We start from the raw sequence: 56,895 nt of genomic DNA on the forward strand, positions 1-56,895 counted from the left end.
TTCTCCTATCGGAGACACTTCGTGAACGAGAGGCTTCGCCTTAAGCGAAGCCATGCCGCAGGCTTTACGGCATGGCTTCTCTACTTTGAGGCTGCGCCAACGCTTAGAGCGAGTCTTGTCTGCGACACGCTGCGCGAATGAGCGTCGGCAACCTCCGCAAGGGGGTGGCTCCCCATGAGCGACTGGCGTGGGCTAGGGGAGATCTAGGTTTCAGCCTTCAGTGCATAAGTCCTAAAATCTTTGAATTTTCTTGACTAGCGATCGCGCTATGACCCTAACCACTGCTAAATGGACGATAGACGAGTATCACCGCATGATTGCAGCAGGTATATTAAATGATCGGCGTGTGGAACTACTGAAGGGGAAAATTGTCGAAATGTCACCGGAAGGGAACCTTACGCTTATTTCAGTAGTGAAGCAGGGGAATATCTAATTAAATTATTAGACGATCGCGTAATGATTCGTCTAGATAAGCCAATGACGTTCTCTAACAACTCTGAGCCTGAGCCTGACATTGCCATTGTGCAACGATTAGGGCGTGAATACCTAAAACATCACCTTTATCCTGAAAATATTTTTTGGCTGATTGAATATTCAGATTCCAGTTTAGACAAAAATTTAGAAACTAAAACTAAAATCTATGCAGAGGTCAACACTCCTGAATATTGGGTAGTTAACCTCAAAAAAAGACAGCTTGTGGTGTTTCAAGACCCTCAAGATGGGGAATATAGATCAAAGTCTACATTAACAGTTGGGATTGTTTATCCAGTTGCATTTCTGAATGTAGCTATATCAGTAGATGCTATTGTCGGTAGCTGAGTGTAAAGTGTGCGATCGCTTTACCAATTTCCTAAATCTCTACAGATTATAGCAGTTCTCATCTGGGTACAATTTATAGCAACAGCAGTGGGTAAACCGTTCAATGACGTTTTCAAAAATTGTTTGGATTGGTTGCTTCACTGAAAGCATCCGGTAACAGTAAAAAAAAGAAAGTTACAGGCAGCTCAGACTTATGCGGTAAAGCCTTTTGGTAGTAGGTTTATACTAGTATTGAGCTAAAATAAGCACGCCTAAAAAATGACATTGGTCAAAGACTTGGAAAATTGGATAGTGAGAAAGCAGCGGGCCGCGCGATCAAGCTGGTTAATAATCGAATTACAGCACACGCAGCACGGCTGTGTTCAGAATAATTGGTCAAAGTCTATAGTCCAATGGAAACTAAAAAATGCCTAGAGTGAAACGAAATACGTTACACCAATCACTGATGGTTTTCCGCTACAGTGGAAGGGCTGTAAACCTGGTATGGACTACTAATCGCTCCCTTACCATTATTCTGGCTATTTTAACTTTAGTGGCTGGTCTTTTACCAGCTGCGATCGCTTACATCAGTAAATTAATTGTTGATGCAGTAGTTTTTTCTCAAGGTAGTGCACAGAACAATGGTTTTGTCAATATTTCTCAACCTCTGTTATACGTAGGATTCGAAGCATTCGCCGTAGTTTTATTAGCAGGAAGTCAAAGAGGACTGAGTGTTTGTCAGTCATTGTTGCGAGCATTACTTGGTCAACGGGTGAATGTACTCATTCTGGAAAAGGCGCTGACACTTGATCTATGGCAGTTTGAAGACTCAGAATTCTATGATAAATTGAGCAATGCACGGCGAGAAGCATCAGTTCGTCCTCTTTCTCTAATCAACCGCACCTTTGGATTAGTGCAAAGTGCTGTTTCTCTTGTTACATATGGCGTTTTATTAGTAAGATTCTCGTTTTGGGCAGTAGTGGCACTGATTTTGGCAGCTATGCCTGCATTCATTGCAGAAACGAAGTTTGCTGGAGAAGCATTTCGCCTGTTTAGTTGGCGTACACCAGAAACCCGGCAACAGCACTACTTAGAAAATCTACTGGCGAGAGAAGACTTTGTTACAGAAGTAAAACTTTACCAGTTGGGTCAGATGCTACTAGGACGTTATCGCAACCTTTTTCATCAACTCTACGGTGAAGATCGAGATTTGACTTTACGACGGGGACTGTGGGGATATCTCCTAAGTTTAGTGAGTACTGCTGCTTTTTACATGGCATATGCTTGGATCGTACTGGAAACAGCGGTGGGTAGGGTTTCCTTGGGAGATATGACAATGTATTTGATCGTATTTCGTCAAGGACAGTCTACTTTCTCTGGTATCCTCACGAATATTGGAGGGATGTACGAAGACAATCTATATTTATCAAATCTCTACAAGTTTTTAGAAGAAAAAGTACCAAAATCTTGGGGTAAAGCTATAAAAGGTTTAAATCCTCAAGATGGTATCCGCTTTGAGAATGTATCGTTTACTTATCCAGGAAGTTCAAAGCCTGCTTTGAGAAACATCTCGCTACAATTGAAACCCGGAGAGAAACTTGCAATTGTAGGTGAAAACGGTTCCGGTAAAACTACCTTAATCAAATTACTTACTCGACTTTACACCCCTGATTCTGGACGTATCTTACTAGAAGGTTTGGATTTGCAGGAATGGGATGTAGATGTGCTAAGACGTCGCATTGGTGTAATTTTCCAAAACTTTGTTCGCTACCAGTTTACTGTGGGGGAAAATATTGGCGTGGGTGATGTAGAGTACCTAGAAGATAAAACGCGCTGGCAAATTGCGGCCCAAAAAGGTATGGCACAACCTTTTATTCAACAATTGCCCCAAAGCTTCCAAACCCAGCTTGGCCGTTGGTTTAAAGGAGGACAGGAACTCTCTGGAGGACAGTGGCAGAAAATTGCTCTAGCACGTGCTTTTATGCGAACTCAAGCAGATATTTTGGTGTTAGATGAACCGACATCGGCAATGGATGCCCAAGCTGAGTTTGATATTTTTAATCATTTTCGCAGCCTCACTCAAAGTCAGATGGTATTTTTGATTTCGCATCGTTTTTCGACGGTACGTATGGCCGATAAAATTTTGGTTATAGAAGATGGGAGAGTTGTGGAACAGGGAACTCACGAGGAATTGTTGCAGGTTAAAGGACGCTATGCCAGATTGTTTTCCTTACAAGCAGCAGGTTATCAGTAAGAGAAGATAAGGATTACGATACTTGATGATCAGCTAAAGAGCATTTAAGTTGTATAAAACTAGGGCTGAAGCCTTTACTACAAGCGAATAATTCTGGAAAAATGAATAACAATTAGCTTGGTCGTACTTACTCTACCTGTAGTATCAAGATGGGATTCATTGATTCTATATATAGTAGGATGAAATATTTTTGCACAATCTCTTATCGTGTGATTAAAGCTTAGAGTTGTCTCTCCCATCAGCTCAAGAATCAAAAAACCATTAGGAGGATAACTTGAGTCCTACTATTGATTTCAATACTTTATTCAATCTCAATACATTTATCGAATTATTACTGGGTATCAGTTTAAGTGCGGCGGCTGGCTTTAGAGTTTTTGTACCACTGCTGACATTAAGTGTAGCTTCAGTTATTGGACATTTAGATTTGCCGACTGACTTTGATTGGGTAGAAACACCTCAAGCTTTAATTGTATTTGCGATCGCTTGTTTGCTTGAAATCAGCGGTTATTACGTTCCTTGGTTGGATCATCTGCTGGATATTGTTTCCACACCTGCGGCAATTATCGCTGGGACGATTGTAACAGCATCTCTTGCTCCTGAGATGAATCCACTGGTGCAATGGACATTAGCTTTAATCGCAGGTGGTGGAACCGCAGGACTAACTAAGGGATTAATGAATATTTTACGGCTTGGGTCTACTGGGGTTTCAGGCGGATTAACTAATCCAGTTTTGTCAACTACTGAATTGATTATCGCTATTGTACTGTCTGTATTAGCGATCGCTCTACCAGTGGTAGCAGGAATCATTGTAATTGGTGTTCTAATAATAGCTATTCAAAGAATCTGGAAGTTCTTTAGTAGCAAGTCATCTTCTCAACCTAATGAAACTATCTCTCCATAAAGAGACTTACTAACGCAAACAGCATGATCATAAACTTGCACATTGCGTTACCTAACTATTTTTACGAGCCTGCAAAAGCTTATAGCCAACCTCCAATAAGCATAATGTATTTTTAATCACATAATTTTGTAATATTTACTTCCTACTTTTGGTAGAGGTGCAGGTGAAACACCAACCGTTAAGTTCTTGAAGGGTGTTAAGCTGAGCTTGCGAGGATTTCCAGACATTTTAACGATTAGCCCTCGTGTATATAACTTAGTCTGGGAATCCTCTCGGGTTTCCTATGATCATCTGCTGTTGGTCTAGGTAATATTTTTATTTATCCATGTAATGTATAAGCCTGTTAAGCTCATCCCACTCCTAAAAGGGGAGGGATTTCACGTTGACAGTTAACTGTCAACTGTCAACTGTCAACGGCCTAAAAAGGCGTCTTTCATCACCTACCGAGAAGGAATGGGTTTTCCCGACGCCTTTTTATGAAAAGTCATTTGTCATTTTTTAAGAGTCAAGGGTCAACAGTGATGAAGCCCGGATAGCTGTGGTTTAGCCCGTACTGAGTCAGTATTTATTCTCCCCCTGCTCCCCTGCTCCCCTACCCCTTTACTTCCCTGCTTCCTCATCTTCCCTTCATCTCCTGCCGTTCTTTGAGTTTCAGCATTATTTCCGCGTGCATCTCGCGGGTAATAGGATAAAAATACGTTAAAAATAAGCCACAAATTAAACAAATAGTAGGCAAAGGCCCAATGGCTATGCGAATGGCTAATAGTGCAGAATCAGGTTGGATGGGTAGTGTACTTTGTCCTGGTACAGATTCTTTGAAACCATATACTTGCAAAGCATTACCCACTAAAAATAGTCCGAAAGCTAAACCAAATTTTTGCAGCAAAACCATGAAGCCATAAAAAATCCCTTCTCGGCGTTGTCCGGTTTGGAGTTCATCTAATTCAATTACATCTGGAATCATCGACCAGGGAACTAGATAAGCTGTGGAAACTCCAAAACCTGCCATCACAGCCATTAGATACATCAAACCTATTTGACCAGGCTGTAAGAAAAATAGTCCGGCTGCTGCGATTATCCATAAACTCATTCCCATAAAATAAACAAGTTTTTTCCCGACTTTTTTACTCAATGCACCCCAGACAAATAGCATCACAAGAGCGGTTCCTTGGACTGCAATCATAACCGTAGGTACGTCTGATTCTTGAAGGTTCATGCAGTTGACTACAAAGTAGGGAATAATACTAGCTGTTATTTGCACGCCTAACCAAGAAAAAAGATATATACCAATAACAAATAGAAAAGGTCGATTTTTGAAGGCGATTCTTAGCTGTTCGCCAAAGGGAATAGATACAGGTTCTTCAAGTTGAATGCGTTTTGCTTCAAAAGCCAGGATGCGATCGCGTGTTCCAAAAACGCACCAATACAACGACAATACAGAAATTACAGTGCAAATTGCTGCTAAAACTATATATTGTTGCTGGCGATCGGCAATCTGAGAAAAAACAATTTTTGATAAAATCAGCGATAGAATGCTGCCACCAATGGAAAACGTAAAGCGAAAGCTGTTGAGGCTAGTACGTTCGTCATAATCCTGAGTTAGTTCTGGAGTCATTGCCGTATAAGGCAAATTCACAACGGTGTAAAAAACCTGAGATATTAACCCAATTGCTACGTAATACCAGAACAAAGGCCAAATATTATTACTCTGTTCTGCACTAAATCGCGGTACAATCCACTGCAAGAAAAAGAAAATCCCAAAGGGAATTGCTCCATACAATAGCCAAGGAAGACGGCGGCCCCAGCGACGAGATTTTGTTCTATCAGTCAGTAAACCGACCATTGGATCGTTTACCGCATCCCAGATTTTACCAATCATCAAAATACTGCCAGCCAAACCTGCCGGAATACCGGCGACATTGGTAAAGAAAACCAACAGAAAAAAGATGGAGATATTTGCAGTAATTGCTGGGCCTAAATCCCCTGCACCATAAGCCAGTTTTGTTTTAAAAGGTAGTTTTTCACTTTCAAGAGTTTGTTGGGCATCGCTATCAGCGGTTGAATCGTTCATAATATCTTGCGCTCATACTAAAATAAAAAGTTTGCGTTTGCCTTACTAGCGATTAATCACTTCCTTTAACCTTATGCCAGACATTTACGTTTCTTGGTCAGATTATCACCAAAAAATTGAACAACTGGCTATTCAGATTTATCAATCCGGTTGGGAATTTAACCAGATTATCTGTCTCGCCAGAGGGGGACTGCGAGTTGGAGATATTTTGTCTCGTATATACCAGCAACCGCTGGCAATTTTAGCAGCATCATCTTACAGTGGCCCTGGCAAGCAAGAAAGAAGTAATTTAATCTTCTCGCACCACTTGACGATGACCACCGAAAAGTTAGGTTCGCACATTCTCCTTGTAGATGACTTGGTAGATTCTGGGATCACACTCCAGCAGACTGTACCTTGGCTCAAGGAAAATAGCGATTTCTCAATTGAAGAAATTCGCACCGCCGTACTTTGGTATAAAGCTTGTTCGGTTATAGCACCCAATTACTACGTCGATTACTTACCTGACAACCCCTGGATTCATCAACCCTTTGAACACTATGAGTATATGAATCCCGCAGAACTTGCAGCCAAGGTGATGAAGTGAGGGGGCAGGGAGCAGGGGGGCAGGGGAGCAAAGGGTGCAGGGGGAGCAGGGGAAGAAATTGTTGACTCTTAACAACTCTCACAAGTAAATATTCAACGCTAAATGTGTCATAGCTTATTTGCATCGCGGGCTATCTCAACGCAACCTCTTGCATTGTGATTGCATCGACTTACATATGCTTTCTTTAACTTTGCCTGATCTAAAAACCTCACCCCAATCCTAAACACAGATGTGTTCGATAGAATCAGGTAATTTTGTATTTGATGCAAATAAGAACCGCTATAAATACTGTCTCCTATCTCCTGTCTCCTATCTCAAAATAGCCACAGCCAAACTGGAAGAGTAACCAGCAATGCCATAACCCCAGCGGCTAAAGCAGTTACAGCGAGATCGCGATCAAGATTGAATGTTTCGGCAATTACCAGTGTGGCAAAAGCTGGAGGCATTGCCATTTGTAACACAATCACCCGTGCGGCGGAACCAGTTACACCAAAAAGTGGTAAAGTGCTCCCTAAAATCAAGGGAACTAGCAGCATTTTGATTACTAAGCTTATCCCTGCCTGTGGTAGGCTATGCCAAGAATTGAGCCGCGAGAGTCGCATCCCAATTAACATTAGAGACAAAGCAACGGTAAACCAGGCAAGTTTTTCTAGGCAGAATTCCACAACTGTGGGGATTTGTACCTGTCGAAATAGCAAGCCAAAGCCGAAACTCCACAGAGCAGGATTAATTAAGATTGCTTTAGCAATTTGCCAATAACTCCTGACACTGCTGCCAAAATGAGATGCAAGCACTACACCCAAGGCATAAGCTCCGAAGAGTGACCCCAGTAAATCGTAGAATAGTGCCCAGGCAAAGTACTCTTGTCCTACCATTGCTAAGGTGACGGGAAAACCAAGATATCCTGTGTTACCAACCATTGCCGCCAAAATTAAACTACCCTGAGTTGATTGTTGGGGAATGGTATCGGTGAAATAGGCTTGCCCTTTAATTCCCAACCAAGCTAAAAATGCCCCTAGTAAAATAGCTAAATAAGCGATCGCAGGTGCAATCCAAATTTGCCCTGACAAGTCAGCTTGGCGTAAAAACGCTACTATGCTTATAGGTACTCCCACCCAGAAAAGTGTCTGCCCTAAACGGTTGGGCACTGTGTTAGGTAGTTTACGTCCTAAAATAAAGCCTACTAGGACTAATCCCACCAGCTTGACGTATAGTTCTAGGAGATTTGTCAAGATTACGCCTAGGAATACAGATGTAAAATGTTACCCAATATGTTTATTTCTGTCCAGTCTACAATCTGTTATAAATCAAAAGCAGGAGTTGACCTTTGAATAAAGTTGGGTTTTCTGGACAACCGCAAAGCTCATCAGGTGAGCCTGGTGATGATATTCCAGCGGCTTTACGCGATACTCCTGATTTGGGAACCAAGGTACGTGTACGCACCCAGGTTTTGCTGATTGGGGGAGTAGTGGGATTTGTCATACTGGCTTTGATTAGTGGTTTTTTGTTTTTCGTCACTGCACCCAAAAAAACCGCTGATTCTCAAACTTCACTAGCACCTACACCACCAGAATCTAGTAATTCCGTCAATCCCCAAGGTAATAGTGGCGATGCTCTTTTGGGACATTTGACATACCCGGAAGCACCTGAGTCAGAACTAGCACCAATTAACGCAAATGGACGGATCAAAATGCGAAAAGCTGCTGCCGAAAAGTTTCAGGCAATGGCACAAGCAGCGCGGAGTGCGGGTGTAATTTTAGTGCCAATTTCTGGCTTTCGCTCGGTAAAAGAGCAGGAGCAGTTATTTTTTAATGTTAGTGCTCAGCGAAATCAAACCCCAGCCCAAAGAGCTGCCCTCAGCGCTCCTCCTGGTCATAGCGAACATCACACAGGTTATGCTGTGGACATTGGAGATGGAGCAGTACCAGCAACCAATCTTCAAACCAACTTTGACAATACCAAAGCTTATCAGTGGCTACAAGCGAATGCAGCACGCTTCAGCTTTGAGATGTCATTTCCTAAAGACAATGTTCAAGGTGTGAGTTATGAGCCTTGGCACTGGCGTTATGTGGGCGATCGCAACAGCTTAGAAACGTTCTACAAAGCCAGAAATTTGAAACCCGCTCAGATACCGCAATAAAAGCGATCGCACAGTCTAATAGAATCATCTAACTTTGTTTATTACGATACACCTGAAGTGTTTCAGCTTCGTATCATCGCACCCTCTTGGAGATTTTTTGTTAGAAAATAATGAATATATTGCCGAGAATTAAGACAAATCTCAATAAATCTCAAGTTGGGAGGTTATGCGATGTCAACTAACATTACTCAAAACCAGAGTTTGCCAACGCCTCCTGTCCCAGACTGGGAACCTCCTTTACCCCCAACAGATTTAATATTTGATGACGGAGAACCATTGGAAAGTAACCGCCACCGTATTGCCATGAACGTTTTAATCCGGTCGTTACAACAAGCTTGGTCAGACCGCAGTGATTACTTCGTCGGTGGTAATATGTTTGTTTACTATAGTCGTACTCAGGTACGAAATCGGGATTTCAGGGGGCCGGATTTTTTTGTCGCTCTCAACGTTGAAGGAAATCGTTCTCGTCAAGGTTGGGTTGTATGGGATGAGGACGGACGCTATCCTGATGTAATTGTCGAATTAATGTCCCCCTCAACAAGAAATGTAGATATAGGGGAGAAAAAGAATCTGTATGAAAAAGTTTTTAAAACTAGAGACTATTTCGTTTTTGACCCTTTTGATGCCAACTCTTTACAAGGATGGCGATTAGATGTAAATTTTCGCTATCAGCCTTTAGTTGCTAATGAGCAAGGTTACTTGTGGTGCGAAACATTAGGATTTTGGTTGGGAACTTGGGAAGGAACAATAGACCGAGAAACTGCTACTTGGTTACGATTTTATGATCGCGAAGGAAATTTAGTTTTCTTACCAGAGGAAGCAGCACACCAACGCGCAGAAGCCGAAAGTCAACGCGCAGAAGCAGCATACCAACGTGCGGAAGCCGAAAGCCAGCGAGCGGAAGCCGAAAGCCAGCGAGCGGAAGCCGAAAGCCAACGCGCAGAAGCCGAACATCAACGCGCAGAACGTTTAGCTGCAAGGTTAAGGGAGTTAGGAGAAAATCCATAGAACATTTGATATCTTGATAGCTTCTCCATATTGGGATCATCCGAGTAAAGTAGGCAGAAGTCATGTCTATCAAAACTGCTTTCAGTTTTTTCCCTTATTCTTAGTTTCGGCGGCTGTTTTTTGGGATTGAAGTCTCTGGTTTTTGATATTTACCTGGATACTTTCGCTGGAAATAGTCCTCCATAATTTGTAAGATCATCGGAGCCGCAACGCTACCACCACCACCACCGGAATGTTCAGCAAATGCCACGATCAGAATCTCTGGCTTTTCAGCAGGTGCATAAGCACCAAACCAAGCGTGATTTTGCTTAACACGACCCTTCCATGCTTCAGCAGTGCCACTCTTACCAGCCACAGGGGGAATTGTTGGCTGGTTTAAAACCTTACCTGTACCTTCAGCCACGACTTTCCGCAGTCCCTCGCGGAGAATATTTATAGTTGTCGGCTTCATATTTAAAGATTCTCGCCAGCTTCTTGCTTCTTCATTATCTTTAAGCAGATGCGGCTGGACTCGATAACCACCATTTGCGGGCACAGCAAACATGATGGCAACTTGCAAAGGTGTGGTTTGTAAAGCGCCTTGACCAATTGACATATTGATGCTGTCGCCTACAGTCCAAGGCATCTTCCAAACTTTCTGTTTCCATATTTCATCTGGAACCAAGCCTTTTGATTCTTCGTTGACGAACTCAAGCCCGGTTTTTTTGCCAAATCCATACTTGCGAGTCCATTCAATCAAAGTTGGGCCGCCGACTCCTCGACCAATTTGGTAGAAGAAGGTATCGCTACTCCACTGTAATGCCCCAACAAAACCCAACGGCCCGAATCCGGCGTGATTCCACTCTCCAAAACGAGTTCCACCAATGTTTAAGGAACCGTAGGTTTGTAGGACTGTCTTAGGAGAAAACTTACCCGATTCTATCCCAGCAGTTGCAGTGACGATTTTAAAGGTGCTAGCGGGTGGGAAGGCGCTGAGAGCACGATTAACCAAGGGATGTTCTGCACCTTGTACAGTCTCCCAATCTTTTTGGGTAAGTTTTTGCTTGGAGAAAATATTTGGGTCAAAGGTAGGGTGAGATACCATTGCTAAAACAGCACCATTCTTTGGGTCAAGTGCCACGATCGCACCATTGCGATCGCCTAAAGCTTTTTCTGCTGCCTTTTGCACATCTAGATTTATAGTCAAGTGCAAATCATTACCAGCTTTTGCCTGTTTCTCGCCCAAAACTCGCAGCGGTCGACCAGCGCCATCTACTTCCACCTGCTGACCGCCCCATTCACCCCTTAGCGTTTTCTCATAAGCTTTTTCGATGGCCATCTGACCAATCACATCGCCCAATCGGTAGCCTTCCTTTCTCTTTTCTGTTAACTGCTCAGCAGTCAATTCGCGTGTATAGCCTAGTACATGTGCCAATTCCTTGCCGTGGGGATAATAGCGAACCGCTTCCGTATGAATTTCGACATCTTGGAGTTCGTTTGCATACTCTTTCAATGCCGTAATTTGTGCTTCATTTAAGTCACGAGCAATCCTAATGAGTGAAGAAGAGTTAGCACCTGCTTCTTCTAGCTTTTTTTCCATCTCTTCTTGGGAGATGTCGAGAATTTGGGATAGACGCGATCCCACAACCGACCACGCAGGCTTAGTATGTGCCATCGGCCATAAGTACACAGATCGAGGATAGCGAGTACTAGCTAAAAGTTTGCCATTACGATCAAAAATATTGCCGCGTTCCGGGTGTTTGGGAATCAACCGAATCCGGTTCGCCTCTGCTCGCTTTCGATAATGTACTCCTTCAATAATTTGCAAATATGCCAGACGAATACTGATTCCAGTCACCATTAATAGGGTAAATATGATTAAAAATATCGGCTGGAAACTGCGTCCGACTGTACGTGTATTTTTTTTTATGCTTAGTGGGGATGGTTGCAATAAAGCCATAAGATAAAGATAATTTTAGAATTAACATTATTTATATACAATTTTGCTAAATTCTTGGCTAGTACTTAGCAGCAAAATAATTGGAACAGTCTCATAGTCATTAGTTATTTTTAATTAATACGATAAACTAGAATTTTATATTTAGTATGCTTAATATACGACAAAATTTATTACCAGCATAATTAAAATTATGGCTTTCTGGCTCAAAACCTTTGATGCAGAATCAGAAAATATTTTATTCTTCAGTATTTCAACTAAAAACTAGTGGTCTGTTGCAAAAGTTTTGAGAGGTTCGTAGTAAGCACTTTAGTGCTTAAAAAATCAAGAACTAAAATCCTTACTACAAACAGGTATGACCAGCAGAATCAATCGAACAGACCACTAGCCTAGATCCAAATGAACAATACTGAGTAAGGTCAATTGGATATGAGGCTAACTGAACCTTGATTTAGTCTCCAGTAACATTCCCTGAATTCTCAGTTTTAGCTGCTGATTCTTCCGATTGAGGCTTTTCATACTTGCCTGGATACTTATGCTGAAAATAAGCTTCCAGCACTTGTAAAACCATCGGCCCACAAACAGTACCGCCATGATCACCGGAGTTTTCACCAAACGCCACAACTACAATTTCTGGCTTATTGCTGGGGGCATAAGCACCAAACCAAGTATGATTTGGGCGACCAGCACCAGCTTCAGCAGTACCACTCTTTCCAGATGCAGGGGCAATTGATGGCACATTCAAGCTTTTACCTGTACCCTCAGTCACTACCTTCCGCAATCCATCGCGCAGAACTGTAATAGTTACGGGCTTCATATTCATAGATTCTCGCCAGCTTTTTGCTTGTTTATGATCTTTAAGCAAATGTGGTTTAACTCGATATCCACCATTAGCTGGAACAGAAAACATAATTGCCGCTTGCAAGGGTGTGACTTGGAGAGCGCCTTGACCAATTGACATATTAATAGTGTCGCCTACAGTCCAGGGCGTCTTTAAAACTTTCAGTTTCCATATTTCATCTGGAACCAAACCTTTTAATTCTTCATTGACAAACTCAATGCCAGTTTTTTGACCAAACCCATATTTGCGACTCCATTCGATTAAAGTTGGGCCACCGACTTGTCTACCAACTTGATAGAAGAAAGTATCACTACTCATAGCCATCGCCCCTGGAAATCCCAACGGGCCAAATCCGGCGTGGTTCCACTCACCAAAAGTTACTCCACCAATAGTCAGGGAACCAAAGGTCTGTAGCACTGTATTAGGAGAAAATTGACCCGATTCTAGCCCAGCTGTTGTGGTGACAATTTTGAAGGTACTGGCGGGTGGAAAGGCACTCAGGGCACGATTAACCAAGGGATGGTCTTTACCTTGTACGCTTTCCCAATCTTTTTGGGAGAGTTTTTGCTTGGAGAAAATATTTGGGTCAAATGTTGGATAAGACACCATTGCTAAAATAGCACCGTTATTTGGATCAAGTGCAACGATCGCACCTTGGTATTTTCCCAAAGCTTTTTCTGCTGCTCTTTGCACATCCAAGTCTATGTTCAAGTGCAAGTCATTGCCAGATTTTGCTTCTTTTTCTCCCAAAACTCGGATTGGTCGTCCAGCACCATCCACTTCCACCTGCTGACCGCCCCATTCGCCTCGCAGCGTTTTTTCATAAGCTTTTTCCACTCCCATCTGACCAATCACATCTCCCAGTCGATAACCTTCCTGCTTCTTTTCTATTAACTGTTCGGCAGTCAGTTCACGCGTATAACCCAATACATGTGCTAAGTCTTGAGCATGAGGATAATACCGGACTGTATCTGTATTAATTTCTACATCTTTGAGTTCGTTTTTATATTCCTTCACTGCTGTGATTTGCGCCTCATTCAGATCACGAGCAATCCGAATGAGTGAAGAAGAATTAGCACCTGCTTCTTCTAATTTCTTCTCCATCTCTGCTTGCGGGATATTAATAATTTTTTCTAAACGCGGCCCTACAACTGACCAGGATGGCTTGGTATGAGCCATCGGCCACAAATATACAGAACTAGGATAACGAGTACTAGCTAAAAGTTTGCCATTACGATCAAAAATATTGCCCCGTTCTGGTTGTTTAAGAATTAACCGAACCCGGTTTGCCTCTGCTCGTTGCCGAAGTTTTGGGCCTTCAACAATTTGCAAATATGCTAGACGGGCTTCGATACCACCAATCATTAACAAGGTAAATATGATTAAAAATATTGGTTGAAAACCACGTCCTACTGTACGTGTATCTTTTTTATTGCCTAGTGATGGAAATAAAGACATAATACCAATTCGTGGGGCTACGCCCCGCTACGTTAAACGTAATTGAGAACAGGAAGATGTAATTTGAGTTTTCAATGGGTTTTCAAGTTGATATCTGTAGTCTTCCTTCTAGAGAATTGGTACAAGATAAAAAGTTATTTTGCCATCAGTATTAAATGTATATAATTTTATAATTGTCTCAGTATTTATTTTGAAACAATGGGGTGAGTATATTAAGCAATTGTTTTTGCCGGATACAATAAACCAAAGTGTGGTAACTTAGTTTGCTTAATAGGCTACATCAATTATCAAAATAACGTAATATCACTGCATTCTACTGAAGATTATGGCTCAACCTGTCATGCAGAATCAAACGGGGATAACGACCTTTCAACCACTAGATGTTGAATTACGTAATGTATTCAAGTTTTTTAACCAAGAACCAGCGGTACACGGAATAGACTTGGATGTCAGACAGGGGGAATTTTTTAGTGTTTTAGGCCCTTCCGGTTGTGGCAAAACCACTACACTACGTTTAATTGCTGGGTTTGAAAAAGCTGACGCTGGTAAAGTTTTGATACAGGGTCAGTCAATGACTAATGTGCCGCCTTACCGCCGACCCGTCAACACTGTATTTCAAAGTTACGCTCTGTTTAACCACCTGAATGTGTGGGATAACATCGCTTTTGGACTACGGCTAAAAAAACTGCATAAATCAGAAATTGCTAGTAGAGTTCAAGAAGCTTTAAAGCTAGTGAAAATGGAAAGTTTGCGATCGCGCTTTCCCAATCAACTTTCTGGTGGTCAACAGCAACGAGTTGCTTTGGCAAGGGCCCTAGTTAATCGTCCCGCCGTCGTACTACTGGATGAACCTTTAGGAGCGTTAGATTTAAAACTCCGTAAAGAAATGCAGGTTGAGTTATCTAATTTACACAAAGACCTGGGATTAACCTTTGTCATGGTGACACACGACCAAGAGGAAGCGCTTTCGTTGAGCGATCGCATTGCCGTGATGAATCAAGGCAAAATTGAGCAAGTAGGTACTCCTAAACAAATTTACGAGCGTCCCTGCACATCATTTGTCGCTGATTTTATTGGCGATACTAATTTATTCAGTGGTGAAATCGTTGCAGTAGACTCTTCTAACATCCAAATTTTGACGAAAACGGGACTCTCAATTGTCATTAATCGTGTTGAAGATACACCAACTGAATTATCTCAAGCGGTAGTAGTGAGCGTGCGCCCAGAAAAAATAGAGCTTTCGCTTTATCCACCCAATTTGCCTGCTAACTGCTTTGAAGGAAGACTGGTCAACGTTATGTATTTAGGCACTCATGTTAATTATGTTGTGGAATTAATAAATGGCATAAACATCAATGTTTTACAACCCAATACTTTTGGTAGTTTGCCAGATCGCGATACACCCATTTACGCTTGGTGGGCGGAAACCGATTGTTTAGCTATTAGTCAATGAATAACAGACGAAAATTCTTAAAAAATTTAGCAGCACTTTCTAGCCTTTCTTTAACTAGTTGTGGCTGGAGGCTGGCTGATGTGCGAGCTAATTCTACTATTTCTGAGCAACGTGATCAACTTTATATCTATACCTGGACGCAATATACTGACAAACAATTACTTACAACTTTTAGCGCCCAAACTGGTATGAAAGTGCTTGCAGATGTGTATGATTCCAATGATGTTATGTTGGCTAAATTCCAGGCTGGAGGTGGTAGCAGTTATAGCATTATTTACCCATCTGACTATATGGTGCAGAAGATGGTTGATAAAGGTTTATTAACAGAAATAAATCACGATCGCTTAGTTGGTTTAGAGAATTTATTCCCGCGGTTTAGTAATCCTAGTTATGACCCTAATAATCGCTACAGTATCCCTTTTAATTGGGGAACAACAGGTTTACTTTACAACTCAGAGAAAATTAAAGATGTACCAGAAGATTGGGAGTATCTTTGGCAAAACCAGGAACAACTTAATAAGCGGATGACCTTGCTAAATGATGTCCGCGAAGTAATGGGTGCAGTGTTACGAATGCTGGGTTACTCTTACAACTCACAAAATGAGGCAGAAATTAAACAAGCTTATGAGAAATTGAAGGTATTAAAACCTGCGATCGCGGCTTTTGACACAGATGCTTGGCAAAATCAAATTCTGGCAGGAGATTTATTATTGGCAATGTGTTATTCAGCGGACGCAGTAAGGATTTCTCAAGAAAATCCTAAACTAAAATATGTAATTCCCCGCAGTGGTTCTTCACTATGGACTGACACTATTGTAATTCCTAAAACAGCCCCTAATCCATCTGGAGCTTATGCCTGGATTAACTTAATTCTGCAACCCGAAGTAGCAGCCCAAATTAGCCAACGTCTGAGCATTGCTACGCCGAATAGCGCCGGATTCGAGCAATTACCAAAGCAAGTGAAAGACAATATTAATTTATTTCCTCCAGACTCGCTTTTAGAAAATTGCGAACGTATTAGTCCTTTAGAAGAATTTAATGAAATTTATGAGCGTTATTGGACTGAATTAACTAGTAGTTGAAAAGGCAAAGTCAAGAGTATTAATTTATAACTTATAAATAATAAATTAGGATTGTGTCTAATCAAATTCGTCATTCTCAAATAAATTCACCAGATGATATTGCTGAAGTAGCAAAGTTGCACCGTCCACAAGGAAACTGGCTACAGCTGTTGGCATTACTTGCACCATCTGGGATTTGGTTATTGCTTTTGTTGGTGCTGCCAACATTGATAATTTTTGAGTTGAGTTTAGTACCTGACATTCGGCCTGGGGATGTAGTCAACCCCAGCGGGTTCAAAAACTACATTCGGATACTTGACCCTCTTTACTTACAAGTAATTTGGCGATCGCTCTTTTTAGCGTTTGGCACTACCGTAATTTGTTTAATCTTGGGCTTTCCCGTTGCCTATTGGATTGCTCAGATAGCACCGAGGCGTTGGCGAAACTTGCTAATAATCGGCTTTGTCTTACCTTTGTGGACTTCTTCATTACTACGCTCTTATGCTTGGATAACAATTCTTCGTCCTACTGGTTTGTTGAACACTTTACTAATTAATTTAGGCTTACCTACTTTAGAATTACTTAACCGAATTCCAGCTGTATTAATTGGTATGAGCTACAGCTTATTACCTTACATGGTTTTAATTTTATATGCCTCTCTTGAAAAACTAGACAAGCGATTGCTCGAAGCGGCAGCTGATTTAGGTGCAAATCCATTGCAAGCTTTTTGGCAAGTGACCATACCTCAAATTTTGCCTGGAATTGCTGCTGGTTCCATGCTTGTATTCATCACAGGCTTAGGAGATTTTATCGACCCAGAATTACTTGGTGGTGCTTCTAGTATGACGGCGGCGCGGTTAGTTTATAACCAGTTTTTGGGAGCTACTCAAAATTGGGGATTTGGTTCAGCTTTGAGTATGACATTAATTCTATTTGTCAGTATTGCGATCGCTGTTTTAATTAAGTTTGGTGAGGCTACACCCAAGCAATAAATGAACGTGAGTTCGACGGGTTGAAAAAGGTACAAAAAAGCTGAGACTAGAATTCAACAAAAAATACGCATAGTGTCTCAGCGGTAGAATCTATTATATATATCTCGGCTGTTATTGTTCAGGGTGTATCAATTAAAGCGTTTCTACAATAGACCTCTTGCATAAATCAGATTATCAACTGCTAAACAGAGAAATTTCTAGTTACTCTCTGCGCCTCTGCGCCCACCGAAGTTCAGATCGCTATGCGGGTCTTACTGCCCAACCGTTCTTTCAGAACGGTTGCCTTGTGTCTAAAGGACACAAGGGAGAGGCGCAAGGCTTTGCGCCTCTCGGCAGTGATACAGACCATCGGCGGAAGCCGCCGCTCCGACTTCTCTGTGCGTGAACCTAAAAACTCTATTTTCAAATATTCGTGCAAAAGGTCTATTGTTTTGAAAAATTTTGTAAGTTGAATTTAGCTATAGCCTTCAGGCTGTCGCAATTTGGGGTGTTTCAATAGTTATATCAACCAGTTTCGGTGGGGTTTTTTCATCAAAAACAGCTAAGTCGAACCAAAAAGTAGTGCCAACACCGACTTCACTCACCAAATGGACTTTACTACGATGTCTGTCGATGATGTTTCTCACAATCGATAAACCCAAACCTGTCCCTTCTAAGGTGTGAACTCGGTTTTCTACGCGAAAGAAGCGCTCAAAAATTGAGTGTTGGTCTTCTGTGGCGATGCCAATCCCAGTATCGGAGATTTCAATCCGCACCTGAGAAAGCTGACTGTGTTCGCGTGGTGTTCCAGAAGAAGAGTTTGGTTTGGCATCTAGTTGGTAGGCGCGGATTGCAACTTTACCACCTGCTGTGGTGAATTTGAGGGCATTACCGATCAAATTACCAAACACTTGTACCAACAAATCATAATTACCCATTACTAGGGGCAAATTCGGGGCTACTTCCTGAATTAGTTCGACACCTTTATCTTTAGCATTGAGTTGGTAAGTACGCAGTGTTTGCTCGATCGCTTGCGCTAAATCCACTCCATCGAAGCTGTAACTACGACCAGATTCGAGTTTTGACAAATCCAAAACATCGTTAACTAGGCGAGTTAAGCGATCAGTTTCATGATTCACAGTTTGTAGAAACTCTTGTCGTTCTTCTAAACCTAAGTCTTCACCGTAGTCGTGCAGAGTTTCTATATAAGTTTTGATGTTAAATAAAGGCGTTCGCAGTTCGTGAGAAACGTTACTAATAAACTGACTTTTTGCCTCGTTAAGTTCTACCTCGCGGGTAATATCTTGCACAGTAATAGCAATGCCTTTGATGCTTTCTCGTTGCAGGTTGAGCACTGTGGTCAAGAGAATACGGATTGTGCGCTTGGTGGGTTGATTAAGACAAATGCGGAATTCAGCACTTTCACACTCACCTGCTGCCATTTCGTACAAAGTACGGGTAATTTCCATTTGTACTGCTGAAGGTAAATGATGCAAAACATTGCTACCTACGACATCAGCGGCTTCCCAACCAAAAATTCGCTCTGCTGTAGGATTGACTAAAATCACTTGCATGTTGTTATCAATCAGCACAGCACCATCGGCGATTGTTGAAACTAGGGTTTCTAGCTTGGCTTTTTCTGCTGTAATTTCCTCAATATTTTGCTCGTCATAACTCTCTAAGCGCTCCGCCATGTCATTAAAGCTTAAAATTAGCTCTCCTAGTTCGCCCCCTAGAGGTAAATCAATACGTTGTTTGAAGTTACCGCTAGCAATTTGTTTTACCCCTACTAGCAGTTCTTTAATTGGCTTAGTGATAGTCAAAGCGTTAATCACTCCTGCCAAAATCACCATTACCCAAATCGTGATAAAAACGGCAATGGTAACATCGCGGGTGAAATTAGTGGAGATGACAGCGGTCTGATTGGGATTGATGCCGATTGCCAATACACCTAAGTATTTTTGATTGACAATTAGAGGAACAAACACATCGGTGACTGCTCCATCTGGAGTCATGTGTTGCCGCACCATCGGCTTTTCCCCATCACCAGGGTAATCTTCTGGCAGCTGTATTCGTCGCTCAATGGTGAGGGAGTTTTCTACCTGCGCGTCCCAAAAAGGAATCCCGAAGAAAATTTCCCCACTTTCGTCAGCGTAGAGCATGTAACGCACACTAGAGGTGCTGCTGTAGAAGCGTTGCGAAAACTGGGCAACCTCAGTGAGATTGTGGTCAGCAATCAGGGGGGCAACATTGGCAGCAAGCAGTAGTCCTAGGTCACGACCGAAACGGGTGTCATTCAGACGCGCATCCTGCTGAATTGTGTTTACCGCCCAGAAGGTAAGACCACTCATCACCAACGAAACTACCATTGTGGCGACAGCCAACAGCTTGGTTTGGAGGGTGAATTCTGACCACCAATTGGCGATCGCTTCTCGGATTGTTTTTAACAGAACTAGCATTTTAAATAAAGTTGTTAGCAGTTTTTGCTGTAAACCCCAACAACTAAAAAATTAACAGTTATTTTGATAAACATGTTAATTGGGAGATGAGGGAGTAGGGGATGCGGGGGCAGCAGGGATATCCCTGTTAAGGTAGTTTTAACGAATTTACCTCATTTCAGCCATCAGAGTTGATATATGGCTGAGGATTAACAGATTAAACCCCATTTTTTCGACTGGTGGCTTATGCGTAGACGCTTGGTAACAAAAATCCAACCTGTTGAAATTTGGAGCTAATTGTTCAACTCAGATTAGGGCGGCTATTAAACTTGAACTCAGCCCCAAAATATTCGTACCATCCGCTGCACTGCATTGTGAGAAGGCGCTACCGCTACGATACTACTGCAAAATCTGTGTACTGCCGCAGCTTAGGTTCATGGAATGCCAACACTATATCTTCCTTGCTAACACCTGCACGAACTAGGTCAGTTGCGATACCATCTTCAGTCCAATCTTCCTCGATCCAGAATTTACAATCTCGAATCCGAACGTAGACGGTCATACCAGTAATTCGTTCGCCATTTTGCCAACCAAGGTTCATCCAAATATAGTGACCTTTTGGCTCATCCATAATCAAGAATGTTTCGATGTCTGGATTAGGACGACGGTTACATAGTTCTACATACTTCATCAGGATATGCTTAATTATCTTGGGATACTCAGTTAATTTATCCATTGTGTGATCTGCTCTGTATCTGTATCGACGACAATGAGTGGAAGTTTATGTTTGTGGAGGATGAGTTGAATCACATTCTGGTTGAAAAAGCTTTTATAAGTGATCGCACCAACAGCAAGGTAAAGTTTACGGTCTGGTGCTGTTTCCTCTAGAAGATAACGGTAGATGTCATACTGACCGAGAGCCTCTTTCAAGTCTTGTATCTTTGATGCGCCGACAAAGCTTTTCACTTCAACAACAAGTTTTTGCCCATCTCGTTCAGCTGCAATGGGGCGTTCAGCACCGAGATCAGCGTACAACGTTGTTCTTCGATACTGAATTATGTAGGGGGATCGTCTGTAATTGCCCAGCCGTCCTTCATAAGTGCGTTCTTTACCGCGTTATGAATAATGTCTAACTTGGGCAGATCTTAAGTATAAGTCAGCCTCGCTGCCTAATGGAAATCAGTGCTAGCCCTAAAGCTGACATCAGACTGCATTTAGATTGGATGCTTTGAACTTTAAATTAACTCACTCAAAAACGTTACTTTAAACGGGGGTTTGCTCCCCCTGCTCCGCACTCATTACTCGATGACCGATATCTCTACGGTAATATATTCCCTCAAACTGAATATGTTTAATTCCGGCGTAGGCTTGAGCGATCGCTTGCTCAAAATTTTCTCCTATACCAGTCACATTTAATACTCTTCCCCCATCAGTTACTACTTCTTGCTGCTGGTTCAATTTCGTACCTGCATGAAACACGGTTGCGCCTGCTGTCTCTGCCTCTGAAATACCCGTAATCACCTGACCTTTCTCATATTCGCTTGGATAGCCGCCTGATGCGGCTACGACAGTGGCAGATGTCCCCTCTTTCCAAGCTATGGGTGGCAACTCACCTAACCGCTGCTGTACGCAGGCTAGAAGCAATTCTTCTAGGGGTGTTTCTAACAGTGGCAAAATTACCTGGGTTTCTGGATCGCCAAAGCGACAGTTAAATTCTAGAACTTTAAAATTGCCATCGGGTGTAATCATTAACCCAGCGTACAGCACGCCTCGGTAGTCAATGCCTTTAGCTCGGAGAGTGGCGATCGCTCTTTCTAATACCTCTGTTTGAACGCGTGCCATCAACTTTGGCGTGGCAATAGGTGCTGGAGCGTAAGCTCCCATTCCACCAGTATTTTCCCCTGTATCGCCCTCACCAATCCGTTTATGATCCTGAGCTGGCAACAAAGACCGGATCGTTAACCCATCAGTCAATGCTAAAACTGATACCTCTTGCCCAATCAAATATTCTTCAATGAGCACAAATTTACCAGCACTGCCAAACTGTCCTTGGAAAATAGCATCAATGGCACTCTGAGCCTGTTCAATCGTTTCGGCAACTATTACACCTTTCCCCGCTGCCAAGCCATCAGCTTTGACGACAATCGGTGTCCCCTGAGTTTTCACATAGGATTTTGCTGCTGCTGCCTCCGTAAAAACCGCAGCCTGTGCTGTCGGAATTCCTGCCTCCTGCATTAAGGCTTTTGCCCAAGCTTTACTCGCCTCAATCTGCGCTCCTGCTCTAACAGGCCCAAATACCATCAGCCTTTTGTCTTGGAGGTAGTCGGTGATTCCCTTAGCCAAAGGCACTTCTGGCCCAACTACCACCAGAGAAATACCGTTTTGCGAAGCATACTGGCTTATGCCTTCAAAATCATCTACCGCCAGAGGCAAGTTCTGACAACATTCCATGCTTGCTGTGCCTCCATTCCCTGGCACACAGACAACCTGCTCAACTTGCTTGGATTGCAACAGTTTCCATGCTAGAGCGTGTTCGCGCCCCCCGTTACCGATAACTAAAACTTTCACTGATTTCCTCGTACGTCCCTTGCAAAACGAGAATGCCTTAAGGCTGCTCGCGGATCAATTTTTCACCAATTCTTATACTTATGCAAGCCCCATCTGACTTAAGTATAGAAGCACAAACCAATATAACTGGGTTAAATTGCTCGTATCTATTAACTTGCCTTAGTTATTGAATTTATGCTGTATTTACTCTTAATATTTAACTGAGCAAACTAGTATATTGATATTTTTCATTAATAGCAAAACCTCAATAAATATACTGAATATCTTTTAAATAAAATTATAAGATTTAAGTAGTTTTATGAGTTGTTTGACTGGTTAACTGAACATTTAAAAAATAATCTTCAAGTAATGACGATATTGATGACAAGTATTAACCTGTTAATATTGTGACTAAGAAAATATCAAAAAAGTAATAGACATGGTTAAAGTTATCGTCACTGGAGCCGCAGGGTTTATCGGTTCTCAACTTATAGAAACATTGTTGCAACAAGAGCAAGAAGTCCTTGGGATTGATGAATTTAATGATTACTACGATCCGATGTTAAAGCGTAAGAATGTTGCACACTTGCACTGGCAACCTGGCTTTACATTAATCGAAGGAGATATGCAATTTTTAGATTGGCAGACACTTCTAAAAGATGTTGATGTAGTTTACCATCAAGCTGCACAGGCAGGTGTAAGAGCGAGCTGGGGTCAATCTTTCCGAGGTTACACCGAACGCAATATTAACGCTACACAAGTTTTGCTAGAAGCAGCAAAGGATGCTAAAAATTTAAAAAGGTTAGTGTTTGCCTCTTCGTCGAGTGTATATGGTGACGCGGAAACATTACCTACTCACGAGGAAATTTGCCCCCAACCAGTTTCTCCTTACGGCATTACTAAGCTAGCGGCTGAGCTTCTGTGCGGACAATATCACAAAAATTTTGGCGTGCCTTGTGTATCATTGCGTTATTTCACAGTTTATGGCCCCAGACAGCGCCCAGATATGGCATTTCATAAATTTTTTAAATCCATTTTACAGAATGAGGCAATTCCTATTTACGGCGATGGGCAGCAAACACGAGAGTTTACGTTTGTGAGTGATGTCATCGCCGCCAATTTAGCCGCGGCTACTGTACCTCAAGCAGTAGGAGAAATCTTTAACATTGGTGGTGGGAGTAGGGTAGTTTTAGCGGAAGTTTTGGACACTATTGAAGAAATTGTTGGGAAACCAATCAAAAGAAACCATATAGAAAAGGCGATGGGAGACGCCCGTCACACAGCGGCCGATGTATCTAAAGCTCAGAAAATTCTGGGATATCAGCCGCAAGTCTCACTCAGAGACGGACTAACCCAGGAATGGCAATGGATAAAGTCGTTGTATTGAGGTTGTAAAAAACTCTACCCCCTTGGGGGTGGAGTTTTTGGGCATGGGGTATAGCGAATGTTTACTCTGCTTGCTTCCTTATCTGTCCTTAGCTTCTTGGACTAAGTTAGCAATCGTTGCAATTAATTGGGCTGGGTCTATTGGCTTTGAAATATGCGCTTGAAAACCTGCTGAAATTGCTTGCTGCTCGTTTCCTTCTCCAGCATAGGCTGTAAGAGCGATCGCTGGAATTTGCCCTCCTTGTTCTGGAGGCAGTAACCTGACTTGTCTAAGCAGCATATAACCATCCATTTCTGGCATCCCGATATCGCTTACTAGTAAATCTGGTCTTGACTGTGCCAAGGCTGCTAATACCTCTGCTGCTGATGACACAGCCCTGACTGTTGCTCCACAGCCTTCAAGGATGAAGGTAACTAACTCTAAAGAATCAGGATCGTCATCTACAGCTAGAATTTGAAGATTATCAAAACCTGAAGGATAGGCAGCTGTTGTATTACTTTCTTCACTACTTACTAGTGAATCGGTAACTATCATAGGTAAATTTACAATAAAGGTTGCTCCCTGACCTTCTCCTAAACTTTCTGCCGATACAGTTCCACCATGCATTTCTACTAAATAACGGACAATTGCTAGTCCCAATCCCAAGCCACCAAATTTTCTAGTTGTTGCGCTATCGGCTTGACGGAAGGTGTCAAATACATAGGGGAGAAAATCTAGACTGATGCCTTTGCCTGTATCTGTAATCTGAATCTGAGCTTGGGAACCAATTGGCTTTAAATAAACCTCAACTTGCCCACCTTCTGGAGTAAACTTAATCGCGTTGGAAAGCAGATTCCAGACAACTTGCTGCAAGCGCCCCGAATCCCCAAATACTTGACCAACAGTAGAATCAAGCTCGGAGTGAATTTGAATTGATTTTACCTCAGCCGATAGCCGCACTGTTTCCATCGCGGCTCTCACAATTGTTGCTAAATCAACTGGGCAAACATTGAGGCTTAGCTTACCTCGCAAGATGCGGGAGATATCCAGTAAGTCTTCAATGAGTTTAGTTTGTAACAGAGCATTCCGTTCAATGGTTTCAAGAGCAAAAGCAGTCTTTTTTTGATCAAGCTTGTTACTACGCAAAAGTTTTGCCCAACCCAAGATAGGATTTAATGGAGTTCTGATTTCATGAGACAGAACAGCGAGAAACTCATCTTTAATTCGATTGGCGTCTATTGCTTGCTGGTAAAGGCGAGCGTTATCAATTGCGGTAGCTGCTCGTTGAGCCAGTGCTTTAGCCATTGCCAAATTGGTTCTAATGTAGCGACGGTTCGGTTGGTTTGTCAGAAAAGTAATTGTACCTAGCTTGCGATCGCGAGCTACTAGCGGCACAATCATATAGGATTGAGTGTTGATCTGGCGCATCAGTCGCAGATGTTCTAAATCCTGTGTCATTGCCGATAAAAACGCATCTGACGCATCACTAACTAACTGCGGCTTACCTGTTGTAAGCACATTACGCACGCCAAAATCAGCATCAATTGAATTGGAATAAAGCCGTCTTAATACAAGCGCTAGGGCTTCTATTTCAGGAGTTACGGCAGCAATAATTGGTTCCTCAAAGACTCTAAGATTACTTTCGACAACATCAATAAAACAGCAATCAGCTAAAGTGGGAACCACTAAGTTAGCCAAATTTGTCAGAGTCGCATGGTAATCAAGGGAAGATGCCAATAGTCGGCTGGCTTCAGACAGTAAACTATAATTTTGCTTCTCAGCTTCAGCTTCCATTCTGGCAGCGTGTTCACGGATTAGCAGTTGTTCTCGTTCTAACTCTGCGTGTTTACGATCGCTAATATCCTCTATCAAACCGTCAATAATGGCGTTACCACTCATTTGTGTGAAGGTTTGACTGACACGCACCCAAATCAAATTACCATCTGCTCGTCGCAGTTGCATTTCGCGATCGCGCACTTCATCAATTTGTCGCAATTGGCTAATTAACTGAGCATGGTCTTCTAATTGAAAATAAGGCTCTATGAACTGACTCGTTTGCTCTTGGGGCAGTGTTCCTAGTCCAATCAGACGCAGAAATGCTGGGTTACACTCTAATAAAGCACCGTCCAAACTTGCCCGATAAATCCCAACATTTAAGCGATTGAGCAGAGTTTGGAAACGCGCTTCTAAATTCGCGGCTTTTTGACGAGTTTCAACTTGTTGTAAGGCAGAGCGAACTGCGGCGCTCAAGCGTATCTGATGCTGAGGTGACTTAACAACATAGTCATCCAATCCAGACTTCATTGCCTCTACTGCAATCTCCTGAGTACCGCTGTTGGTGAACATAATCACTGGACAGTCAGGATAACGCGCCTTAGTTGCTCGTAGCACTTCTAAACCATTACTCCAACGCAATTGATAATCGGTGACAACCAAGTCAAACTGCCCCCTTTCTAATGCCTGAGCTAGTTCTTCTGCTACAGCAACTTGTTCTACTTGGAGGTCAATAAACTCTCGTTCCAGTTGTCGAATTGCTAATAAGCGATCGTTTGGGTTGTCATCAATCAGGAGAATGCGTAACATTTGGCTACAAGTCAGAATCGCATTAATATCATAAGTGCAAAAACAGGCTAAAAAGCTAGAAACACGAGACTCTTGCATCTGATGCTAGAAAATTTTGTGTCCTGTTGCCCAGTTTTGATGCTTTCCCAGAATGTAGTAAAAATACTCCCACAGCGCCACTTTCAACAAAACATTTTAGGAATTCGAGGTTTTTGTAACTTTTGATACTTTTTATCTCAATGCCTTTTGATATTTGTAATCTTGAGTATAAAAAACTAAGCACCAACAACTACTAGCAATTGGGTAAAAATTAATAGCTTCTAGGGTTCCGGTTTAACACTTTTGCAGTTAAATGACTGGTCCAAGAGAAGCACCCAGTTTGGAAAAAACTGGTCACACGGCGGGAAAAAAGCCCGGGAGGTACATAGCAGAATATTATCTGTTATGGCTTACCCGGGCTATGGTTTTGCATTGCAAATCTTAAAATTTCAACTTCCCGAAACATGACTGAACAATCTTTTTCTGATTCCAATTCTCCTTTCCAACCACCTTCCACGCAAGCGGGTCGGGCGTTGGAAAAAGAAGCACATTTACCGCTAACAGGCTGGCAGCAGGAAGTTTCCAAAGGACTAGAATATGGGTTAGAAGCAGCAGAAAGTATCCACGATCGCTCGATTCCCACCTTTTCTCGCGGCGAACTACCCCATTTTGCTGGGATAAATACTTTCTTAAAAGCACCGTATTTAGAAGATGTGCGGAAAGTTGGTGAATATGACGTTGCGATCGTTGGTGTACCACACGATTCGGGAACTACTTATCGACCCGGAACGCGTTTTGGCCCCCAAGGAATCCGCCGAATCTCTGCATTATACACCCCTTATAATTTTGAATTGGGTGTAGACTTGCGCGAGCAAATTACTCTATGCGATGTCGGCGATATTTTCACCATTCCAGCGAACAATGAAAAGTCTTTTGATCAGATTTCTAAAGGTATTGCACATATCTTTAGTTCTGGTGCATTCCCCATAATTATGGGAGGTGATCACTCAATTGGCTTTCCTACAGTCCGTGGTGTTTGTCGTCATTTAGGCGATAAAAAAGTGGGTATTATTCACTTTGATCGCCATGTAGATACCCAGGAAACAGACCTGGATGAAAGAATGCATACTTGTCCCTGGTTTCATGCCACAAATATTAAAAATGCACCAGCAAAAAACCTAGTTCAATTAGGAATTGGTGGATGGCAAGTACCGCGTCAAGGTGTAAAAGTTTGCCGAGAAAGAGCCACGAATATTTTAACAGTGACAGACATCACTGAAATGGGGCTAGATGCAGCCGTCAACTTTGCTTTAGAAAGAGCATTAGACGGTACAGATTGCGTTTATGTCAGTTTCGATATTGACTGCATTGATGCTGGATTTGTCCCCGGAACTGGTTGGCCGGAACCTGGTGGATTGTTACCGCGTGAGGCGCTGTATTTGTTAGGCAAAATTATCCAAAACGCACCTGTTTGTGGACTAGAAGTTGTAGAAGTTTCACCGCCTTATGACATTAGTGATATGACATCATTAATGGCGGCACGAGTAATTTGTGATACGATGGCGCATTTAGTTGTATCAGGTCAATTACCGCGCAAAGAAAAACCTGCATATATTCATCCCGCAGCAGAACCAGAGTTAGTTGAGGAATGGAGGTAAATTTTGCACGAAACTGACATGACAAAGGCACTAATTTTAACAGTAAAAGATTGGTGGGAATCCCAACCTGAGCGACCAGAAATTTCTCAAGTTCATTTAATTGTTGGGAAGTTCACTTGTGTTGAACCTGTAAGTTTGCAATTTGCTTTTGAAGTCCAAACGCGTAACACCTTTTTGGAAAAAGCAAAACTGATAATTCAGGAAACACCACTAATTGCATTTTGTCATCGTTGCCAACATGAATATTCACCACAAATTGGTTTACAGTACGCCTGTCCTGAGTGTAATTCTCCAATGGAGGATATTCGCTCAGGTAGAGAGTTAAAAATTGACAGGATTGAATACGCTTATGCATCAAACGTTTGACGCGGTATTAGGAATTAACTTGCTCCATGCAAATCAACAAGGCGCTGACCACAACCGAGCGCATTTTGATAAATGGGGAATTACCTGTTTCAATATGATGAGTAGTCCCGGTGCTGGAAAAACAGCACTACTAGAGCGCACCCTTGCGGCTTTAACTAATGAGTTAAAAATCGCTGTCATTGAAGGCGACATGACAACTGATTTAGATGCAGAACGCTTGCGGAAATATAATGTTCCTGTAATTGCGATTAATACAGGTCGTTCCTGTCATTTAGATTCCAAAATGGTAGCAGGCGGGATTCACCAACTAGAACACGAATACAATCCTTCAGACTTTGATTTAGTGCTAGTGGAGAATGTTGGTAATTTAGTTTGTCCTGCTGAATTTGAAGTAGGAGAACACGCCAAAGTCGCTTTGTTAAGTATTACTGAAGGCGAAGATAAACCATTGAAATACCCGATTATGTTTCAAGAAGCAGATTGTCTGTTGATTACGAAAACAGATTTAGCTCCCTATCTAGATGTTGATATTAGCCGTATTGAGGCAAACGTCCGCCAGATAAATCCTGATGTTGAAATTATTCGTGTTTCTACTAAAGCAGATGAGGGATTAGAAGTTTGGTTTAATTGGGTGCGTACGCAAGTTTTGAAGCCACAACAAAATTCTCTATCTACAGCAGCAATCCTCAATGTTGTACATATTCATTAGTAATTAGTAGTGTTTCCATACTTCACAAATAGGTCATTATCTCCATAAACCAATAGTATTTGGACACGCTATTTACTAAACTTCCAACCTCTTATAAAAGCGGTTAGCTAAGGTATTTCCATTTCATAGCATTTTTAAATAATTCGTGAAATGCTTTTTTCTCTTTCTTGGCGTCCTTCTCTACGAGATACTGCGCGTTGGCGGAGCCGACGCACCAGAAGGCGTCCTTGGTGGTTCGTTATAAAGAAAAATAATTTCCACAACTCAAACACGATTGCTATATCTTCTACCCATACAGGTCGATTTCAATTAACTTTATAACAACATAGACGTAAATATCTCCCATCTTCAATTTCTTACAACGAAGCGTTAAGTCAGAGTTAAATACAATGAATGTTCGCAAATTATCATCTCTGTTCACAGTCTTTTTACTCAGTCTTGTTATCGCAATCAGTTGTACTCCCAACCAACAAAATTCCACGCAGAGTAATTCTACTAACTCAGTTAACACTGCACCAATTCAGGTTGGTTTTAGTGCTTGGCCTGGTTGGTTTCCGTGGCAAGTTTCTCAAGAGCAAAAGTTATTTGAAGCAAACAAAGTTAATGTAGATTTGAAGTGGTTTGATGGCTATTTAGATTCTATTAATGCCCTGCGAGCCGGTCAACTTAACGCCAACACCCAAACCTTGAATGATACGATTAGCTCAGTTGCAGCAGGTTCAGATCAAGTAATTGTTTTAGTCAACGATAATTCAACTGGTAACGACAAAATTATTGTTCGAGAAGGAATCAACAGCATTGCTGACCTCAAAGGTAAAAAAGTTGCTGCTGAAGAAGGAACAGTTGACCATTTTCTGTTATTGCTGGGTTTGAAAAAAGCAGGTTTAACTCAAGCTGATATTCAATTTCAACCACTAGAAACAGGCGCAGCAGCAGCAGCTTTTGTGGCTGGTCAAGTTGATGCAGTTGGAGTTTTTGCACCTTTTACAACAAAAGCTTTATTACGTTCTGGTAGCAAAGAATTATTTAGTTCTAAAGACTTTCCTGGTGCGATTCCCGACCATTTAGTTGTCAATCGCAGACTTATTAACGAACGTCCGCAAGATGTACAAGCTTTAGTGAATACTTGGTTTGCTACTTTAGATTTCATCAAAGCCAACCCAGACAAAGCTTACGAAATTATGGCGAAACGCGCCGGCGTCTCAGTTTCAGAATATAAAGCATACGACGCAGGCACTAAAATCTTTTCACTAGAAGACAATTTGCAAGCTTTTAGTCCCGGTAAGGATATGAAATCCTTGAGTTACGCTGCTGGGGAAATTAGTAAATTTCTTGTTGAAGCTGGCTTGACAAAACAAGCACCTAATCTTAATCAAATCCTTGACGATCGCTTTGTCAAAGCTTACGCCGCGAAGCAGAAATCATGAACCAATACGCTGAAGACTTACAGGAAATAAACTCTAAGCATCCTCAGAAAATATTACCACAAACCGTTTTTTGGCGCATCGCTGAGGATATCCCGAAAAACTTGGCTTGGACTTTAATGTTTTTGTCCATTACTGTCCCGATATTTATCTGGTGGATTGTTTCTAATACTGGATTAATCCCGCCTTTATTTCTTCCTACTCCCAGTCAAGTTTGGAGTGCATTTCAAAGACTTTTAGCAAGTGGCGATTTACAAAAAGATATTGCTTTTAGCTTGTTTCGGGTCGTGGCTGGTTTCTCTCTGGCGGCAATGGTTTCTATCCCTTTAGGTACTTTAATGGGGACTTTTGCTAGCTTCCGAGCATTGCTAGAACCAATCATTGGTATTGTCCGCTATATGCCAGCCCCAGCTTTTATTCCTTTACTAATTCTATATCTTGGGCTGGGAGAAACTCCAAAAATAATGCTGATTTTTATCGGCACTCTGTTTTTTAACACCTTAATGGTGATGGATGCAGTCAAATTTGTCCCTAAACACTTATTGGAAACTACTTATACTTTAGGAGGTCAAAGAAAACAAGTTTTACTACAAGTTATTTTCCCATTTATTCTGCCTAATATTATTGATGCTTGTCGGGTTAACATGGCAGCATCTTGGAACTTAGTGATTGTTTCGGAATTAGTAGCAGCGACAGAAGGTTTAGGTAGGAGGATTAGCGTTGCTCAAAGATATCTCAAAACTGATGAAATCTTTGCTGGATTGATTGTTATTGGCTTGATTGGTTTAGCAATTGACCTTTTGTTTCGATTGTTACTGCGCGTTTCTTGTAAGTGGGCTAAAGATTAGACAATTTGTAATTTAAAAACGCTTTATGCATTTAGAAGTTAATCAACTCCACAAACAATTTAAAACTAGACGCGGTTTGTTGACTGCACTTAAAGACATCAATTTGCACATAGAAGAGGGAGAGTTTGTCTGTGCAGTAGGAGAAAGTGGTTCTGGTAAGTCAACATTGCTGCGGTTAATTGCGGGGCTAGAGACTCCAACAGCAGGGGAGATCCTAGTTGATGAGATGCGCGTAACAGGGCCGGGGTGCGATCGCGGTATGGTATTTCAAAGCTACACTCTCTATCCTTGGATGAGTGTGATGGAAAACGTAGAATTTGGCTTAAAGCTGCAAGGCGTGTCTAAACTAAAGCGACGACAACAAGCCGCTTATTATTTAGAAGTCGTGGGGTTGTCGGGATTCGCTAAAGCGCTACCACAAGAACTTTCTGGTGGGATGAAGCAACGAGTAGCGATCGCTCGTGCTTTAGCATCAAGACCCAAAATTTTGCTCATGGATGAACCCTTTGGTGCGTTAGACGTGCAGACAAAAGAAGTCATGCAGCAATTTCTACTAGAAATTTGGCGTAGCACAAATACTACAATTTTTATGATTACTCACGATGTTGAGGAAGCAATTTTTCTATCTCAACGCATCTACGTGTTAAGCGCCCGACCAGGCACAATTAAGCAAGAAGTGCAAATTCAATTGCCAAGCAAATCTGATCCTCAAGTCAAGCGTTATCCCATATTTCAGAAATACAAGGATGAAGTAATGAGTCTATTACATAATGATGGGGTGCAGTTAAGTAACAGCACAGAGGCACTACCTTTAATAAACTAAACTATTTAGCACTTTTAACACCGCTAATTTTCAAAACATCACTCATAGTTGCACAGTAATTTGGTAGATTAAAACTGCTAGGATTAATTGCTTTTTCATAAGTGAAATGCCGATCATTCATGCAGAATCTATCCCAAGCAGCCATCTGAATACGAAATACAGCAATAATCAAATTAGCCAACCCTAAAGATAGGGGAATGCGAAAGTAAATCTTTTTGCCCAGATAAGCACAAACTTCTTTCAGTGCTTGATTAGCAGTTAACGGTGCTTGACCTAAAACAAAGGAGCGTGGTTGATTTATTTGGGGAGGATGATCAATCAAATATTGTACTACAGTAGCAATATCTCGCCCGTGGATAAAGTGGAAACTGCCGTCTACCTTCAAAAAGCGAATCAAATTAACATATTTTGTAACTTCTGGAATGCCAGATGTGACAGGAGAATAGGGTTTATTGGCATCGCCGCCCACAACTAAAGTAGGAAAAACAGTGGTAATTTTGGGTGCGATCGCTAACTTCGATTTTTGATGCAAGCATTGATATTTGGAACGGATATAATCTGTACCAATTTCCCCTGCTTCTTTTAATGGTTTATTGTGGCGATCCAAAACACTAGCTGTAGAAAAATAAATTACCTGTTCACATCTCTCTGGATTGAGCAGGTTCAGCAACTCTAAAGTCTTAGTTACATTAATATCAAATGTCTCATCACCACCCCAAGCTGTGGCTGTGAGTACTGCTATATCAATTGTTTGCAGCAAATCAGCAAAATGGCTAATTTTTTGCATATCGCCCTGCAAAACGGTGATACCTGAACGTGCTTGAATATCAACTTGCAGTTTCTTGGAATTTCTAACTAGTAGAAATAACTCATGATTTGTATTTTGAATTAAAGCTTCTGAGATATAGTGACCAACACAGCCGCTTGCTCCGGTGACTAAAATCCTTTTCTGGCTCATGGTGAATGTTTTAAAAGTTAGGAGTTAAGAATGAAGTTAAATGTTCCGCAACAGAGATCATTCGTACTGTGCAAGGCATAACGGCAAAAGTGAGCAGCAAAAGATTAAACCCAAGTGAAGTGCTCTGGACATCCATTCCTAATACGGTTCGGTTAAGATCCCCCCAACCCCCCTTAAAAAGGGGGGCTTTTTCTGATCTTTACCCCTTTTTAAGGGGGTCGCCGCAGGCGGGGGGATCTCATCCGAACCGTATTGCATCCACTCCAATGCGTTGTTAGACTTTATCTCGCATTCAACATTTCTTTAAAAGCTAGATTCTCAATTTTCTAGCAGCATCTCAATTACTTCACGTAAATTTTTGTGTAACTCATCCCAGGTTTCACCTTGAGAATGCGCTCCAGGAAAACCAGGAACGTAACCGAAATATAGATTTGTATCAGAGTCGCGTTCGACGATCGCGCTAAAAGTTCTCATAAAAAATTAACTGTAAATATCAAGAAAAGCAGAGGAGCAGGGGGAGAACATGATCAATAACCCCTGCCTCCTGCCTCCTAACCCCTAACTCCTGCTGCATCAAGTTGTTTTGCCGTTTCAAAGAAGAAAGCGACATTTTCCTCTGGAGTTTCTGGGAGTACACCGTGACCAAGATTGAGAATGTGACCCCAATTACCAGCTTTGCGAACGGTATCCAGGATGCGATCGCGGATAAACTGTTTGGAACCAAATAACACTCCTGGGTCAAGATTTCCTTGCACTTTGACGTGTTTGCCTAATCTGGCTCGTGCTTCTGCCATATCTACCGCCCAATCTACGGTGACGACATCAGCGCCGGATATTGCCATTCTTTCCAACACACCCGCGCTACCGCTAACCAGCAAAATCAAAGGTGTATCAGGATGGGTTTGCTTGACTTGCTGGAAAACTCTTTGCTGATAGGGGAGAGCAAAGATGTCATAATCTTGAGGACTCAGTTGTCCTGCCCAAGAGTCGAACATTTGCACAACTTGAGCACCGCAGTCAATTTGATAACGCATATAAACAGCGATCGAATCTGCTAATTTAGCTAACAATTGATGCAGTGTTGTCGGGTCGGAGAATGCCATATTTTTGATGACGGAGTAGGTTTTGGAACCTTTTCCTTCCACCGCATAAGCCGCTAACGTCCACGGCGCACCCACAAAGCCCAACACAGTTGATTTGTTGCCCACCTCTTGGCGCAACGCCTGCAAAATTGTTTTGATAAACGGGACAGATTCTTCTGGTTCTAAGGGACGCAGGTTATCAATTTGTTCTTGAGTACGGATGGGCGAGAAAATAACTGGCCCTTTACCTTCTGCAATGTCCATTTCAATGCCCAAACCGGGCAATGGAGTCACAATGTCGGAAAATAAAATTACTCCGTCTGGCTGGAAAGCTCTCCAAGGTTGCAAAGAAACTTCAATCGCTACTTCGGGGATTTCCGAGCGATCGCGAAATGAAGGATACTTCTCCCGTAAGTCTCGATATGCTTTCATATATCGTCCCGCTTGTCGCATCATCCATACGGGGGGACGATCTACTACTTCACCACGAGCAGCCCGTAAGAGATGAGGAGTCGTTGAGGAAACACCCATTTATCACTTCATCCTAAGTCACTTTTTTATGCCACTGTTTAGCTTATCATTCTGGGATTACGCTTTTTCAGCAGGTTCACTGCAAAAGTACTATTCGTTTCTTTACTAAACTTTATATGCAATCTGACTCTAACAGTCCTTATCAAGTTGCATCTACTAACAGCGATTCCAAGCCAGGAAAATTTTTGATTCCGCGCTCCCACAGACAAAGGTTCTTTATCCAGTTTACCTTGATGAGTATCCTTGGATGGGTTGTGGGTGGCATTGCCAGTATAGCGTTAGAAAAAATTATTCTAGAAAGCTTGTCTACAGTAGTTCAACAGCCAACATTGAGCGTTTTGATCAGATTTATCAGCAATGTTGTATTTGCAGTGATTTTTGCCGCAGACCAAGCGTTAATCATTTACGGTTACTTATCGGGTCGGCTGTGGATAATTGCTACCAGCGCAGGCTGGCTGATTACTAACAGCGTTTCTACAAACTGGATTAATTACATTTCATCGATTGCCTCATCATTAAATGAAACTTTATCTCCTGAATCAACCCTCATTTTTGGGTTTTTGTCAACCATTGCATATATTATTTCGGGCATTTGGTTAGGTCTTTGCCAATGGTTGGTATTAAGACGATACACAACAGGCGTTTGGTGGTGGAGTTTTCTTCCCTCAATCTCCTTCTTATTTATCAGTATCTTGATTTGGTTACTTTCGCTCATACAAGATTTGATCCCAGAAGCAAGTCGTACTAACGTACTGCATTGGAGTGGACAAGGATTTGCAGCAGTAATTTTGGGAGTTATACCAGCAATTGGCTTGTGTACCTTGAAAAGAAACTCTCATCGCCAGACCAGAATTTCTCAGGAGTAAAAAATCATGTGAGTCGTCTGACCATGATACGAATCATCGCTATATAGATAAAAATTTCGGAAGTTAGAGGTAGTCTTTCATATAAAACGAATCTAGAAATCAATACGCTAGTATCTGGATAATCTGAAGTTGTTGAACGGAGGCGGATTTATGTTTCAAAAGATTGCTGCTCAGATTGCTTTTTCTGCCTCATTTCCATATTTTACAGTCTTAAGCGTTACTAGCATAGCGGTCATACTTGGCTTGCGCTGGTGGAAACAAAAGAACACTTACAAATCTCTACACTCGCTTCCCTCTCCTCCTAGACACTGGCTGTTAGGAAATATCCCTCAAGTATTAGCAGCAGTAAAACAGAAGAAATACTTCCAATTATTGTTTGATTGGAGCCAGCAGCTAGGGCCAATGTATATCTTCTGGACTGGCTATCCAGTTCTCGTTTTAAGTAAGCCAAAAGTTATTGAAGACACTATCGTAAATGGGATGAGAGACGGTAGCCTAGTTAGATCCCAGCGAGTGAGCAAAGCTTGGAACGATATTAGTGGGCCGATTCTTTTAGGGCAAAACGGGGCTGAGTGGCAGTGGCGACGCAAGGCTTGGAACCCCGAATTTAGTTCTAGCGGTCTTTCCAAATATGTTGAAATTATTAGCCAAGCTTGTGAACAAGTAATCGAAAGGCTTAAAGAAACTGCTCCACCAAAAGAAGTTCAGGTAGATCCTCTGTTTGTAGAGCTGACGATGAGGGTAATTTCCTGTTTAGTATTGGGGATTCCTGTAGATAAAAACAGCGCTAGTCATGAAGGGCCACCCCTCGAAGTTCTCAAGGTGTACGAGGCAATGGCTATTGTCGGCTATCGGTTCCTACGGGTAGCGACTGGCGAGAAGAGATGGATGAAATATCTGCCAACTAAAAATTCACGAGATTATTGGGCAGCAAGGCGATATTTAGAAGAATTTCTTACTCCCAGAGTGGACTTAGCTTTACAGATGAGAGAACAAAACAAGACTGACCTAGCACAGGTAAGTCCTTTGTTTCAAGAATCAATGTTAGTGAAAATAGCTGCCAAAGAACCCAAATACAATCGGGAAACACTCATAGCAGAAGTTATTGAATTATTAATAGCTGGTACTGACACCACAGCTCATACTTTATCCTTTGCAGTAGCAGAGTTGTACTTAAATCAACGGGTTTTTCAGCAAGCACAGGCTGTGGTTGACCAAGCTTGGCAAAGTCAAGGCGGCGTTAATATAGAAACCTTAAAGGAATTGACTTACATTCGCGCTATTATCAAGGAGACTTTACGCCTTTATTCAGTCGCCTCCGGCTCGACTTCATTGGAGGCACAACGTGACATTGTTGTTGAAGGTAAGCTTATTCCTCGTGGTACAAAAGTATTTTGGTCAATGCTTGCTGCTGGACGAGATCCAGAAGTCTATTCTCAGAGTGAGGAATTTCTGCCGGAACGTTGGTTAGACAAGGGTACGGAAAGTAGTTCACTTCCAATGATAGACTTTGGCTCAGGTTCTCATCGTTGCTTGGGAGAGCATCTGTCAATGCTGGAAGCAACGGCGATGCTAGCACTATTGCTGCGCTACTTCGACTGGGAGTTAGTCAACGGCCGTTCATCTGTGCAGCAGTTACAGCAGAACCTTTTGATTTATCCATCCGATAGAATGCCGGTGCGCTTTAGGTTGAGAAAATAGGAGTTAAGCTTTCTATAAAGTTAGGACTTACGCAATAACTCTCTGAAACTCTTATTTCTTCTCTGCGTTCGCGTAGCGTGTCGTAGACAGACGCTCCGCGAATGTGTCCTTTGTCTTGAGAAGTTCTGATGCCTGTCTTGAAAAGTTTCCTGCGGAAGGAAACCCTCCCGCAGAACTTTTCGCTACGGCGGGCTGCGCCAACCGATAGCGCAGCGTAAAGCCTTCTCTTCGAGAGGCTTCGCCTTAAGCGAAGCCATGCCGCAGGCTTTACGGCATGGCTTCTCTTCGAGAGGCTTCGCCAACGCTTAGAGCGACGTAGGAGCGTCGGAAACCTCCGCTCAGACTTCTCACTGCGTCCTTGGCGGTAGCCTGCGGCTAGCCGCTCCGCGTCTACGTTTTTTCATGATTTTGCGTAAGTCCTGAAAGTGTAATTTCCTGTTAAGCCAATTTAGTCAAGGTATTGAGTTATAACATCCAATATTCCTTGATTTGCATCTAAAGTTACTTCCACACCCACTGGCAAAACTGCATTTGGCCCGTCGTGACCAAAAGGCAGGTTAGAGACAACAGGAATCCCTAAATCGCCTAAGCGATCGCGCAAAACTTCCTCTATGCTAAAGCTAGGCACATTTGGCGGTGCTTCACAGCGAGTAAAACCGCCTAAAGCAATCCCCCGAACTTTTGATAAAGCACCACTTAGCCGCCACTGCGTCAACATGCGGTCGATGCGATAAGGTGCTTCTGTGACATCCTCAATTGCCAAAATCACACCATCAAAATTTGGTTGAATTGGTGTACTTAAAAGATGAGTCGCCACAGTGAGATTACCTGGTAGCAAAATCCCAGTAGCAATACCGCCGCCCCAACCACAACCTTTAAGCGCGGCGAGAGGACGCCCTTCTACCCAATTAAATAATCGCTCAATTGACCAATCTGGCTGATCGGCGAGAGTTGTCAGCACGGGGCCGTGAACGCTGGAAATCCCTATGTTGTAAAGGCTCCACAAGAGAGCGGTAACATCAGAAAAGCCAATTAACCACTTTGGAAGTATAGAATCGCCTGAGTGCCAATGCCAATTTTCTAAGATCCGGGTACTGCCAAAACCACCTCTGGCGCAGAGAATACCGCGACAATCTGGATCTGTCCAGGCTGCGGCTAGCTGGTTACGGCGGTTTTCATCTGTTCCAGCTAAGTAACCCCATTTGTCATCTATCTTTGGGATGATTTTGACTTTGTAGCCGCGCGATCGCCAAATTTCTAAACCCTGCTCAAATGCCTCCAATTCTCGTAAAACACCACTAGGGGCAATAACTTGTAGCAAGTCACCAGGTTTGAGAGGCTGTGGTAATATTTCAGATTGCATGAATAAAATTTAAAATGTCAAATTGTGGCGAGTATTAATCCCACATTAATTCAAGGTTTGTTTGGGCTTGTTTCAAAGCTGTTTCTGGAGATGCGCCTAACATAGTGGCTTCGATGGCTCGACCCAAACTTTCAGACAGGCGACTATACTTACGTATAATCGGTCGAGAACCTGATACAGACATTTGGTCAAGAAAGACTTTCATAACAGGTTTTTGCTTGAGAAATTCTTGGTAAGCTTGACTTTGAACAGATTTCAAATTTACGGGTAAAAAACCTGAGCCAATACTCCATTCAGTTTGGAATTTTTCACTGACAACATATTCTAAGAACTTCAAAGCTGCCTGTTCTCTTTTATCTGTAGTTTTCATCACAAACATATTGCCACTAGCGAGCACACTTGCTGCCTGGAGATTGCCAGGAATAGGAAATACATCATAATCAACTTTACTTTTCATAATGAATGTCCAAGGCCCCGTTATTTGCATAGCAACACGACCGGCAATGAAGTCATCTTCTTCGTATCCCCGTTCTGGTGCAGAGAATTTAGTAGAGCCGTCTTTAATTAAGTCTTGCCAAAATTGTAAGGCTGCGATCGCTTTTGGATTGACCAAATTGGGATGGTTATTTTCTACTACTGTTCCACCACTACTTAATAAGAAAGGAAACCAACTGAAGACTGTCCATTCTCCTTTACCAAAGGGCATTGATAAACCGTACTGATCTGGAGTGCCATCACCATTACGGTCTATTGTTAGTTTTTTCGCAACTTGCCGCAATTCTTCCCAGCTTTTTGGCAACTCGGTAATTCCTGCTGCTTTAAATAGATCTGGTCTATAAAAAAGACTCATATTACCTGCAAATAAAGGGACTGACCAAATATGTCCATCCAATTGCATTTCACCAAAGCAATTCTGAATAATTTCTGACTTGAGTGGCGATTTATCTAACCAATCTTCTATAGAACGAATCGCTCCAAGTTCCACAAGCTGACCTGTAATCTGGGGATTGAAAAATAAGATATCTGGTGGAACATTACCCACAACTGCGGCTAATACTTTGGGCATCTGTTGATCAAGTTGACCCGCGTAGATAGATTCCAACTGAATATCAGGATGAGTCTGATTAAATTGGTCTACCAGTTTTTGGAATACATCCCGATTTGCAGGGGGATTAATTCCTTGCCACAAGGTTAGATGAATTATTCCACTGTCATTTTGTGTTTGACTCTGACAGCCAGATAACAATAGTAGAAAGACACTCAAGACAATAGCCAGCAACGAAGTCCGGCAAAGAGAGCCGATATGGCGAAGGTAATTTCTGGTTTTCGGAGCAAAAAGGGTAATAATCATTTACATAATAATTAATTTTGTTAAAGCTTTAAAAGCAAAAACATGTACTCTCTAAAAACCATTTTTTTTAGAAATGATAACATCATTTGCATAGTATCATAAGGTAGTTTATATTAATTTTGGTGATCCACTGATGCTGACCTCCCTTAATCAGCCTTTCTTAGATAACTATTGGCAAGATTCATTTAATTTAAAGCAGCATCTACAAGAGTTTTTGCAATTAGATTCAGAAACACTAGAGACAAGATTAAAGGCTGGTCAACAACAAATGGCTGAATTAGGCCATAAAGATTTTGACTGGGAAGAAGCAAGTACTTTTTATCGTGACAAGGTAGGAGAAGCTTACTTATTTGAACTGGGAGCGTGGCATCTAACAAGTCATGATTATATTGGAGATACACTACGATTAATTTCCGATCATGCCCAAGGTCGAGTGTTAGATTTTGGCGGTGGTATTGGGACTCATACAATTGGCGCTGCTCTTTGCCCTCAAGTTGAACAAGTGATCTATTGCGATATTAATCCTGTTAATCACGAATTTGTTTATTCACGAGTCAAACAAATGGGGTTGAATGAAAAAATATTTTTTTGCCATGAAATACCTCCAAAAGAGACTTTCGACACAATCATTTCCTTTGACGTTTTAGAACATTTGCCAGACCCCAGCCAGCAAATGCTAGATTTCCATCAAGCTCTGACACCTGAAGGTAAGATTATTTTAAACTGGTATTTCTTTAAAGGTTTTAATCAAGAGTATCCCTTTCACAATGACGACCCTAAAGTAGTAGACACTTTCTTCCGCACAATTCAGACTAACTTCTTAGAGGTTTTTCACCCTCACTACCTTACAGCTCGTTGCTATCGTAAATGGGTATGAGTTTAACTATTTCCGAAATCGCATCTAAGATCTAAAATCTTGTGGAACCAGTTTTCAAAGCGATCGCCTAATGCTTGAAGAGAAAATTCTGTCTCTGCTTGCTGGCGACAAGTGTATCGGTTAATTTCATCAAGGCGGGCGATCGCATCTATCAAACCAGGAACACTATCAGGTTCTACCAAAAAGCCAGTTTTGCCATCTTGGACAATTTCCGCAGGCCCACCCCGGCGATAAGAAATCACTGGTACACCACAAGCTAAGCTCTCAATTGTCACATTTCCAAATGCTTCCACCCAATGAGGCGTCATCAATAAGGCGCGACATTCACCCATTACCTGCTGCATTTGATTTGTTGATAAAAACCCCAGATATTCCAAAGGTGCATTTGGGTAATCCTGACAAATTTTTTGCCAGTACAACTCATCCTGAATTTTACCCATAACCTTTAGAGGAATATTCGTGCTTTGCGACGCTGCTACCGCATCCTCCAAACCTTTTTCTGGTGCAATTCTACCTACCCAAGCTAACTGCTGCTTTGGTTCGCTGCAAAAATCATACAGTGATAAATCAATACCGTTACTTAAATAAGGACACTCCTGCTCAAGCGCGAAAGTAGCAGCTTGCGTTTGTGTATGAAAGCCAATCGTACCGGGAAACTGCTTGACTAATTGTTTGATAATTTGGTCTAAAGCATTACTCAATGAACCCATACTGACTAAATGGGCGATCGCACAGCCAAAAAAAGGTGTAAGGTAAAACGGCAACCAATCGTAAGCAAAGTTCACAATCAAGTCATAATCACCTTGAACCTGACGAGTATAATCCCACATATTTGCCAGCAAAGAATTTTCCGGCATAGTAATCGGGGCTGTGCGTTCCTGACTTTGGGCAATGATTTGTAAATTACCAGGAATTTGCACCAACGGTAGATCATTCCAACTAGAACCAGCGGGGGCGACGATTTGCAGTTGATGTCCTCGCCGAATCATTTCTTGGGCAATATTATATAAACTCAATTCCACACCGCCACCCATACCGCTACCCAGAGGTCCAACAGGAGTAGAGACAAAAAGTAATTTCATTTTGGCAGAAACAGTCATCCGCAGAGAGTATGAACAGTAGAGTTATACTCTTATTCTCTGTGCCTCTGCGTCTCTGCGTGATACTAATTCATACTTTCACTCAGCAACACCAATTTTAATTCCTTTTATTTGTCAACTAGCCCCTCAGACTCAACCACTGAAATGTAAACTTGCTTTGAAGTAACTTGTTGAACAGCCACAGATAATGTCTCAAGTGGTTCTTCACAGGAACAACTTGCAACCCCATCCCTTGGTTTAACAGCCAAAGTTATTAGAGGCTCCTTAGTAAACAAGGGACATGAGGGCAATTGCCATTTTACAGTTGATATATTCAAGTCTTTGATTAATCCAGTGCCGATATCCAGCAGCCAGCCGTGAACCATAGGTGCTTTTTGATCGTGGAGTGCTTTACGCATAATAGAAGTTTGGTACAGATTTTTAACCTGTGCCAAAACATTGATTTCCGCCAAGCGATTCAGACGTTCTTTTCTAGTTGGTAAAATATCAATTTCGTCTTGTTTTTGTAAATAAAGTTCTCGAATTGGATTCACCCAGTTATCAATAATTCCAGTTGTTCTCCCTTCTAATGCCGCCTTAATTCCGCCACAATCATAGTGCCCGCAAATAATAATGTGTTCAACTTCTAGATGACAAATTGCGTATTCTAAAACAGCTAAAAAGTTAATATCCGTCAAAGAAACTTGATTAGCAATATTACGATGTACAAAAAATTCTCCGGGTTCGGTGCGGGTAAAATTTGTTAAGGGCAGACGACTATCAGAACACCCAATGTAGAGAAAGGGTGGTTTTTGTCCACTACTCAACTTTTCAAAGTAGATTGGGTCTATAGCTAGTTTTTCTGCAACCCAAGCCTGATTATTTTCCAGGACTTCGTTGATGTTGTGATATTTCATCAATATTTCCGGGAGTCGTCTATAATCAATATTTTATATTATTCATATTTATAGATAGTTGATAAATTTAACGTAATCTTAAGCTATAAAAATTTGCCTTTTGAAAATAAAGTCAATAAACTTACAGTTAGTGCAGATTAAACACTATTAAAAGCGATACCACTGAAAATTGTATGGTCAAAAGATTGAGATTTAGTATACTGCTGTTAGCAATTATGGGATTGGCATTGCCATTCAGTGCCAAGGCAAGTTTTAACGGTAAACTTGCGGTAGAAATTGATGGATTAAAGAACAAACAAGGACAAGTCTGCGTTAGCATCTTTGCCAGTAGTCAAGGGTTTCCTAATAACCGCGATCGCGTCTTACAAAAACAGTGTATTAAAATTACTGACACTCCCTTACTAGTTAACTTTGAGAACTTAAAAGCAGGTAACTATGCTGTTGCTGTCATCCACGATCAAAATAATGACAGTACTCTCAATCGTAATGGCCTTGGTATGCCCATCGAAGGCTTTGGGTTTTCCAGAAACCCAGAAGTTCGCACGAGTGCGCCCAAGTTCGGCGAAGCCGCATTTTTAGTAGCAGGGCCAAACACCAATATTCAAATCCAGTTGAAGTATTTTTAGGCTTATTGTCGTGAATCTTGGTGTGAATCTTCTGGTAAAATCTTTTGTTCAGACAAGGCACGTATTCGATTGATCTGAGTCAAAGCATACCTTGCTGTCGCCTGCACTTCGGCATCGGGATCTTCTAGAGCATGACGTAACACCTGACTCATTTGACTTACCATGTCATAAATACGAGTCAGGTCACGAATCGCATTTTGCCGCACTTGTGGGCTTGGATCTTGCATTGAAATTGCTAAAGCACGGTTCATCGGTTTGAGTGTACGGACGCCAATTTCTGCTAAAGCTGCCAAAACTAAGCTAGTTTGTTGAGAATCTGTATCAACCATCAGCTCCATCAATGGCTGAATTGCCCGTGAGTCTCCCTGCTGACCCAAATCCCAAATAGCTTTGCGCCGCTTTGTTGGGTCGTGACTACCTAAGTCTTTAATCAACTCGTCAACAATATTAACCTTAGCAAGACGAGAAGTTTTGTCTGGTAGCAGCAGTTTTGTAGGTGGTGGTGTGTGTGAACTAGTTACAGATGTATCTTGATGCTGATTTGGTGTCGTCTCTGATGGTAACGGCGGTACTACTGGGTCTTTATCAGCTTTACTGAAAGTTTTGCTATCTAAAGTTTTGAAATTTTGGGCTAATCTAACCTGACGCACCCATTTCATCAGATAAAGCATTGCGCCAATAGCCCCCAAAGACCCAAGCCCCAGTAATAACCACCAAACTAAGCCTCGCTGAGTTTGCTTGGGCTTAGCAGTTGATTGGGAAGTGGAGATAGGAGCAGCAAAAATTGGAGAATCAATAATCGAAGAAGTAACAATTGGATTTTTTACTACCAAAGCTGCTTGCAGACTCCGCTGAGTTGTCACATCAGCAATACCATCTACTCTTTTTAAACCCTTTGCTTTCTGGAATTTAGCTACAGCCATTCGTGTACTGGTGTTGTAGCGTCCATTTACCCCACGATTGTAGTATCCTAACTTCTTTAATTGGGTTTGCAATGCCTGCACATCAGGCCCGCTAATACCGGGTTTGAGAACAGTTTGCTGAGCAGTTGATATAGAACTTTGTGCAAGTTTTATGATTTTAGGTGCAAGGTTAGGTGTAGCTGTACTTGCCCGTGGGTAAACCAGGCAAGAGAAACAGGTAAATATTAAGATTGAGGAACGGCGCAGCCTCATAATTTTGGAAGTCTCAGCCTGAACGTGCTTTTGAAGTCATGGATACAACAATAACTTCCAGTGGTGTAAATGTTAACTTATAACGTGACACAAAAAATCTTGTCAGTATTCAGTTGTCATTAGTTACTCCTTTCCCCATCTCTTCATCTGTTGTTGGTTAAGGCAAGATTTCTGGTTCAGATTCTCTCACAGTTAGGGTTACGGGATTTAGCTTATTAGCCGATGCTTCTAAAAGCTGTTGTTGCTGTGTAGTAGTTTTTTCGTTGACAGTAACCGTGTTATTTTGCCCAGATAAGGTATCGCGTTGGTTGATGAGATAGATGCTGATTAAAGTCAGGCCTACTCCTATCCACTGCAACGGGCTAAGAACTTCGCAGAGGAAGAGATTACCAAAAAGCAGAGCAAAGATAGGTGTGAGAAAAGTGAGGGAACTGAGACTGGTGAGACTACCACTAGAAGCGAAGTAGAAAAATAACCCGTAGGCGATCGCACTGCCAAATATGGTAGCGTAACCTAAAGCCACCCACTCAGACGCTCCAAGATTCTGCCACTGTTGAGATTCAACAACTGATGAAATTCCCCATAACGGTAATCCACCTAAAATCATGTGCCATCCTGTCGCAGATACCGGGTCAGCATATCTACAGACAAATCGGATCATCACCGTTCCCACAGCCATTGACAGCGCGGCTAACAGCATTAACCACTCACCACTAGCAAATAAATCTTGCCAGTTGCCTAGTGTGATATTTGCACCGGAGTCAAGCAAATTTAAGATCCACTCATCCGGCAAACCAATTAAACTAATGCCTGTGACTCCCAATCCTAACCCCAGCCATCCCCAGAAACCGATGTGTTCCTGAAATAGCCACAACGACAGCAAAGCGACAGCCAAAGGTTGCGAGTCAATCATCACAGACCCTAACCCAGCACTAGTTCTGACTAATCCCTCTGCCAAAAAGCCTTGAAACAGCGTCCCATCCACCAAAGCAAATAAGGTAATCCACAGCCATGCTGACCAACCTTTGGGCTGGGGTCTACCCATGAATGTTGCTGCGATTAAAATTAACACCCCAGCTGGTAGCAAACGCACTCCCGCCATGAATAACGGTGTCGTGTGGGGTATCACTCCTTTCATCGCCACCATTGCCGTTCCCCATAGGAAAAACGGGGCGATTAACAATAGGGGAGCAAAGGGAAGTCGAGACTCACTGAGTTTCAGCTGCATGGGTTTGCTGATGCCTTTATTTAACAAGCGTAAAAATTGCTTTACCCAATTTTACCGAATTATGTAGTTTTGTGTTCTCTTTAGCGTAGCCTCTGTCTACAACACGCTCCGCGAACGCAGATAAGGCAAGAATATTCAGATTGGAACGAGGATTCTTTTTTCCCCATTCCCCAATCCCCAGTCCCCAACCTTCGAGAGAGACAATCATCACCTAGAAAACCCAAAATAAAAATATTCCTCTTCACTTGCAAAGAGGGATTCTGTCGTAATTGGGGGGAATTGAGTAGACATGATATGACATAATTTTTTGTTTAACCTTTGTAAACTGCGATTAATCGCATGGCAAATAACAATACAGGAAGAGACACTTATGGGACTTTTTGATCAAATTCTTGGGGCCGTCGCTAATCCCAATCAACAAGGTAGTTTGGGGCAACTGGGGAGTATCATCAACACTGTAGATCAGTTGAGCAATAGCACAGGAACAGACCCTTCTACTATTCAATCAGTTTTGTCAGTTGTAGGTGGTCAGGTGCGTTCTGCTTTACAACAAAAGCAAGCTACAGAGGGTAATGAAGCAGCGCAAACTTTAGTGAATCAATATGCTGGGAATTCTCCTAACCCCCAAGCCGTTAATTCGCTATTTTCTCCTAACATACAACAACAGGTAGCTGACTTTGCTGCCCAGCGCACGGGGTTAAATGCTGGCACTATTCAACAATTGTTGCCTCTACTTGTGCCTATTGTGCTGAATTTCTTGAAATCTGGTGCGAATGCTCAGAATCCCCAAAGTGGTGGAAATTCAGTACTCAATTCTTTCTTGGATGCAGACGGAGATGGCGATGTTGATATTGCTGATGCTATCCAGTTAGCTAGTCGCCATATCAGACGCTAAATGAAAAGGTAGGAAAGCGGAGGGGCAAGGGGAGCAGGAGGGACAGATATATTTTGGAATGTCAAAATGAATCTTTGATACTCTGTTCATCCACCTTTGAACTGGATTCATCCATCTTGGAACTGGATTCATCCACTTTTGAACTAGATTTATCCATGTTTGAACTAGATTCATCCACCTTGGAACTGCGTTAACGAGTCTTTGAGCTTTGTGGACAAGCATAAAAACTCCACTCCTCTGCCCCTCTGCTTCCCCCACTCCTATACTCCCAAACCTCTCTTCAAAAAAATATTATCTACTAGCCTCTCTGTAATGATATCTTCAGCAATGAACGCTACATCTTGCAGTCTAAACAGAGAGATAAAAGATGTCCTCTACAAACTCACCGCCCCAACTGAAACGAGAGTTAGGGGTTGCTGGTGCAACTCTAATGGGACTGGGTTCGATTGTTGGTACGGGTGTATTTGTCAGTATTGGAATTGCAGCGGGGATTGCTGGGCCTGCGGTAATTCTGGCGGTAGCAATAGGGGCAATTGTCGCTACCTGTAATGGACTCAACAGCGCTCAGTTGGCAGCAAATCATGCTGTTAGTGGTGGCACTTACGAATATGGCTACAAGTATCTCACCCCCGCCTTGGGCTTCACAGCCGGCTGGATGTTTTTGGTAGCAAAAACTGCTTCAGCTGCAACCGCTGCCTTGGGTTTTGCCGGCTACTTGCTAAATGCCGTGGGTTGGAGTTCCACTTGGACTGTTCCTATAGCCCTTTTATCTGTAGTAATTGTCACGCTGGTCGTTTTAAGTGGTATCCGGCGATCTAATGTTGCCAATTCTGTGATTGTCTCAGTAACTTTACTCTCTTTAGGGTTCTTTGTCCTAGTTTGCTTACCAAGGGCTGCTGAGGTAGGGATGGACAATTTAACACCATTTTTTACAAGTTCACCAGGGGCGATACTCCATGCTAGTGCCCTGATGTTTGTCGCCTACACAGGTTATGGTCGCATTGCCACAATGGGGGAAGAAGCACGTTCCCCAAGGGAAACTATTCCGAAAGCCATGATTGTCTGTCTGCTATTGACAATGGTGCTTTATATAGCAGTAGCAGCAGTTGGAATTGGGGCTGTGGGAGCAGATGTCTTAGGCAATGCCACTTTACAGACAAAAGCCGCTCCTCTAGAGGTAGCAGTCCGCAGTGTTGCCGGTTCGGGTGCTGCCTTTGTCTTAGCTATTGGGGCGATGACGGCGATGTTGGGTGTGCTACTGAACTTAATTTTGGGTTTATCGCGTGTATTACTGGCAATGGGACGCCGCTCGGATGCTCCAAGATTTTTAGCGCGTCTTAACCAACAACAGACAACGCCATACTGGGCTGTGCTATTTGTGGGAATAGCGATCGCTCTGTTAGTACTGTTAGGCAATGTGAAAACAACTTGGTCGTTTAGTGCCTTCAGTGTCTTAATTTACTACGCAGTTACCAACTTAGCAGGTTTACGCCTCACCTCATCTGAGCGACTCTATCCTGTATGGGTGGGTTGGATAGGTCTTTTATCTTGTCTTTTCTTAGCTTTCTGGGTGGAATCTTCGATTTGGCAAGTAGGTTTAGGCTTGATTGTTGCTGGGTTAATTTGGCATAAAGTTCGGCAGGCGATCGCGCGCTCGGCGTAGGATTATTTTTAAATCTCCAAATATCTCTCATAAGAATGAAATTAATTACTAACTATAGATAGTGGTGTTAGTAGTTTAGGATAGCTAAAGTTATTTAATAGTCCAGCATTACACTGTTGTTGAGTCACGATCCTAATCTTGACGTTGCGGTGCTGGCGATTTTCTGCCTATCTGGGTAGTCTGGATTGCCTTAACTAGACGTTTCATTAGCACAGCGACAGACACTAGCAAAACAGATATGACAGATATGAAAGCAGACGAACTCCTGAAAAACTATGCAGCAGGCGTAAGAGACTTTACTGCTGTCAACCTGAGTGAAGCAAATTTAAGGGAAGCTAATCTTAGTGGAGCAATTTTAGATAGAGCCATATTAGACGGAGCTAATCTGAGCCATGCTAACTTAGCGCAAACCAGTTTGATTGAGGCAGACCTCAACGGAGCAAATTTGAGCTATGCAAACCTCAGTGGCAGCAATTTAGGTGGAGCCATCTTGGATGGAGCTATTCTAGATGGAGCATTTCTAGATGGAGCTAATTTGAGTCAGGCTGACTTGACTGTTGCCAAACTCATTCAAGCAAGCCTGAGCGAGGCGGAGTTACAAGAGGCAAACTTGAACGCTGCAAATTTAGATGGAGCCGATTTGAGTGGAGCAGATTTAACTGTAGCCGACTTGACTCAAGCGAATCTCACCCAAGCCGATTTGAACCAGACAAATTTGAGCGGAGCCAATTTAGATGGCGCAAATATAGAAGGAACAATCCTAGATGAAAACTCTTGACCATACAAGTGTGCTGAGTGCTTATACCAGTTTCCGTTAAACGTGAAATATATTTTTTTTGTAGACACACACGTACAATGGTTTTTTGTAGAGGCGTTACGTTGCTAGAAATTAATGTAGAGACATTGCATTGCAACGTCTCTACAGGATTTAAATATATCGTGATTAACGGCAGTTTTTTAGGGTAAGTTACGCTGTCGCTAATACACCCGACAAAAGTTACAGGTTATTAAATCCCCGTGTTCCTAACCATTTCCGCTAGTCTTCTTTCCTACTATCCACACAGGATCACCTGCTTTGATAGCACCGAAGTTAGCTGTTTTACTGCCGCTATTAGGCATATAGTATGGTGAAGGCAAAGCTCCTGAAAGTTTGAATTTAGGGTCAAGCTTCGTTGCCTGAGATCCCGCTGGTTTGATGTTGAAAAAGATGTTATTCGCTACACCAACCGACGCTCCCAGCGAATTATTGATTTCGTCAGATGAGTTATAGAAAATGTTATTACGAATCTCCTGATTATTACCATCCCCTTTAAAAAGACGGAAGAAAGGATCTTTTGAGTTTTTAGCATACACTGTGTTGTTAGTAAACTTGAAATTGTCCCTTTTCTCCCTAAAATGACCGACTATAGTAGGGCCACCTGTTTTTTCAAAGATGTTGTGATGGACATTCAAGTTTTGAAATTTAATTCCAAACGAAGCAAGGGGATAAGCACCTCCGCGAATATAGTTATGGTCAAATTCGATATTGTTGCTAGACACCTCGCAAGCATATAAGGGATTATCTGGCCCATACCAGAGATTATGATGTGCGTGGATGCTAGTTGGCTGTTTATTTGCAGGGGATGCTAATGACAGCGTACTGTTAAAGGTAGAGTTATAAATCTCGCAGTTGTAACAGTTTGCGTGCCAAAGCTCCAAAGCCATTTGTGGAGTATAACCGCTTCCCCAAGCGTTCCATTTATCGACTTTAATATCTAAGTTGTAAAATTTGACATTCCTTAAATCACTCTCTTTAAACTTGGAACCGCTGGGTTTCCCTACCCAATCCTCGCTAATTGTTCTCATTCCTCCGCCACCACGTTTTCTGGTGTCGATATTCATGTCATGCAAATTAACGTTTGTCAGGTTTCCGATGCCAAAAGCGTGTGATTGTTTGCCGCCTCCACCAGCAATCCGATTGTTATAAGAACTATCTGTAATGGTAATGTTGTAGATGTTGCTACCAGATACCCTCTCCATATCAATCGCTGTAGTAGCGTAGCCATTGAATGCCAAATCGTGAATCGTCAATTTATTGGCATCTTGAATATACATACCCAATTCATAGGCACGATTTTTGCCATCAAATTTTATGCGGCTAATAATTATGTTTTTAACTCCAACCAGCCGCAATTCTCCTGTGAGAGTAGTCGAATTAACTCCTGAACCGACAAGGTTGATTCCTGATGGTACTGAAACCTTTTTGCCTACATCAAAAGTCCCGGCTCCAATTTGAATAGTATATCCCTGGTCAGGAGGAACAGATGCGAAAGCTTTGTTCAGAGTACGCCAAGGTGAAGACTGTGTGCCTTTAGCTTGATCTGACCCTTTGGCATCTACGTAATAGTATTTAGATTTGGAGCTAGTACGACCTGCAATATACTGCTCAGGAATACCCGAAGCTTGCTCAGAGCTACCTGCTAAGGCTTGACACAAAAAAGCTGACACATCACCCCGACTAGCTAGTTTATTGGGTTTGAGGGACTTAACATCGGGATAATTGACGACAAGATTTTTTTCGGTTGCTGCTGCTATTCCAGCATAGGCATAGCCAGGAATTGTTTTTGCATCAGTAAAGTTATTATTTAGCGTTGTAGTGGCAAACTGAGTTGGAGAGTAATTTAAGCCACTAGCCAAAGCTACTAAAGCTTGAGCGCGAGAAATGTTTTGGCTGGGATTGAATACTTTACCGGGATAGCCTGACAAGAATCCTGTTTGAGCAGCTGTTTCAATCGCATTGTAGGCCCAGTAATTCGAGGGGACATCGACAAACTCAACTGAATTACGAGTCTTTTTTGCGTTGGGGAAAGCCTTATTAACCATTGCTGCAAACTCAGCTCGAGTCACAGAGGAATTTGGTCGGAAAGTACCTTCTGGATAACCACTGATAATACCTTTGTTAGCCAGTTGTGTGATACATGATTGAGACCAGTTACCTTGAATATCTGTAAATTTAGATTGAGCTAGTTTAGGAGCTGCTATTACCAAATGCGTAACAGCACTAATCACTATTCCCAATCCAACTAGTAAAGCAAAGCCAGATTGCCATTTGCGGACTCTAATCATTAAAATTATTACCTCAATTCATATTTTTCTGGTTTAAGCAGATACTAGTGCCACTAAAACATTCTAGAATTTTTTTTCCAATTCCTTGGGGAATGTATTCAAAGATATTCCTTTAAGCAATCACCGCAGATAGTGCATATATGTGATACATAGTAACAAAATTAAGGCTTAGGAAGTTTGGAAGTTGAACTGAAGCCGACATTGAGGCAGTAAAACAGTTCTTCAGTAAAGCACGCAACGATAAAAGTATGCAGTTATTGAAGAAATTAGCAACCACCACAAAGGTACATTTAGGAACAAAGTAATTGAGCCACGTTAAAGAGGAATTGTTCTACATCAAAGGTAATTACTTAGCTATTTAGGTATTTAATGATAGATAAGATTTAGCGATCGCACTGATCAAGGCAATGAAAGCTAGTAAGTAAGTATAAATAAACGCAGGTTTGTAGTCAGGGCTTCAGCCCTTAAAACCCCTTAAGTGATAGCTATAATGGTTGAAATAATTTAAATCTCATAGTACCAAATATCTTCTTCTCGCAGCACAATTCGATGCAGAGAGAGACGATCAATCAAGCCCTCCTGCTCAAACTGCCCCAGAATACGAGTAATTGTCACACGAGTTGAACCCAACATTTCCGCAAGGTCTTCATGAGTCAGACGCATATCTATTAAACGTCCCTTCTCAACTTCCGAACCAAACTTTTTGGATAACCATGCCAACAGCTTGATTAACATAGTATCCACTTTTTTATAACTACGAATAATCATCAATTCTTCAGCCTGTTGGATGTGAGTAAGTAGAGTTTCTGTTAGTTGCGGCCACTCTTCTAAAGGTAAGATGATCGCTTCAACTTTAGTCAGGCATTCTATCTGATGGGGTTCTAATTTTGACAAAGCTTTACCGACGATATCTCCAGGGCCCCACAATCCCAGCGCAACGGTTGTACCATCTTCTAAATAGGTAAAAGTCCGAACAAAACCCGCTTCAATTTTCCAAAGATTATTTTCATGTTCTGGCAAGAACGACCGACGTGTAAAAAGCTGCTTGGAATTTTTATTGAGTGGCTGAGCAAAGCTTGAGTATAAAGACACCATAATATATAAAACTATTTTCCGATAAACTAACCGTAGTATATATATATCAGGTTATGGCAAACTATTGTCTCCTCTACGAGACGCTTCTCTACGTTCGCGTAGCGTATTGTAGAGAGGCTCCGCTAATGCATAGCTTTCTTAAGAGTAGGAGTAGGCAGGGGAGCGTAGCCCATTAGGAATTGTAATTATTCGGTTACACCCCTGAAAATGCCTAAATTCCCGCACCATCCAGAAAATCTTCAATCATCCCATCAGAATTATTGCTTTTAGCTTTGTCGGCGTGTCCATCACCAACTTCTGTTAGGGACATTGCTGGAGATTCCATCTGCTCGAACTGTTTTTCTAGAGCTTTTACTCTTTCAAATAAAGCTCGAATCACTTCAGCTTCTACGTCCCGAACTTTATCATGATCCAGAACATTGCTACTCAAATTGTTCTGGCGAGTCACACGTCCTGGAATCCCAACTACTGTGGTGTTGCTGGGCACATCTCGCAACACTACCGAGCCTGCTCCAATACGGACGCGATCGCCAATTTGAATGTTACCCAATACCTTCGCACCTGCTCCCACAACCACATGAGAGCCTAGAGTTGGATGGCGTTTGCCACTTTCTTTACCAGTACCGCCAAGGGTAACACCTTGATATATCAGAGCATAATCACCGACAATTGCTGTCTCGCCAATCACTATTCCCATACCGTGGTCAATAAATACTCCCTGACCAATTAACGCCCCAGGATGGATTTCAATTCCAGTTAAAAACCGACTAATGTGGGAAATCAATCGAGGTATGAAAGGGACTCCCATTTTATATAGCCAGTGTGCCGTTCGATGGCACAGTAAAGCTTGGAGTCCAGGATAGCAGAACAATACCTCCAGCCAATTACGGGCTGCGGGGTCACGCTCAAAAATAGTCCGTAAATCAGTTAGTAGCATAGTTTCCAATTGAGATCATCATTGCTAGGTGAAGCTCGGAAAAGAAATTCAAATAATTTCCAAAAAGATTAGGCCATTGTTGGGGATTTTGTAAGATAATCTACGGTAAGACGATAGATTTATAGTTTATTTGTGGATAGTGGGATGCTATCACATCCGATACTTTGAAAAAATTAATTTAGCACAAAATGCGATAAATCAATTGACTAACCGTAGTATATTGAGTACAGACTTGAATAGCCAAAACTACGCTCTCCTGGATCTGTCTTCCAAGGTTGAATACGCGCTACTGGCACTTTTAGAACTGGCAAGCCATCACGGCAAAAAAGTTCCTCTGACCATAAGCGAAATCACTGCCAAGCAACCCATACCCGAACGTTATTTGGAACAAATTTTGACCAACCTCCGGCGTACTGGTGTGGTGCAGAGTCAACGCGGCTCTAAGGGAGGTTTTGTTTTAGTTCGTGAACCTTGGCAAATTACCTTGCTGGAGATTGTCACTTTAGTCGAAGGTGAGCGCAAAGAGAAAGAAAGCTCTGAACCTCCCACTCTCGAAAGGTCTCTAGTTTATGAAATCTGGGAGCAAGCTAATGCTGCTTCGATTGAGGTTTTGAGACGTCATACGCTCCAGGATTTGTGCCAAGAAAGAGAGGCTCGTGCCCAGCAGAGTCCAATGTATTACATTTAGTCAAAAAGGAGTACCAAATATGGGGATAGCGAAAGATATTACAGAGTTAGTCGGACGGACTCCTTTAGTTCAATTAAACAAGATTCCCCAAACGTCGGGAGCTGTGGCTCAGATTGTTGTGAAGCTAGAAAGCATGAACCCAGCGGCTTCTGTTAAAGACCGGATTGGGGTGAGCATGGTGAAAACAGCAGAGGAAGCAGGCTTGATTTACGCTGGAAAAACCACTTTAGTGGAGCCAACTTCTGGTAATACGGGAATTGCGCTGGCAATGGTGGCAGCGGCCAAGGGCTACCATCTTATTCTAACGATGCCTGACACAATGAGCCAAGAACGACGAGCCATGCTCAGAGCTTATGGCGCTCAACTAGAGTTAACACCAGGTGTAGAAGGGATGCGAGGGGCGATTGCTCGTGCAGAGCAAATTGTAGCTCAAACGCCTAATGCCTATATGTTGCAGCAGTTCGTAACCCCGCTAACCCCAAAGTTCACGCCCAAACTACGGCAGAAGAAATCTGGAAAGACACCGAAGGAAAGGTAGATATCCTTGTGGCGGGAGTGGGTACTGGAGGGACTGTTACGGGAGTTGCAGAAATTATAAAAGAGCGTAAGCCTAGTTTCCAAGCGATCGCAGTTGAGCCAAGTAGCAGTCCAGTACTAGTTGGTGGTCAATCAGGGCCTCATAAAATTCAGGGTATCGGCGCGGGATTTATTCCAGCAATTTACCGTGCGGAATTAATAGATGAGGTGATTCAGGTAACAGATGAACAGGCGATCGCTTACAGTCGCAGATTGGCAAAAGAAGAAGGATTACTATCAGGCATTTCTTCTGGGGCGGCTTTATATGCTGCTATTCAAGTAGCACAACGACCTGAAAATACAGGTCGCCTGATTGTGATGATACAGCCTAGCTTTGGTGAACGCTATCTCAGTACCTCACTGTTCAAAGACCCAGAAGAAAATGAATGGGTGAACAAAGTTTAATAAAAAAGGAGTTAAGAGAACTTCATTTTGAATTTTCTCCAAGCTGTTGGAAGTCTCATTATTTTTCACCAAAATCATTAGACTTTTCAAACACCCTTTTGGATTTTATTTTCAAACAATTATCCCTGAAATTGGCTTAATAACCAAGCACCAACTTGACCTTGATTCATCTGCCGAGTCCGCCGTAATGCATCATTTAGTAGAGAAATTGCCAATTCAGGCAATACTTGAGATTCAGTAATCCGTCTGCTACCTAAATTTTCTACTGCAAAAGCCATAACTTGGACATTTCGCACATCCACAATCCAGTATTCTTGTACTCCTAAATCCTCATACATTAGCCGTTTCTCACCTTGGTCATCAGCAAGTGAAGTATTAGCAACTTCTATTACTAAAACTGGTGGTGGGTAAATATCTAAGTTAATAATAGAAGTGCCGTAGGGAATGACATCAGCATTTTCTCCAATATAGTAAGACACATCGGGTTGAACTTCTTGAAATCCTATTTTCCGATATGTACAATTATCCTTACCATTTAGAGCAATGCCTTTAATGCTGGCAAACAGGTTAACAGCAAACAGAACTACTGTGTGGTCACTGGCATGGTCATTTCCTACTGGTGGCATCTCAACCCTCATTTGTCCATTATGGTAGTAGCACTTAGCTTTTTCGTACGCAGGACTTTCAACTGCTTGGATATATTCATCCCAAGTAGCTACTACCCAGGTATCAGTTGGTAATTTTGTTTGGATTTCGCTCATAAATTACCTCTAATAATTATGATTATTTTAGCTATAAATCATCGGAAATATTTATGTTCAAAAATATTAATAAATTGGCAAGCGATCGCTCTGTTTAAAATGCAATTATTTTAGCGATCGCTTCTGGTGGATTTTATAGTAAAAAAATGGCGATCGCTCTTTTAATTTATAAAAAATCGTCCCAATTGCCACTTATATCATAATCGCTGTCCTGATTACCCAGTCCAGTAACCTCGACTTTAAACCTCGTTCTGGAAGTTACTCTATGCGATAAAGTAGCTGTATTTATAGCATTAATCGTTGCATGAGCTACAGAAGTCCACCTACCAGAAGGTAGTTGTTTAAAAAGCTCAGCGAAGACGCTGCCTATATTTACTTTAATAATCGCTTCCACTCTTGTAGCTCTGGGTACAACTGTTGTTGCAATTACCGTCTCTCCTCCTTCGATTGGGCGCTGAATTGTATTACTCAGGCGGAAATTTAGAAGACCTGATAACGAAAACTCATCAGGTTTTGCAAATCCTACTGCAACTTCAAGAGTATTGTTTAGTTCTTCCAAAGTCTCATTTTGGAGTTCAGTTTCAGCCTCTATCGTAGGTACAGAAATTGCCTCTGACAGTTGAGGTATACTCCAGGGTAAACGCATCTAAGTATAGTACATAAATACTAAGAGAGATAAAGGCAGCGATCGCTCATGGTATAGAGGTTGAGCAATAAGGCTTTGATGGTAAAGTCATTGTAAAAGTAGCAATATTGCC

At 42.1% G+C, this 56,895-nt stretch carries 46 protein-coding genes, 3 pseudogenes and 1 riboswitch; of the genes and pseudogenes, 26 read left to right on the forward strand and 23 right to left on the reverse strand.

Annotated elements, in window-relative coordinates:
* The first annotated feature begins 52 nt into the window (after positions 1-52).
* From FNW02_RS39680 to FNW02_RS29450, 4 genes and pseudogenes are all read left to right on the forward strand, one after another.
* Entirely contained in the window at positions 53-178 is a 126-nt protein-coding gene (locus FNW02_RS39680) for a hypothetical protein (RefSeq protein WP_263627831.1), read from the forward strand.
* 90 nt (positions 179-268) lie between these two features.
* A pseudogene (locus FNW02_RS29440) lies at positions 269-819 on the forward strand (Uma2 family endonuclease).
* Positions 820-1,225: 406 nt separating this feature from the next.
* Positions 1,226-3,052, forward strand: coding sequence for an ABC transporter ATP-binding protein (locus FNW02_RS29445; RefSeq protein WP_191760999.1), 1,827 nt, complete (start codon positions 1,226-1,228; stop codon positions 3,050-3,052).
* Positions 3,053-3,326: 274 nt separating this feature from the next.
* Entirely contained in the window at positions 3,327-3,953 is a 627-nt protein-coding gene (locus FNW02_RS29450; protein ID WP_225225994.1) for a DUF4126 domain-containing protein, read from the forward strand.
* A 616-nt stretch (positions 3,954-4,569) separates the two neighbouring features.
* On the opposite strand, the gene FNW02_RS29455 is transcribed toward FNW02_RS29450, so the two are convergent.
* Positions 4,570-6,024 (reverse strand): MFS transporter, encoded by a 1,455-nt coding sequence (locus FNW02_RS29455; RefSeq protein WP_191761000.1) that lies wholly within the window; start codon positions 6,022-6,024, stop codon positions 4,570-4,572.
* 73 nt (positions 6,025-6,097) lie between these two features.
* Here FNW02_RS29455 and FNW02_RS29460 point away from each other — a divergent pair, with 73 nt between their 5' ends.
* Positions 6,098-6,610 carry a phosphoribosyltransferase gene (locus FNW02_RS29460; protein ID WP_191761001.1) on the forward strand — a complete coding sequence of 171 codons (513 nt, stop codon included), beginning with the start codon at positions 6,098-6,100 and terminating at the stop codon, positions 6,608-6,610.
* 314 nt (positions 6,611-6,924) lie between these two features.
* On the opposite strand, the gene FNW02_RS29465 is transcribed toward FNW02_RS29460, so the two are convergent.
* The gene (locus tag FNW02_RS29465; RefSeq protein WP_191761002.1) at positions 6,925-7,842 is read right to left on the reverse strand and encodes an AEC family transporter; all 918 of its coding nucleotides are present in this window, start codon (positions 7,840-7,842) and stop codon (positions 6,925-6,927) included.
* 95 nt (positions 7,843-7,937) lie between these two features.
* Here FNW02_RS29465 and FNW02_RS29470 point away from each other — a divergent pair, with 95 nt between their 5' ends.
* Positions 7,938-8,750 carry a M15 family metallopeptidase gene (locus tag FNW02_RS29470; protein ID WP_191761003.1) on the forward strand — a complete coding sequence of 271 codons (813 nt, stop codon included), beginning with the start codon at positions 7,938-7,940 and terminating at the stop codon, positions 8,748-8,750.
* Between the two features lie 171 nt (positions 8,751-8,921).
* Complete coding sequence (locus FNW02_RS29475; RefSeq protein WP_191761004.1) at positions 8,922-9,758, forward strand: Uma2 family endonuclease; 837 nt, start codon at positions 8,922-8,924, stop codon at positions 9,756-9,758.
* Positions 9,759-9,858: 100 nt separating this feature from the next.
* Here the strand turns inward: FNW02_RS29475 and mrdA (FNW02_RS29480) are convergent, their stop codons facing one another.
* Together mrdA (FNW02_RS29480) and mrdA (FNW02_RS29485) are read right to left on the reverse strand one after the other, a co-directional pair.
* Positions 9,859-11,697 (reverse strand): penicillin-binding protein 2, encoded by a 1,839-nt coding sequence (gene mrdA, locus FNW02_RS29480; RefSeq protein WP_191761005.1) that lies wholly within the window; start codon positions 11,695-11,697, stop codon positions 9,859-9,861.
* Positions 11,698-12,145: 448 nt separating this feature from the next.
* Positions 12,146-13,993 (reverse strand): penicillin-binding protein 2, encoded by a 1,848-nt coding sequence (mrdA, locus tag FNW02_RS29485; protein WP_191761006.1) that lies wholly within the window; start codon positions 13,991-13,993, stop codon positions 12,146-12,148.
* 325 nt (positions 13,994-14,318) lie between these two features.
* Here mrdA (FNW02_RS29485) and FNW02_RS29490 point away from each other — a divergent pair, with 325 nt between their 5' ends.
* The 3 genes from FNW02_RS29490 to FNW02_RS29500 are packed head-to-tail and all read left to right on the forward strand — an operon-like array spanning position 14,319 to position 17,499.
* Positions 14,319-15,446, forward strand: coding sequence for an ABC transporter ATP-binding protein (locus FNW02_RS29490; protein WP_191761007.1), 1,128 nt, complete (start codon positions 14,319-14,321; stop codon positions 15,444-15,446).
* Positions 15,443-16,528: a polyamine ABC transporter substrate-binding protein gene (locus FNW02_RS29495; RefSeq protein WP_191761008.1), complete on the forward strand. Its 1,086-nt coding sequence runs from the start codon at positions 15,443-15,445 to the stop codon at positions 16,526-16,528. Before FNW02_RS29490 ends, FNW02_RS29495 begins: the two co-directional genes overlap by 4 nt.
* 53 nt (positions 16,529-16,581) lie before the next feature.
* The gene (locus tag FNW02_RS29500; protein WP_191761009.1) at positions 16,582-17,499 is read left to right on the forward strand and encodes an ABC transporter permease subunit; all 918 of its coding nucleotides are present in this window, start codon (positions 16,582-16,584) and stop codon (positions 17,497-17,499) included.
* 467 nt (positions 17,500-17,966) lie between these two features.
* Here FNW02_RS29500 and nblS read toward each other — a convergent pair whose 3' ends face one another.
* The 4 genes and pseudogenes from nblS to purD form a co-directional block, all read right to left on the reverse strand.
* Positions 17,967-19,937, reverse strand: coding sequence for a two-component system sensor histidine kinase NblS (nblS, locus tag FNW02_RS29505; protein ID WP_191761010.1), 1,971 nt, complete (start codon positions 19,935-19,937; stop codon positions 17,967-17,969).
* A 370-nt stretch (positions 19,938-20,307) separates the two neighbouring features.
* Positions 20,308-20,652, reverse strand: coding sequence for a XisI protein (locus FNW02_RS29510; RefSeq protein WP_191761011.1), 345 nt, complete (start codon positions 20,650-20,652; stop codon positions 20,308-20,310).
* Positions 20,640-21,058 (reverse strand): annotated as a pseudogene (locus FNW02_RS29515) (XisH family protein). The gene FNW02_RS29510 and the pseudogene FNW02_RS29515 overlap by 13 nt, the downstream one beginning before the upstream one ends.
* Before the next feature lie 121 nt (positions 21,059-21,179).
* Positions 21,180-22,484: a phosphoribosylamine--glycine ligase gene (gene purD, locus FNW02_RS29520; protein WP_191761012.1), complete on the reverse strand. Its 1,305-nt coding sequence runs from the start codon at positions 22,482-22,484 to the stop codon at positions 21,180-21,182.
* 418 nt (positions 22,485-22,902) lie between these two features.
* On the opposite strand from purD, the gene FNW02_RS29525 reads away from it, so the two are divergent.
* Positions 22,903-23,850 (forward strand): NAD-dependent epimerase/dehydratase family protein, encoded by a 948-nt coding sequence (locus tag FNW02_RS29525; protein WP_191761013.1) that lies wholly within the window; start codon positions 22,903-22,905, stop codon positions 23,848-23,850.
* A 78-nt stretch (positions 23,851-23,928) separates the two neighbouring features.
* On the opposite strand, the gene FNW02_RS29530 is transcribed toward FNW02_RS29525, so the two are convergent.
* Complete coding sequence (locus FNW02_RS29530; protein WP_225225995.1) at positions 23,929-26,490, reverse strand: response regulator; 2,562 nt, start codon at positions 26,488-26,490, stop codon at positions 23,929-23,931.
* A 210-nt stretch (positions 26,491-26,700) separates the two neighbouring features.
* Positions 26,701-26,813, forward strand: a riboswitch (guanidine-I (ykkC/yxkD leader).
* Between the two features lie 81 nt (positions 26,814-26,894).
* Between FNW02_RS29530 and speB the strand changes: the two genes are divergently transcribed.
* The 6 genes from speB to FNW02_RS29560 all read left to right on the forward strand — a co-directional run bounded on the left by speB (position 26,895) and on the right by FNW02_RS29560 (position 32,258).
* Entirely contained in the window at positions 26,895-28,088 is a 1,194-nt protein-coding gene (speB, locus tag FNW02_RS29535) for an agmatinase (RefSeq protein ID WP_191761014.1), read from the forward strand.
* A gap of 3 nt (positions 28,089-28,091) precedes the next feature.
* Positions 28,092-28,454, forward strand: coding sequence for a hydrogenase maturation nickel metallochaperone HypA (gene hypA / locus FNW02_RS29540; protein ID WP_263627832.1), 363 nt, complete (start codon positions 28,092-28,094; stop codon positions 28,452-28,454).
* The gene (gene hypB, locus FNW02_RS29545; RefSeq protein ID WP_191761015.1) at positions 28,438-29,163 is read left to right on the forward strand and encodes a hydrogenase nickel incorporation protein HypB; all 726 of its coding nucleotides are present in this window, start codon (positions 28,438-28,440) and stop codon (positions 29,161-29,163) included. Before hypA ends, hypB begins: the two co-directional genes overlap by 17 nt.
* 389 nt (positions 29,164-29,552) lie before the next feature.
* Entirely contained in the window at positions 29,553-30,590 is a 1,038-nt protein-coding gene (locus tag FNW02_RS29550; protein WP_191761016.1) for an ABC transporter substrate-binding protein, read from the forward strand.
* On the forward strand, positions 30,587-31,435 hold the full coding sequence (locus FNW02_RS29555) for an ABC transporter permease (protein WP_191761017.1): 849 nt from the start codon (positions 30,587-30,589) through the stop codon (positions 31,433-31,435). The genes FNW02_RS29550 and FNW02_RS29555 overlap by 4 nt, the downstream gene beginning before the upstream one ends.
* Positions 31,436-31,460: 25 nt before the next feature.
* Entirely contained in the window at positions 31,461-32,258 is a 798-nt protein-coding gene (locus tag FNW02_RS29560) for an ABC transporter ATP-binding protein (RefSeq protein WP_191761018.1), read from the forward strand.
* Position 32,259: 1 nt separating this feature from the next.
* On the opposite strand, the gene FNW02_RS29565 is transcribed toward FNW02_RS29560, so the two are convergent.
* The 3 genes from FNW02_RS29565 to hemE form a co-directional block, all read right to left on the reverse strand.
* Positions 32,260-33,216, reverse strand: a complete 957-nt coding sequence (locus tag FNW02_RS29565; RefSeq protein ID WP_191761019.1) for an NAD-dependent epimerase/dehydratase family protein — start codon at positions 33,214-33,216, stop codon at positions 32,260-32,262.
* A 318-nt stretch (positions 33,217-33,534) separates the two neighbouring features.
* Positions 33,535-33,690, reverse strand: a complete 156-nt coding sequence (locus FNW02_RS29570) for a type II toxin-antitoxin system HicB family antitoxin (protein ID WP_191761020.1) — start codon at positions 33,688-33,690, stop codon at positions 33,535-33,537.
* 77 nt (positions 33,691-33,767) lie between these two features.
* Positions 33,768-34,829: a uroporphyrinogen decarboxylase gene (gene hemE / locus FNW02_RS29575; protein ID WP_191761021.1), complete on the reverse strand. Its 1,062-nt coding sequence runs from the start codon at positions 34,827-34,829 to the stop codon at positions 33,768-33,770.
* A gap of 116 nt (positions 34,830-34,945) precedes the next feature.
* Here hemE and FNW02_RS29580 point away from each other — a divergent pair, with 116 nt between their 5' ends.
* The gene (locus FNW02_RS29580) at positions 34,946-35,695 is read left to right on the forward strand and encodes a hypothetical protein (RefSeq protein ID WP_191761022.1); all 750 of its coding nucleotides are present in this window, start codon (positions 34,946-34,948) and stop codon (positions 35,693-35,695) included.
* A 150-nt stretch (positions 35,696-35,845) separates the two neighbouring features.
* The gene (locus FNW02_RS29585; RefSeq protein WP_191761023.1) at positions 35,846-37,396 is read left to right on the forward strand and encodes a cytochrome P450; all 1,551 of its coding nucleotides are present in this window, start codon (positions 35,846-35,848) and stop codon (positions 37,394-37,396) included.
* Between the two features lie 448 nt (positions 37,397-37,844).
* Here the strand turns inward: FNW02_RS29585 and FNW02_RS29590 are convergent, their stop codons facing one another.
* On the reverse strand, positions 37,845-38,759 hold the full coding sequence (locus tag FNW02_RS29590; protein WP_191761024.1) for a S66 peptidase family protein: 915 nt from the start codon (positions 38,757-38,759) through the stop codon (positions 37,845-37,847).
* A 34-nt stretch (positions 38,760-38,793) separates the two neighbouring features.
* Complete coding sequence (locus FNW02_RS29595; protein ID WP_191761025.1) at positions 38,794-40,110, reverse strand: ABC transporter substrate-binding protein; 1,317 nt, start codon at positions 40,108-40,110, stop codon at positions 38,794-38,796.
* 133 nt (positions 40,111-40,243) lie between these two features.
* Here FNW02_RS29595 and FNW02_RS29600 point away from each other — a divergent pair, with 133 nt between their 5' ends.
* The gene (locus FNW02_RS29600) at positions 40,244-40,987 is read left to right on the forward strand and encodes a class I SAM-dependent methyltransferase (protein WP_191761026.1); all 744 of its coding nucleotides are present in this window, start codon (positions 40,244-40,246) and stop codon (positions 40,985-40,987) included.
* Positions 40,988-40,989: 2 nt separating this feature from the next.
* Here FNW02_RS29600 and FNW02_RS29605 read toward each other — a convergent pair whose 3' ends face one another.
* Both FNW02_RS29605 and FNW02_RS29610 read right to left on the reverse strand, forming a co-directional pair.
* The gene (locus FNW02_RS29605) at positions 40,990-42,069 is read right to left on the reverse strand and encodes a glycosyltransferase family 4 protein (RefSeq protein WP_431356826.1); all 1,080 of its coding nucleotides are present in this window, start codon (positions 42,067-42,069) and stop codon (positions 40,990-40,992) included.
* A gap of 125 nt (positions 42,070-42,194) precedes the next feature.
* Complete coding sequence (locus FNW02_RS29610) at positions 42,195-42,983, reverse strand: carbonic anhydrase (protein WP_191761028.1); 789 nt, start codon at positions 42,981-42,983, stop codon at positions 42,195-42,197.
* Between the two features lie 173 nt (positions 42,984-43,156).
* Between FNW02_RS29610 and FNW02_RS29615 the strand changes: the two genes are divergently transcribed.
* Positions 43,157-43,609 (forward strand): DUF2141 domain-containing protein, encoded by a 453-nt coding sequence (locus tag FNW02_RS29615; protein ID WP_191761029.1) that lies wholly within the window; start codon positions 43,157-43,159, stop codon positions 43,607-43,609.
* Positions 43,610-43,611: 2 nt separating this feature from the next.
* On the opposite strand, the gene FNW02_RS29620 is transcribed toward FNW02_RS29615, so the two are convergent.
* Together FNW02_RS29620 and FNW02_RS29625 are read right to left on the reverse strand one after the other, a co-directional pair.
* Positions 43,612-44,784 carry a peptidoglycan-binding protein gene (locus tag FNW02_RS29620; RefSeq protein ID WP_191761030.1) on the reverse strand — a complete coding sequence of 391 codons (1,173 nt, stop codon included), beginning with the start codon at positions 44,782-44,784 and terminating at the stop codon, positions 43,612-43,614.
* Between the two features lie 157 nt (positions 44,785-44,941).
* Positions 44,942-46,012, reverse strand: coding sequence for a DMT family transporter (locus FNW02_RS29625; protein ID WP_191761031.1), 1,071 nt, complete (start codon positions 46,010-46,012; stop codon positions 44,942-44,944).
* Positions 46,013-46,382: 370 nt separating this feature from the next.
* Here FNW02_RS29625 and FNW02_RS29630 point away from each other — a divergent pair, with 370 nt between their 5' ends.
* The 3 genes from FNW02_RS29630 (at position 46,383) to FNW02_RS29640 (ending at position 49,348) form a co-directional block, all read left to right on the forward strand.
* Positions 46,383-46,907 carry a DUF937 domain-containing protein gene (locus FNW02_RS29630; protein WP_191761032.1) on the forward strand — a complete coding sequence of 175 codons (525 nt, stop codon included), beginning with the start codon at positions 46,383-46,385 and terminating at the stop codon, positions 46,905-46,907.
* Between the two features lie 367 nt (positions 46,908-47,274).
* Entirely contained in the window at positions 47,275-48,570 is a 1,296-nt protein-coding gene (locus tag FNW02_RS29635) for an APC family permease (RefSeq protein WP_191761033.1), read from the forward strand.
* Between the two features lie 247 nt (positions 48,571-48,817).
* Entirely contained in the window at positions 48,818-49,348 is a 531-nt protein-coding gene (locus FNW02_RS29640; RefSeq protein ID WP_191761042.1) for a pentapeptide repeat-containing protein, read from the forward strand.
* A gap of 245 nt (positions 49,349-49,593) precedes the next feature.
* Here the strand turns inward: FNW02_RS29640 and FNW02_RS29645 are convergent, their stop codons facing one another.
* The 3 genes from FNW02_RS29645 to cysE all read right to left on the reverse strand — a co-directional run bounded on the left by FNW02_RS29645 (position 49,594) and on the right by cysE (position 53,707).
* On the reverse strand, positions 49,594-51,675 hold the full coding sequence (locus tag FNW02_RS29645) for an S-layer homology domain-containing protein (RefSeq protein ID WP_191761034.1): 2,082 nt from the start codon (positions 51,673-51,675) through the stop codon (positions 49,594-49,596).
* A gap of 504 nt (positions 51,676-52,179) precedes the next feature.
* Entirely contained in the window at positions 52,180-52,770 is a 591-nt protein-coding gene (locus FNW02_RS29650; RefSeq protein WP_191761035.1) for a Crp/Fnr family transcriptional regulator, read from the reverse strand.
* A 211-nt stretch (positions 52,771-52,981) separates the two neighbouring features.
* Complete coding sequence (cysE, locus tag FNW02_RS29655) at positions 52,982-53,707, reverse strand: serine O-acetyltransferase (protein WP_191761036.1); 726 nt, start codon at positions 53,705-53,707, stop codon at positions 52,982-52,984.
* 202 nt (positions 53,708-53,909) lie between these two features.
* Here cysE and FNW02_RS29660 point away from each other — a divergent pair, with 202 nt between their 5' ends.
* Both FNW02_RS29660 and cysK read left to right on the forward strand, forming a co-directional pair.
* Complete coding sequence (locus FNW02_RS29660; protein ID WP_225225996.1) at positions 53,910-54,395, forward strand: RrF2 family transcriptional regulator; 486 nt, start codon at positions 53,910-53,912, stop codon at positions 54,393-54,395.
* A 19-nt stretch (positions 54,396-54,414) separates the two neighbouring features.
* Positions 54,415-55,376: pseudogene (gene cysK, locus FNW02_RS29665) on the forward strand (cysteine synthase A).
* A 119-nt stretch (positions 55,377-55,495) separates the two neighbouring features.
* Here the strand turns inward: cysK and FNW02_RS29670 are convergent.
* Both FNW02_RS29670 and FNW02_RS29675 read right to left on the reverse strand, forming a co-directional pair.
* Entirely contained in the window at positions 55,496-56,137 is a 642-nt protein-coding gene (locus FNW02_RS29670) for a Uma2 family endonuclease (protein WP_191761037.1), read from the reverse strand.
* Between the two features lie 166 nt (positions 56,138-56,303).
* Complete coding sequence (locus FNW02_RS29675; protein ID WP_191761038.1) at positions 56,304-56,783, reverse strand: hypothetical protein; 480 nt, start codon at positions 56,781-56,783, stop codon at positions 56,304-56,306.
* Positions 56,784-56,895: the final 112 nt, after the last annotated feature.

The organism is Komarekiella delphini-convector SJRDD-AB1 (assembly GCF_014831675.1).
In the GTDB taxonomy this organism is placed as follows: domain Bacteria; phylum Cyanobacteriota; class Cyanobacteriia; order Cyanobacteriales; family Nostocaceae; genus Komarekiella.

What these genes read in the sequence shown, in the direction of transcription:
- FNW02_RS29530 (WP_225225995.1), bottom strand. Translation starts at nt 26,490, where the DNA reads ATGCAAGAGTCTCGTGTTTCTAGCTTTTTAGCCTGTTTTTGCACTTAT.
- FNW02_RS29555 (WP_191761017.1), top strand. Translation starts at nt 30,587, where the DNA reads ATGAACCAATACGCTGAAGACTTACAGGAAATAAACTCTAAGCATCCT.
- FNW02_RS29640 (WP_191761042.1), top strand. Translation starts at nt 48,818, where the DNA reads ATGAAAGCAGACGAACTCCTGAAAAACTATGCAGCAGGCGTAAGAGAC.
- FNW02_RS29645 (WP_191761034.1), bottom strand. Translation starts at nt 51,675, where the DNA reads ATGATTAGAGTCCGCAAATGGCAATCTGGCTTTGCTTTACTAGTTGGA.
- FNW02_RS29455 (WP_191761000.1), bottom strand. Translation starts at nt 6,024, where the DNA reads ATGAACGATTCAACCGCTGATAGCGATGCCCAACAAACTCTTGAAAGT.
- FNW02_RS29510 (WP_191761011.1), bottom strand. Translation starts at nt 20,652, where the DNA reads ATGGATAAATTAACTGAGTATCCCAAGATAATTAAGCATATCCTGATG.
- FNW02_RS29525 (WP_191761013.1), top strand. Translation starts at nt 22,903, where the DNA reads ATGGTTAAAGTTATCGTCACTGGAGCCGCAGGGTTTATCGGTTCTCAA.
- FNW02_RS29670 (WP_191761037.1), bottom strand. Translation starts at nt 56,137, where the DNA reads ATGAGCGAAATCCAAACAAAATTACCAACTGATACCTGGGTAGTAGCT.
- FNW02_RS29635 (WP_191761033.1), top strand. Translation starts at nt 47,275, where the DNA reads ATGTCCTCTACAAACTCACCGCCCCAACTGAAACGAGAGTTAGGGGTT.
- FNW02_RS29490 (WP_191761007.1), top strand. Translation starts at nt 14,319, where the DNA reads ATGGCTCAACCTGTCATGCAGAATCAAACGGGGATAACGACCTTTCAA.
- FNW02_RS29600 (WP_191761026.1), top strand. Translation starts at nt 40,244, where the DNA reads ATGCTGACCTCCCTTAATCAGCCTTTCTTAGATAACTATTGGCAAGAT.
- FNW02_RS29550 (WP_191761016.1), top strand. Translation starts at nt 29,553, where the DNA reads ATGAATGTTCGCAAATTATCATCTCTGTTCACAGTCTTTTTACTCAGT.
- FNW02_RS29630 (WP_191761032.1), top strand. Translation starts at nt 46,383, where the DNA reads ATGGGACTTTTTGATCAAATTCTTGGGGCCGTCGCTAATCCCAATCAA.
- FNW02_RS29475 (WP_191761004.1), top strand. Translation starts at nt 8,922, where the DNA reads ATGTCAACTAACATTACTCAAAACCAGAGTTTGCCAACGCCTCCTGTC.
- hemE (WP_191761021.1), bottom strand. Translation starts at nt 34,829, where the DNA reads ATGGGTGTTTCCTCAACGACTCCTCATCTCTTACGGGCTGCTCGTGGT.
- mrdA (WP_191761005.1), bottom strand. Translation starts at nt 11,697, where the DNA reads ATGGCTTTATTGCAACCATCCCCACTAAGCATAAAAAAAAATACACGT.
- FNW02_RS29560 (WP_191761018.1), top strand. Translation starts at nt 31,461, where the DNA reads ATGCATTTAGAAGTTAATCAACTCCACAAACAATTTAAAACTAGACGC.
- FNW02_RS29650 (WP_191761035.1), bottom strand. Translation starts at nt 52,770, where the DNA reads ATGGTGTCTTTATACTCAAGCTTTGCTCAGCCACTCAATAAAAATTCC.
- FNW02_RS29625 (WP_191761031.1), bottom strand. Translation starts at nt 46,012, where the DNA reads ATGCAGCTGAAACTCAGTGAGTCTCGACTTCCCTTTGCTCCCCTATTG.
- mrdA (WP_191761006.1), bottom strand. Translation starts at nt 13,993, where the DNA reads ATGTCTTTATTTCCATCACTAGGCAATAAAAAAGATACACGTACAGTA.
- FNW02_RS29565 (WP_191761019.1), bottom strand. Translation starts at nt 33,216, where the DNA reads ATGAGCCAGAAAAGGATTTTAGTCACCGGAGCAAGCGGCTGTGTTGGT.
- speB (WP_191761014.1), top strand. Translation starts at nt 26,895, where the DNA reads ATGACTGAACAATCTTTTTCTGATTCCAATTCTCCTTTCCAACCACCT.
- FNW02_RS39680 (WP_263627831.1), top strand. Translation starts at nt 53, where the DNA reads ATGCCGCAGGCTTTACGGCATGGCTTCTCTACTTTGAGGCTGCGCCAA.
- FNW02_RS29590 (WP_191761024.1), bottom strand. Translation starts at nt 38,759, where the DNA reads ATGCAATCTGAAATATTACCACAGCCTCTCAAACCTGGTGACTTGCTA.
- nblS (WP_191761010.1), bottom strand. Translation starts at nt 19,937, where the DNA reads ATGCTAGTTCTGTTAAAAACAATCCGAGAAGCGATCGCCAATTGGTGG.
- FNW02_RS29445 (WP_191760999.1), top strand. Translation starts at nt 1,226, where the DNA reads ATGCCTAGAGTGAAACGAAATACGTTACACCAATCACTGATGGTTTTC.
- FNW02_RS29585 (WP_191761023.1), top strand. Translation starts at nt 35,846, where the DNA reads ATGTTTCAAAAGATTGCTGCTCAGATTGCTTTTTCTGCCTCATTTCCA.
- FNW02_RS29595 (WP_191761025.1), bottom strand. Translation starts at nt 40,110, where the DNA reads ATGATTATTACCCTTTTTGCTCCGAAAACCAGAAATTACCTTCGCCAT.
- FNW02_RS29495 (WP_191761008.1), top strand. Translation starts at nt 15,443, where the DNA reads ATGAATAACAGACGAAAATTCTTAAAAAATTTAGCAGCACTTTCTAGC.
- FNW02_RS29580 (WP_191761022.1), top strand. Translation starts at nt 34,946, where the DNA reads ATGCAATCTGACTCTAACAGTCCTTATCAAGTTGCATCTACTAACAGC.
- FNW02_RS29570 (WP_191761020.1), bottom strand. Translation starts at nt 33,690, where the DNA reads ATGAGAACTTTTAGCGCGATCGTCGAACGCGACTCTGATACAAATCTA.
- FNW02_RS29605 (WP_431356826.1), bottom strand. Translation starts at nt 42,069, where the DNA reads ATGAAATTACTTTTTGTCTCTACTCCTGTTGGACCTCTGGGTAGCGGT.
- cysE (WP_191761036.1), bottom strand. Translation starts at nt 53,707, where the DNA reads ATGCTACTAACTGATTTACGGACTATTTTTGAGCGTGACCCCGCAGCC.
- FNW02_RS29615 (WP_191761029.1), top strand. Translation starts at nt 43,157, where the DNA reads ATGGTCAAAAGATTGAGATTTAGTATACTGCTGTTAGCAATTATGGGA.
- FNW02_RS29610 (WP_191761028.1), bottom strand. Translation starts at nt 42,983, where the DNA reads ATGAAATATCACAACATCAACGAAGTCCTGGAAAATAATCAGGCTTGG.
- hypB (WP_191761015.1), top strand. Translation starts at nt 28,438, where the DNA reads ATGCATCAAACGTTTGACGCGGTATTAGGAATTAACTTGCTCCATGCA.
- FNW02_RS29675 (WP_191761038.1), bottom strand. Translation starts at nt 56,783, where the DNA reads ATGCGTTTACCCTGGAGTATACCTCAACTGTCAGAGGCAATTTCTGTA.
- FNW02_RS29460 (WP_191761001.1), top strand. Translation starts at nt 6,098, where the DNA reads ATGCCAGACATTTACGTTTCTTGGTCAGATTATCACCAAAAAATTGAA.
- FNW02_RS29620 (WP_191761030.1), bottom strand. Translation starts at nt 44,784, where the DNA reads ATGAGGCTGCGCCGTTCCTCAATCTTAATATTTACCTGTTTCTCTTGC.